The organism is Streptomyces sp. NPDC101178, assembly GCF_044767965.1.
Classification (GTDB): Bacteria; Actinomycetota; Actinomycetes; order Streptomycetales; family Streptomycetaceae; genus Streptomyces.
Genome location: NZ_JBIWOZ010000001.1, coordinates 863038 through 918941 on the forward strand (window position 1 = coordinate 863038; position 55904 = coordinate 918941).

53 protein-coding genes, 1 tRNA gene and 1 riboswitch (1 of these 55 running past the window's edge) are annotated in these 55904 nt (G+C 71.1%); of the genes, 17 read left to right on the forward strand and 37 right to left on the reverse strand.

Going from position 1 to position 55904, the window contains the following annotated elements; translation table 11 throughout:
• The first annotated feature begins 62 nt into the window (after window positions 1-62).
• Entirely contained in the window at window positions 63-1328 is a 1266-nt protein-coding gene (locus ACIRR8_RS03680; protein WP_404058491.1) for a PTS transporter subunit EIIC, read from the forward strand.
• Between the two features lie 88 nt (window positions 1329-1416).
• On the opposite strand, the gene ACIRR8_RS03685 is transcribed toward ACIRR8_RS03680, so the two are convergent.
• Window positions 1417-2169: an MBL fold metallo-hydrolase gene (locus ACIRR8_RS03685; RefSeq protein ID WP_404058492.1), complete on the reverse strand. Its 753-nt coding sequence runs from the start codon at window positions 2167-2169 to the stop codon at window positions 1417-1419.
• A 294-nt stretch (window positions 2170-2463) separates the two neighbouring features.
• On the opposite strand from ACIRR8_RS03685, the gene ACIRR8_RS03690 reads away from it, so the two are divergent.
• On the forward strand, window positions 2464-2979 hold the full coding sequence (locus tag ACIRR8_RS03690; protein ID WP_404058494.1) for a type II toxin-antitoxin system PemK/MazF family toxin: 516 nt from the start codon (window positions 2464-2466) through the stop codon (window positions 2977-2979).
• Window positions 2980-3049: 70 nt separating this feature from the next.
• Here ACIRR8_RS03690 and ACIRR8_RS03695 read toward each other — a convergent pair whose 3' ends face one another.
• The 10 genes from ACIRR8_RS03695 to clpS form a co-directional block, all read right to left on the reverse strand.
• Window positions 3050-4000, reverse strand: coding sequence for a PLP-dependent cysteine synthase family protein (locus ACIRR8_RS03695; RefSeq protein ID WP_084746599.1), 951 nt, complete (start codon window positions 3998-4000; stop codon window positions 3050-3052).
• Window positions 4000-4278 carry a MoaD/ThiS family protein gene (locus tag ACIRR8_RS03700; protein WP_006124874.1) on the reverse strand — a complete coding sequence of 93 codons (279 nt, stop codon included), beginning with the start codon at window positions 4276-4278 and terminating at the stop codon, window positions 4000-4002. The genes ACIRR8_RS03695 and ACIRR8_RS03700 overlap by 1 nt, the downstream gene beginning before the upstream one ends.
• 114 nt (window positions 4279-4392) lie before the next feature.
• Complete coding sequence (locus ACIRR8_RS03705; RefSeq protein ID WP_309544402.1) at window positions 4393-4509, reverse strand: putative leader peptide; 117 nt, start codon at window positions 4507-4509, stop codon at window positions 4393-4395.
• Between the two features lie 69 nt (window positions 4510-4578).
• Entirely contained in the window at window positions 4579-5376 is a 798-nt protein-coding gene (locus ACIRR8_RS03710; protein ID WP_404058496.1) for an ABC transporter ATP-binding protein, read from the reverse strand.
• Window positions 5377-5407: 31 nt separating this feature from the next.
• On the reverse strand, window positions 5408-6448 hold the full coding sequence (locus ACIRR8_RS03715; RefSeq protein ID WP_404058498.1) for a FecCD family ABC transporter permease: 1041 nt from the start codon (window positions 6446-6448) through the stop codon (window positions 5408-5410).
• A complete protein-coding gene (locus ACIRR8_RS03720) occupies window positions 6445-7440 on the reverse strand; it encodes an ABC transporter substrate-binding protein (RefSeq protein WP_404058500.1) in 996 nt (331 codons plus the stop codon). The genes ACIRR8_RS03715 and ACIRR8_RS03720 overlap by 4 nt, the downstream gene beginning before the upstream one ends.
• A 59-nt stretch (window positions 7441-7499) precedes the next feature.
• Window positions 7500-7599, reverse strand: a riboswitch (cobalamin riboswitch).
• 88 nt (window positions 7600-7687) lie between these two features.
• Complete coding sequence (locus ACIRR8_RS03725) at window positions 7688-8110, reverse strand: Mov34/MPN/PAD-1 family protein (RefSeq protein WP_404058502.1); 423 nt, start codon at window positions 8108-8110, stop codon at window positions 7688-7690.
• Window positions 8111-8270: 160 nt separating this feature from the next.
• Entirely contained in the window at window positions 8271-9716 is a 1446-nt protein-coding gene (locus tag ACIRR8_RS03730; protein WP_404058504.1) for an amino acid permease, read from the reverse strand.
• A 323-nt stretch (window positions 9717-10039) separates the two neighbouring features.
• On the reverse strand, window positions 10040-10651 hold the full coding sequence (locus tag ACIRR8_RS03735; RefSeq protein WP_404058506.1) for a DUF2017 domain-containing protein: 612 nt from the start codon (window positions 10649-10651) through the stop codon (window positions 10040-10042).
• A 68-nt stretch (window positions 10652-10719) separates the two neighbouring features.
• The gene (gene clpS, locus ACIRR8_RS03740; RefSeq protein ID WP_356754085.1) at window positions 10720-11037 is read right to left on the reverse strand and encodes an ATP-dependent Clp protease adapter ClpS; all 318 of its coding nucleotides are present in this window, start codon (window positions 11035-11037) and stop codon (window positions 10720-10722) included.
• A 79-nt stretch (window positions 11038-11116) separates the two neighbouring features.
• On the opposite strand from clpS, the gene ACIRR8_RS03745 reads away from it, so the two are divergent.
• Together ACIRR8_RS03745 and ACIRR8_RS03750 are read left to right on the forward strand one after the other, a co-directional pair.
• Complete coding sequence (locus ACIRR8_RS03745; protein WP_404058509.1) at window positions 11117-12460, forward strand: nicotinate phosphoribosyltransferase; 1344 nt, start codon at window positions 11117-11119, stop codon at window positions 12458-12460.
• A 217-nt stretch (window positions 12461-12677) separates the two neighbouring features.
• Window positions 12678-13274 (forward strand): isochorismatase family protein, encoded by a 597-nt coding sequence (locus tag ACIRR8_RS03750; RefSeq protein WP_404058511.1) that lies wholly within the window; start codon window positions 12678-12680, stop codon window positions 13272-13274.
• A 15-nt stretch (window positions 13275-13289) separates the two neighbouring features.
• On the opposite strand, the gene ACIRR8_RS03755 is transcribed toward ACIRR8_RS03750, so the two are convergent.
• Together ACIRR8_RS03755 and ACIRR8_RS03760 are read right to left on the reverse strand one after the other, a co-directional pair.
• Window positions 13290-13673 (reverse strand): hypothetical protein, encoded by a 384-nt coding sequence (locus ACIRR8_RS03755; protein ID WP_404058513.1) that lies wholly within the window; start codon window positions 13671-13673, stop codon window positions 13290-13292.
• A gap of 124 nt (window positions 13674-13797) precedes the next feature.
• On the reverse strand, window positions 13798-16209 hold the full coding sequence (locus ACIRR8_RS03760; protein ID WP_404058515.1) for an immune inhibitor A domain-containing protein: 2412 nt from the start codon (window positions 16207-16209) through the stop codon (window positions 13798-13800).
• A gap of 369 nt (window positions 16210-16578) precedes the next feature.
• On the opposite strand from ACIRR8_RS03760, the gene ACIRR8_RS03765 reads away from it, so the two are divergent.
• A complete protein-coding gene (locus tag ACIRR8_RS03765) occupies window positions 16579-16917 on the forward strand; it encodes a hypothetical protein (protein ID WP_404058517.1) in 339 nt (112 codons plus the stop codon).
• A gap of 63 nt (window positions 16918-16980) precedes the next feature.
• On the opposite strand, the gene ACIRR8_RS03770 is transcribed toward ACIRR8_RS03765, so the two are convergent.
• A complete protein-coding gene (locus tag ACIRR8_RS03770) occupies window positions 16981-17688 on the reverse strand; it encodes an RDD family protein (RefSeq protein ID WP_404058519.1) in 708 nt (235 codons plus the stop codon).
• A gap of 146 nt (window positions 17689-17834) precedes the next feature.
• Window positions 17835-19388 (reverse strand): RDD family protein, encoded by a 1554-nt coding sequence (locus tag ACIRR8_RS03775; protein ID WP_404058521.1) that lies wholly within the window; start codon window positions 19386-19388, stop codon window positions 17835-17837.
• Window positions 19389-19637: 249 nt separating this feature from the next.
• Here ACIRR8_RS03775 and ACIRR8_RS03780 point away from each other — a divergent pair, with 249 nt between their 5' ends.
• The gene (locus ACIRR8_RS03780) at window positions 19638-20120 is read left to right on the forward strand and encodes an SsgA family sporulation/cell division regulator (protein WP_404058523.1); all 483 of its coding nucleotides are present in this window, start codon (window positions 19638-19640) and stop codon (window positions 20118-20120) included.
• 46 nt (window positions 20121-20166) lie between these two features.
• Here ACIRR8_RS03780 and ACIRR8_RS03785 read toward each other — a convergent pair whose 3' ends face one another.
• Window positions 20167-21534 carry an FAD-binding oxidoreductase gene (locus ACIRR8_RS03785; RefSeq protein WP_404058525.1) on the reverse strand — a complete coding sequence of 456 codons (1368 nt, stop codon included), beginning with the start codon at window positions 21532-21534 and terminating at the stop codon, window positions 20167-20169.
• A 98-nt stretch (window positions 21535-21632) separates the two neighbouring features.
• On the opposite strand from ACIRR8_RS03785, the gene ACIRR8_RS03790 reads away from it, so the two are divergent.
• Entirely contained in the window at window positions 21633-23408 is a 1776-nt protein-coding gene (locus tag ACIRR8_RS03790) for a tetratricopeptide repeat protein (protein ID WP_404058527.1), read from the forward strand.
• A gap of 92 nt (window positions 23409-23500) precedes the next feature.
• Here ACIRR8_RS03790 and hppD read toward each other — a convergent pair whose 3' ends face one another.
• The gene (hppD, locus tag ACIRR8_RS03795; protein ID WP_404058529.1) at window positions 23501-24646 is read right to left on the reverse strand and encodes a 4-hydroxyphenylpyruvate dioxygenase; all 1146 of its coding nucleotides are present in this window, start codon (window positions 24644-24646) and stop codon (window positions 23501-23503) included.
• A gap of 122 nt (window positions 24647-24768) precedes the next feature.
• Here hppD and ACIRR8_RS03800 point away from each other — a divergent pair, with 122 nt between their 5' ends.
• From ACIRR8_RS03800 to ACIRR8_RS03835, 8 genes are all read left to right on the forward strand, one after another.
• On the forward strand, window positions 24769-25242 hold the full coding sequence (locus tag ACIRR8_RS03800; RefSeq protein ID WP_161030224.1) for an Lrp/AsnC family transcriptional regulator: 474 nt from the start codon (window positions 24769-24771) through the stop codon (window positions 25240-25242).
• 67 nt (window positions 25243-25309) lie between these two features.
• Window positions 25310-25957: an ABC transporter permease gene (locus tag ACIRR8_RS03805; RefSeq protein ID WP_109165439.1), complete on the forward strand. Its 648-nt coding sequence runs from the start codon at window positions 25310-25312 to the stop codon at window positions 25955-25957.
• Window positions 25950-27209, forward strand: coding sequence for a betaine/proline/choline family ABC transporter ATP-binding protein (locus ACIRR8_RS03810; protein ID WP_404058531.1), 1260 nt, complete (start codon window positions 25950-25952; stop codon window positions 27207-27209). Before ACIRR8_RS03805 ends, ACIRR8_RS03810 begins: the two co-directional genes overlap by 8 nt.
• Complete coding sequence (locus ACIRR8_RS03815; RefSeq protein ID WP_404058533.1) at window positions 27206-28075, forward strand: ABC transporter permease; 870 nt, start codon at window positions 27206-27208, stop codon at window positions 28073-28075. Before ACIRR8_RS03810 ends, ACIRR8_RS03815 begins: the two co-directional genes overlap by 4 nt.
• A gap of 2 nt (window positions 28076-28077) precedes the next feature.
• Complete coding sequence (locus ACIRR8_RS03820) at window positions 28078-29058, forward strand: glycine betaine ABC transporter substrate-binding protein (protein ID WP_404058535.1); 981 nt, start codon at window positions 28078-28080, stop codon at window positions 29056-29058.
• Between the two features lie 76 nt (window positions 29059-29134).
• The gene (locus ACIRR8_RS03825; protein WP_404058537.1) at window positions 29135-29767 is read left to right on the forward strand and encodes an ArsR/SmtB family transcription factor; all 633 of its coding nucleotides are present in this window, start codon (window positions 29135-29137) and stop codon (window positions 29765-29767) included.
• 49 nt (window positions 29768-29816) lie between these two features.
• Window positions 29817-30017: a hypothetical protein gene (locus ACIRR8_RS03830; RefSeq protein ID WP_404058539.1), complete on the forward strand. Its 201-nt coding sequence runs from the start codon at window positions 29817-29819 to the stop codon at window positions 30015-30017.
• A gap of 27 nt (window positions 30018-30044) precedes the next feature.
• Window positions 30045-31370: an MFS transporter gene (locus ACIRR8_RS03835; RefSeq protein WP_404058541.1), complete on the forward strand. Its 1326-nt coding sequence runs from the start codon at window positions 30045-30047 to the stop codon at window positions 31368-31370.
• On the opposite strand, the gene ACIRR8_RS03840 is transcribed toward ACIRR8_RS03835, so the two are convergent.
• The 6 genes from ACIRR8_RS03840 to ACIRR8_RS03865 all read right to left on the reverse strand — a co-directional run bounded on the left by ACIRR8_RS03840 (window position 31330) and on the right by ACIRR8_RS03865 (window position 37705).
• Window positions 31330-32118 carry a S16 family serine protease gene (locus ACIRR8_RS03840; RefSeq protein WP_404058543.1) on the reverse strand — a complete coding sequence of 263 codons (789 nt, stop codon included), beginning with the start codon at window positions 32116-32118 and terminating at the stop codon, window positions 31330-31332. The genes ACIRR8_RS03835 and ACIRR8_RS03840 overlap by 41 nt on opposite strands.
• Before the next feature lie 245 nt (window positions 32119-32363).
• A complete protein-coding gene (locus tag ACIRR8_RS03845) occupies window positions 32364-33008 on the reverse strand; it encodes a helix-turn-helix domain-containing protein (RefSeq protein ID WP_355865022.1) in 645 nt (214 codons plus the stop codon).
• A gap of 467 nt (window positions 33009-33475) precedes the next feature.
• Complete coding sequence (locus tag ACIRR8_RS03850; protein ID WP_404058545.1) at window positions 33476-35269, reverse strand: DEAD/DEAH box helicase; 1794 nt, start codon at window positions 35267-35269, stop codon at window positions 33476-33478.
• Window positions 35270-35425: 156 nt separating this feature from the next.
• Window positions 35426-35815: a type II toxin-antitoxin system death-on-curing family toxin gene (locus tag ACIRR8_RS03855; RefSeq protein ID WP_404058547.1), complete on the reverse strand. Its 390-nt coding sequence runs from the start codon at window positions 35813-35815 to the stop codon at window positions 35426-35428.
• Window positions 35812-36012 (reverse strand): ribbon-helix-helix protein, CopG family, encoded by a 201-nt coding sequence (locus ACIRR8_RS03860; protein ID WP_026290595.1) that lies wholly within the window; start codon window positions 36010-36012, stop codon window positions 35812-35814. Before ACIRR8_RS03860 ends, ACIRR8_RS03855 begins: the two co-directional genes overlap by 4 nt.
• Window positions 36013-36052: 40 nt before the next feature.
• Entirely contained in the window at window positions 36053-37705 is a 1653-nt protein-coding gene (locus ACIRR8_RS03865) for an MFS transporter (RefSeq protein WP_404058549.1), read from the reverse strand.
• A 185-nt stretch (window positions 37706-37890) separates the two neighbouring features.
• On the opposite strand from ACIRR8_RS03865, the gene ACIRR8_RS03870 reads away from it, so the two are divergent.
• Window positions 37891-37962 (forward strand) — tRNA-Cys (locus tag ACIRR8_RS03870).
• A 71-nt stretch (window positions 37963-38033) separates the two neighbouring features.
• Here the strand turns inward: ACIRR8_RS03870 and ACIRR8_RS03875 are convergent.
• From ACIRR8_RS03875 to ACIRR8_RS03935, 13 genes are all read right to left on the reverse strand, one after another.
• Window positions 38034-38558 carry a hypothetical protein gene (locus ACIRR8_RS03875; RefSeq protein WP_404058551.1) on the reverse strand — a complete coding sequence of 175 codons (525 nt, stop codon included), beginning with the start codon at window positions 38556-38558 and terminating at the stop codon, window positions 38034-38036.
• Window positions 38559-38746: 188 nt separating this feature from the next.
• On the reverse strand, window positions 38747-41107 hold the full coding sequence (locus ACIRR8_RS03880; RefSeq protein ID WP_404058553.1) for a hypothetical protein: 2361 nt from the start codon (window positions 41105-41107) through the stop codon (window positions 38747-38749).
• A gap of 21 nt (window positions 41108-41128) precedes the next feature.
• Window positions 41129-41557: a hypothetical protein gene (locus tag ACIRR8_RS03885; RefSeq protein WP_404058554.1), complete on the reverse strand. Its 429-nt coding sequence runs from the start codon at window positions 41555-41557 to the stop codon at window positions 41129-41131.
• Between the two features lie 16 nt (window positions 41558-41573).
• Window positions 41574-42341, reverse strand: a complete 768-nt coding sequence (locus ACIRR8_RS03890) for a hypothetical protein (protein ID WP_404058556.1) — start codon at window positions 42339-42341, stop codon at window positions 41574-41576.
• 49 nt (window positions 42342-42390) lie between these two features.
• Window positions 42391-44742 (reverse strand): xanthine dehydrogenase family protein molybdopterin-binding subunit, encoded by a 2352-nt coding sequence (locus ACIRR8_RS03895; protein ID WP_404058558.1) that lies wholly within the window; start codon window positions 44740-44742, stop codon window positions 42391-42393.
• A gap of 109 nt (window positions 44743-44851) precedes the next feature.
• The gene (locus ACIRR8_RS03900) at window positions 44852-46510 is read right to left on the reverse strand and encodes a 2Fe-2S iron-sulfur cluster-binding protein (RefSeq protein ID WP_404058560.1); all 1659 of its coding nucleotides are present in this window, start codon (window positions 46508-46510) and stop codon (window positions 44852-44854) included.
• Window positions 46507-47403, reverse strand: a complete 897-nt coding sequence (locus ACIRR8_RS03905; RefSeq protein ID WP_404058562.1) for an FAD binding domain-containing protein — start codon at window positions 47401-47403, stop codon at window positions 46507-46509. Before ACIRR8_RS03905 ends, ACIRR8_RS03900 begins: the two co-directional genes overlap by 4 nt.
• 298 nt (window positions 47404-47701) lie before the next feature.
• Window positions 47702-49351: a beta-N-acetylhexosaminidase gene (locus ACIRR8_RS03910; protein WP_404058564.1), complete on the reverse strand. Its 1650-nt coding sequence runs from the start codon at window positions 49349-49351 to the stop codon at window positions 47702-47704.
• 6 nt (window positions 49352-49357) lie between these two features.
• A complete protein-coding gene (locus ACIRR8_RS03915; protein WP_404058566.1) occupies window positions 49358-50245 on the reverse strand; it encodes a carbohydrate ABC transporter permease in 888 nt (295 codons plus the stop codon).
• Window positions 50242-51225, reverse strand: coding sequence for a carbohydrate ABC transporter permease (locus ACIRR8_RS03920; protein WP_404058568.1), 984 nt, complete (start codon window positions 51223-51225; stop codon window positions 50242-50244). Before ACIRR8_RS03920 ends, ACIRR8_RS03915 begins: the two co-directional genes overlap by 4 nt.
• 2 nt (window positions 51226-51227) lie before the next feature.
• Entirely contained in the window at window positions 51228-52532 is a 1305-nt protein-coding gene (locus ACIRR8_RS03925) for an extracellular solute-binding protein (protein ID WP_404058570.1), read from the reverse strand.
• Between the two features lie 270 nt (window positions 52533-52802).
• Window positions 52803-53102: a DUF3039 domain-containing protein gene (locus tag ACIRR8_RS03930; protein WP_029395429.1), complete on the reverse strand. Its 300-nt coding sequence runs from the start codon at window positions 53100-53102 to the stop codon at window positions 52803-52805.
• Between the two features lie 30 nt (window positions 53103-53132).
• Window positions 53133-53693 carry a YqgE/AlgH family protein gene (locus ACIRR8_RS03935; protein WP_404058572.1) on the reverse strand — a complete coding sequence of 187 codons (561 nt, stop codon included), beginning with the start codon at window positions 53691-53693 and terminating at the stop codon, window positions 53133-53135.
• A gap of 286 nt (window positions 53694-53979) precedes the next feature.
• On the opposite strand from ACIRR8_RS03935, the gene murA reads away from it, so the two are divergent.
• Window positions 53980-55320 carry a UDP-N-acetylglucosamine 1-carboxyvinyltransferase gene (gene murA / locus ACIRR8_RS03940; RefSeq protein ID WP_069742708.1) on the forward strand — a complete coding sequence of 447 codons (1341 nt, stop codon included), beginning with the start codon at window positions 53980-53982 and terminating at the stop codon, window positions 55318-55320.
• Between the two features lie 578 nt (window positions 55321-55898).
• Here the strand turns inward: murA and ACIRR8_RS03945 are convergent.
• Window positions 55899-55904, reverse strand: partial view of an HU family DNA-binding protein gene (locus tag ACIRR8_RS03945; protein ID WP_003968811.1) — the end only. The gene runs 276 nt beyond the window's last position; the window shows 6 of its 282 coding nt (coding positions 277-282); the start codon falls outside the window, past its right edge; it ends in the stop codon at window positions 55899-55901.

Genomic DNA, 55904 nt, shown 5'->3' on the forward strand with positions numbered 1-55904 from the left:
GTCGAGTCGCCGCCTCCCCGCATCAACGACCTGGGCGGCACCGTGTCCCATGGAGGAAGTTGATGACCACGGCTGAGACCGCACCCGCGGCCGAGAAGAAGAAGGGCGCCGGCGCGATGGCCGTCATGCAGCGCATCGGCCGCAGCCTCATGCTGCCGGTCGCCGTGCTGCCGGCCGCCGCGCTCCTGGTCCGCCTCGGCAACGGCGACATGCTGGGCCGCGACTCGTTCCCGACCTTCATCACGAAGCTCGCCGGCTACATGGCCGCGGGCGGCGGCGCGATCCTCGACAACATGCCGCTGCTCTTCGCCGTCGGCATCGCGATCGGCTTCGCGAAGAAGTCGGACGGCTCGACCGCGCTGGCCGCCGTCACCGGCTACCTCGTCTTCCAGAAGGTGCTCGCCACCTTCACAGACAGCAACCTGCCCCAGGTCGCGAGCGTCGCCGACGGCAAGATCGTGATGAGCGACGCCCCGGTCAACGCCGGTGTCCTCGGCGGTGTCGTGATGGGCATAGTCGTGGCCCTGCTGTACCAGAAGTTCTACCGGACGAAGCTGCCCGACTGGGCCGGCTTCTTCAGCGGCCGCCGCCTGGTCCCGATCCTCTCCGCCTTCGCGGGTCTGCTCATCGGTATCGTCTTCGGCCTGATCTGGCCGGTCCTCGGCGCCGGTCTGCACAACTTCGGTGAGTGGCTCGTCGGCTCCGGCGCGGTCGGCGCGGGCATCTTCGGTGTCGCCAACCGTGCGCTGATCCCGGTCGGCATGCACCACCTGCTGAACTCCTTCCCGTGGTTCCAGGCAGGCGAGTACAACGGCGCCCACGGCGACATCGCCCGCTTCCTCGCCGGTGACCCGAACGCCGGACAGTTCATGACCGGCTTCTTCCCGATCATGATGTTCGCCCTCCCGGCGGCCTGCCTCGCGATCGTCCACTGTGCCCGCCCGGAGCGCCGCAAGGTCGTCGGCGGCATGATGTTCTCGCTCGCGCTGACCTCGTTCGTCACCGGTGTGACCGAGCCGATCGAGTTCACGTTCATGTTCATCGCCCCGGTGCTGTACGCGATCCACGCGGTGCTCACCGGTGTGTCGATGGCCCTGACCTGGGCGCTCGGCATGAAGGACGGCTTCGGCTTCTCCGCCGGTCTGGTCGACTTCCTGCTGAACCTCGGCATCGCCACCAAGCCGTGGCTGCTGGTCCTCGTCGGCCTCTGCTTCGCGGTGGTCTACTACGTGATCTTCCGCTTCGCGATCACCAAGTTCAACCTCCCGACCCCGGGCCGGGAGTCGGACGAGGAGCTGGCCGAGCTGCAGAAGGCCGAGGCGAAGTAGCCCTCAGTCCCACCCCGTACGCCGTACCCCGTACACGACGAGACCCCCGCCTCCTTACCGGACGGCGGGGGTCTCGTCGTACGCGCCCTCAGAACTCGTACACCGCTCCCGGCGCCGCCAGTTCCACCGGGCCCGGGTAGACCGCCTGCGCGTCGGCGAGGTTGCGGTTCTCGTCCGTCCACGGCGGGATGTGGGTGAGGACGAGACGGCGTACGCCGGCGCGCGCGGCGGCTTCGCCGGCCTCCCGGCCGTTGAGGTGCAGGTCGGGGATGTCTTCCTTGCCGTCGACGAACGACGCCTCGCAGAGGAACAGGTCCGCGTCCCGGGCCAGCTCTTCCAGGGCGTCGCAGGTGCCGGTGTCGCCGGAGTAGGCGAGGGTGGAGCCGCCGTGCTCGATCCGGATGCCGAAGGTGTCGACCGGGTGGCGGAGCTTCTCCGTACGAACGGTGAAGGGGCCGATCTCGAAGGTGTCGGCCTTGAGCGTGTGGAAGTCGAAGACCTCGCTCATCGCCTGCTCGGACGGGGTGTCGGCGTGGGCGGCGGTCAGGCGCTGCTCGGTGCCCTCGGGTCCGTAGACCGGGAGAGGGACGGGGCGGGCGCCGTCGTGGCGGTAGTAGCGCACGACGAAGTACGCGCACATGTCGATGCAGTGATCGGCGTGCAGGTGGCTGAGGAAGATCGCGTCGAGGTCGTAGAGACCGACGTGGCGCTGCAGCTCGCCGAGGGCGCCGTTGCCCATGTCGAGGAGCAGCCGGAAGCCGTCGGCCTCTACGAGGTAGCTCGAGCATGCCGAACCCGGGGACGGGAACGAGCCGGAGCAGCCGACGACGGTGAGCTTCATGGAGCGTGAACCTCCGAGACGTGGGAACGGGGAGGGTTCGTGCGGGTGGGGTCGTGCGGGTGGGGTCGTGCGGATGAGGTGCCGTGCGGGTGGGGTCGTGCAATTCCTGCCGGAACGTTTTGCGGTTTGTCGAGCGTAAGGCGCAAAACTCCGCGTCGCTCCTCTGCCGCCTGCCGTTGTGGGGGAACTCACCTGCTCTGTCACCGGTTCGATGGAAGCGCGCCCACGGTGGGCCCGGGCGCGGCGTCCTGACGCGGGCGGGGTGGCTGTGGGCCCCACCGGTACGGTCGGGGGATGGACACGATCTGGTGGGTGGCGCTGGTCGCCGTGGTTCTGCTGGCTCTCGTCGCCGCGGTGGTGGACGGGCGCGGGCGCTCGGACCGGGGGCCGCGGTCGCGGCGGCCGGAGCGGACGAGCCGGCCTCCGTCGCGGCCCTCGCGGCCCTCGGGGAAGCCGTCGGGGCCGGCGGGACGCGGTGAGGGGCGTACGCCGCGGGCGGGCGAGGTGTGGTGGGCCGATGTGCCGTACGAGGACGGGCCCGGGTCCAAGGACCGGCCGTGCCTGGTGCTTTCGGTACGGGGCCGGGGGCGAGGGCGTACGGCGCTCGTCGCCAAGATCACCAGTAAGCATCACGAGGAGCGGCCCGGGGTGATCGCGCTGCCTGCGGGGGCGGTGGGGGATCAGCGCGGGCGGCAGAGCTTCCTGGAGACCGATGAGCTGCGGGAGGTGGCGCTCGGCGGGTTCCGGCGGCGGGTGGGGACCGTGGACGCGGAGGTGTGGGAGCGGGTGCGGGGGCTGGGGGCGGGGTGAGGGCGGGGCCCTTTTCGGGGCTCCGCCCCGGACCCCGCTCCTCGAACGCCGGAGGGGCTGAATCCAGGCCCTACGCCCAGAGCTGGCCCTGCAGCGTTTCGATCGCCGCCTCCGTCGTCTCCGCCGTGTACACACCCGTCGACAGGTACTTCCAGCCGCCGTCCGCGACCACGAAGACGATGTCCGCGCTCTCCCCCGCCTTGACCGCCTTCTTCCCCACGCCGATCGCCGCGTGGAGCGCGGCGCCCGTGGAGACGCCCGCGAAGATGCCCTCCTGCTGGAGGAGTTCGCGGGTGCGGGTGACCGCGTCGGCGGAGCCGACCGAGAAGCGGGTGGTGAGGACCGAGGCGTCGTAGAGCTCGGGGACGAAGCCCTCGTCGAGGTTGCGGAGGCCGTAGACCAGGTCGTCGTAGCGCGGTTCGGCGGCGACGATCTGGATGCCCTCGCGGTTCTCGCGGAGGTAGCGGCCGACGCCCATCAGGGTGCCGGTGGTACCGAGGCCCGCCACGAAGTGCGTGATGGACGGGAGGTCGGTGAGGATCTCCGGTCCGGTGGTGGCGTAGTGGGCGCCCGCGTTGTCCGGGTTGCCGTACTGGTAGAGCATCACCCAGTCCGGGTGCTCGGCGCTGAGCTCCTTCGCGACCCGTACGGCGGTGTTGGAGCCGCCGGCGGCCGGCGAGGAGATGATCTCGGCGCCCCACATGGCGAGCAGGTCGCGCCGCTCCTGCGAGGTGTTCTCCGGCATGACGCAGACGATGCGGTAGCCCTTGAGCTTGGCCGCCATGGCGAGCGAGATGCCGGTGTTGCCGCTGGTGGGCTCCAGGATCGTGCAGCCGGGGGTGAGCCGGCCGTCCTTCTCCGCCTGTTCGACCATGTGGAGCGCGGGGCGGTCCTTGATCGAGCCGGTGGGGTTGCGGTCCTCCAGCTTGGCCCAGATGCGGACGTCCTCGGACGGGGACAGCCGCGGGAGGCGGACGAGGGGGGTGTTCCCCACGGCCGCCAGCGGGGAGTCGTACCGCATCAGCGCATGCCGCCGGCGACGGCCGGGAGGATGGTGACGTTGTCGCCGTCGCTGAGCTTGGTGGAGATGCCGTCGAGGAAGCGGACGTCCTCGTCGTTGAGGTAGACGTTCACGAAGCGGCGGAGCTGTTCGCCGTCGACGATGCGCTCACGGATGCCGGTGTGGCGGCTCTCCAGGTCGGCGAAGAGGTCGGCGAGGGTGTCCCCGTTGCCTTCGACGGCCTTGGCGCCGTCGGTGTAGGTGCGGAGGATGGTCGGGATGCGGACCTCGATGGCCATGGCGTGGGCTCCTGTCGAAAGCGGGGAGGTGGTGGCGTGGGGCGCGCGTTTCTTCCCCCGCGCAGGGGGTGGGGCAGGTGGGTGGCGCGCGGGCCGTGACTCAGGCCGTGCGGCTCACGGGCAGGCTGCGGGCGGGGGACAGATCGCGCTCTTGAGCCTGCACAGGTCGACGTGCAGCCGCGCGACGAGCAGCGTGCCCGGCGTCCTGTTGCTCACGTCATGGGGAACCATGCGGGCATCGTATCGATTCCCGGTCCGGAAACCCGAGTGTGATCCCACATCGTGGATGGTGAGTGGCCGCTATGTGGACAGGGCGGGGCGGCCGGGGCTCTCCGGGAGGTAGACCACCGTGGGCGCGCCGGTCTTCGGGTGGGTGCTGACCTCGGCCGCGACACCGTAGACCTCGCCCAGCAGCTCGGCCGTGAGGACCTCCTCCGGGGTGCCGGAGGCGACGGTGCGGCCGTCCTTGAGGACGTACAGGCGGTCGCAGTGGTACGCGGCGAGGTTGAGGTCGTGCAGGGCCAGCAGGTTGGTGGTGCCCAGGTTCCGGACCAGGGAGAGGATCTCCAGCTGGTAGCGGATGTCCAGGTGGTTGGTCGGCTCGTCCAGGACGACCAGCGCGGGCTGCTGGACCAGGGCGCGGGCGACCAGGGCGCGTTGGCGTTCGCCGCCGGAGAGGGAGGCGAACGTACGGGGTTCGAGTGCGGCGATCCCGACCCGGTCGAGGGCCTCGGTGACCAGGGCGGTGTCGGCGGCGTTGTCGGCCTCCCAGAACCGCTTGTGCGGGGCGCGGCCCATCGCGACGACCTGGCCGACGGTGAGTTCGAAGCCCGCGTGGCTCTCCTGCGGGACGGTGGCGATGCGCTGGGCGCGGGCCTTCACCGGGAGGGTGGCGAGGTCGTCGCCGTCCAGGAGGACACGGCCGTGGGTGGGGCGCAGGGTGCCGTAGACGCAGCGCAGGAGCGTGGTCTTGCCGCTGCCGTTGGGGCCGACCAGGCCGACGGTCTCGCCGTCGGCGGCGATGAGGTCGACCGCGTCGACCAGATGGCGGCCTTCGCCGACGCCGTACGAGAGTGCCTCGGTGCGCAGGGTGGTCACGGGCGGGCTCCCTCGGGCGTACGTACGGAGGTCATGCCGGCGCTCCTTCCGGCCGGCGGCGCAGCATCCACAGGAAGAACGGGCCGCCGGTGAGGGCGGTGAGCACGCCTACCGGGATGTCCTGCGGGGCCGCGAGCGTGCGGGCGGCCAGGTCGGCGAGGACCAGGAACACCGCGCCGCCGAGCGCGACCACCGGCAGCAGCGCGCGGTGCGAGGCGCCGACCGCCATCCGGGCCATGTGCGGGACCATCAGGCCGACGAAGCCGATCGCACCGCTGTACGCGACGAGCGCGCCGGTCATCAGCGAGGCGAGGACGAAGACGGCGGCCCGGAAACGGGCGGTGTCCAGGCCGAGGACGGTCGCGCCCTCCTCCCCCACCAGGAGCAGGTCGAGCGGCCGGGCCAGGGTCAGGAGTACGGCCGTGCCGGCGATCAGCGTGACCGTCGGCAGCGCGAGCATGTCCCAGCGGGCGGCGCCGAGGCCGCCGAGCGTCCAGTAGAGGACTTCCTGGAGGTGGTCGGCGCGGGCGGAGGTGACCAGGATCAGGCTGGTGAGCGCGGAGAGGATGTAGGAGACGGCGACCCCGGCGAGGACGAGCCGGTTGGTGGTGAGGCCTCCCCCGCCGCGCGCCAGCGTGTAGACGAGGAGCAGCGAGAGCAGCGCCCCGGCGAAGGCGGCGGCCGGGATCGTGACGGTGGTGGCGAGGGTGGCGCCGATGCCGAGGACGATCACCAGGACCGCGCCGGTGGAGGCGCCGGAGGAGACCCCGAGGAGGAACGGGTCGGCGAGCTGGTTGCGTACGAGGGCCTGGAGGACGGTGCCGATGACGGCGAGTCCGGCGCCGACGACGATGCCGAGCAGGACCCGGGGCAGCCGGACGTCCAGGACGATCGTGCGGAACGGGCTCGCCTCCGCCCGGCCGGTCAGGATGTCGATGACCTGGCCGGGCGGGATGCGGACGGAGCCGAGGGCGAGGGCGGAGACCGCGGCGGCGGCGAGGAGGGCGGCGAGGACGCCGACGACCAGGGTGTAGCGGAGCAGCCGCCGCGGTGCGGGGGTGCGGCAGGTCACGAGGTGGTGGCCGCCGGGTGGAGCTGGGCCGCGAGCTTCTCGACGGCGGCGGGGACGCGGACGCCGAGGACCGCGTCGGAGAGCGGCATGACCGCGAAGCGCTTGTTCTTGATGGCCGGGATGTCGGCGAGGGCCGGGTCGTCGAGGAGGCGCTTCTTCTTCTGGGCGACGGTGGTGGAGCCGTAGTCGTAGATCACGATCGCCTCGGGCTTGCGGGCGACGACGTTCTCCCAGGAGGCGTCGCCGAAGGACTTGTCCAGGTCGGCGAAGATGTTGGTGCCGCCGGCGCGCTTGATCAGCTCGTTGCCGATGCCCTTGCCGCCCGCGGTGAACGCGGTCTTGTCGCCGCTGTCGTAGACGAAGACGGGGAGGGCCTTGAGGTCCTTGAGCTTCTTCGCCGTCGCCGCGTTGTCGGCCTCGGCCTGCTTGATCCAGGCCTCGGCGCGGTCGGTGACGCCGAAGGTGCGGCCGACCTCGCGGATCTCCTCGTAGAGGGTCTCCATCGGGGTGTCGGCCTTGGCGCAGCTCTCGGTGTTGAGCCGGGTCTCGATGCCGGACTTCTTGAACGCCTCGCGGCCACGCCCGTCGCCCGCCGTGAAGGCGCTGCTGTAGCCGCCGTAGACGAAGTCCGGGTTGCTGGCGAGGACCTGCTCGTAGGAGGGGTACTCCTTGGCGATGACCGGGACGGAGGCGTAGTCCTTCGCGTACTTCGGCAGGACCTTGTCGTCGAGGTAGGCGGTGCCGACGAGCGACTTGGTGAGGCCGAGCTCCAGCATGATCTCGGTGACGTGCTGGTTCATGGTGACCACGCGCTTCGGCGGGGCCTGGTACGTGGTGGTGACACCGCAGTTGGTGACGGTGTACGGGAAGCCGTCGCTCTTCGCCGCGGCCTTGTTCCCGGTGGGCTCGTCGCCCTCGGGGGTGGAGCAGGCGGTGAGGGCGAGCGGGAGCAGCACGGCGGCGGCTATGAGCGCGGGGGTGCGCCGGGACATGGCGGGGCCTCTCCGGGGGATTTCCGCGTCCCCTGGTCGGTGCGGAGAAGGCAGCGGGCCAGTTCCTGGCTTCCGGGCCGCCGTCCGGTACGTCGGTACGTACGGGAGGGCTGCCCGGTCACAGTGGCGGGACCGTACCGGATTCGCACCGGCTTCCTGGGTCCCGCTGCCTTGTGTTCGGGTCTGGGGTGCAGTGTGCCAGACCCGTCCGGCGGGTCGGCGGGGCCCCCGGAGGGCGCGCTACCGCTCAGTACGCCGCGACGACCTGCACGTCTTCCTCGGTGATCGCGCCGTCCACGATGCGGTACGAGCGGAACTGGAAGGGGCCGGAGCCGTCGGTGTCGGCGGTGGAGACCAGGACGTAGTGGGCGCCGGGCTCGTTGGCGTACGCGACGTCGGTGCGGGAGGGGTAGGCCTCGGTCGCGGTGTGCGAGTGGTAGATGATCACGGGCTCCTCGTCCCGGTCGTCCATCTCGCGGTAGAGCTTGAGGAGGTCGCCGGAGTCGAACTCGTAGAACGTGGGCGAGCGGGCGGCGTTGAGCATCGGGATGAAGCGCTCGGGGCGCCCGGTCCCGGCCGGTCCCGCCACCACGCCGCACGCCTCGTCGGGGTGGTCGGCGCGGGAGTGGGCGACGATCTGGTCGTGGAGCGCCTGGGTGATGGTCAGCATGGCGCCAGGATAGGCATGCGGGCCCTCGCGTACCGGTGGGTGGTACGGGAGGGCCCGCATGGTGGACGCCGGGGCCGTGGGGGGAGGGTGAGCGGCCGGGGCGTCCGGGAGGAGGGCAGGTCGTGGGTCCGGGTTCGCCGGGCCCGCCCTCGGGGTCGGGTCAGCGCTTGGCGAAGGCGGTGTTCTCCGGGTCGCGCGACTTGAGCACCAGGTAGGAGACGCCGAGGACGAGCGCCCAGAGCGGGGCGCAGTAGAGCGAGATCCTGGCCTCCGTGTCGACCGCCATCATCACGATGACCATGCCGATGAAGGCGAGCGCGAACCAGCTGGTGTACGGGGCTCCCGGCGCCTTGAACGAGGACTGCGGGAGCACGCCCCGGTCGGCGAGGCGGCGGTAGCGGATCTGGCTGATCAGGATCATGATCCAGGCCCACATGCCGGAGATGGTCGCGAAGGAGACGACGTAGTTGAACGCCTCGCCCGGCCACTGGTAGTTGATCCAGACGCCGACGAGCATCAGCGCGGCGGAGAAGGTGGTGCCGACGAGCGGCAGGCCGTTCTTCGTCAGCTTGGTGAAGGCGCGCGGGCCCTGTCCGTTCATGGCCAGGTCGCGGAGCATGCGGCCGGTGGAGTACATGCCGGAGTTGCAGGAGGAGAGCGCCGCGGTCAGGACGACGAAGTTGACGATGGCGGCGCCGATGCCGAGCCCCATCTCCTCGAAGGCCTTCACGAACGGCGAGACGCCCGGCTTGAAGGTGGACCACGGCACCACCGACAGGATCATGATCAGCGCGCCGACGTAGAAGACGGCGATGCGCCACGGCACGGTGTTGATGGCCTTGGGCAGCACGGTCTTCGGGTCCTTGGACTCCCCTGCCGTGACGCCGACGAGCTCGACCGCGAGGAAGGCGAACATGACGATCTGGAGCGTCATCAGCATGCCGCCGACGCCGTTCGGGAAGAACCCGCCGTCGTTCCAGAGGTTCGAGACGGTCGCGGTGTCACCCGCGTCGGAGAAGCCGACGGTCAGGACACCGGCGCAGATGAGGATCATGCCGACGATCGCGGTGACCTTGACCATGGAGAACCAGAACTCCAGCTCACCGAAGAGCTTCACGGAGATCAGGTTGGCGCTGTACAGAATGACGGTGAAGACGAGTGCGGACAGCCACTGCGGAATGTCCCACCAGTACGTCATATAGGTGGCGGCGGCGGTGACTTCGGTGATTCCGGTGACGACCCAGAACAGCCAGTACGTCCAGCCGGTGACGAATCCGAAGAAGGGCCCGATGAATTCGCGGGCGTACTCCGAGAAGGAGCCGGAGACCGGCCGGTACATGAGCAGTTCGCCCAGCGCCCGCATGATGAAGAAGATGACCAGGCCCGCGAGGACGTAGGCCAGGATGAGGCTGGGTCCGGCCCGGTCGATCGCCTTGCCCGCGCCGAGGAAGAGCCCGGTACCGATGGCTCCGCCGATGGCGATCATCTGGATCTGACGGGCGCCCAGACCTCGCTGGTACCCCTCGCCACCGGTCTCGGCCTCCCCGGATCGCGCTCCGGGCTTTCCGCTGTCGGCCTGTCCCTCGTCGACCTGTGCCGATGTCATGTGTGGTGCGCCTTTCTCCACGCCGATCCGCGCCGTCAAGGCTGCGGATCAGGTCCTGATCCCCCCGGATATGGATGGAGTGCCACCGGCGTTCGGCCGGCTTGTGGCGACCCCGGGAACAGGGGTGGCGTCCCCGGGCGATCGTGAAGATTTATCACGGCCGTCACAGGACACCATGGGACATTCTGTGGCGCACCCCACAGATAAAAGCGGACAAGAAACTCCATCCACCACGAATGGCGCTTATGTCTTGGCGGGATCATTACCCGGATCTGAGCGTCCGTTGAGCGAACACGGACGCCTCTCCGATCGGGTCCGGGGGATTACGGCATCAGTGTCTCGACGAGCGTTTCCTGGAGCGCGCCGAGCCAGAGGTAGGCCATCACCATCGGCTTGCGCGGGTCACTGTCCGGGAGCCGGTAGAGCGAACCGTCCTCGCCCTCGTCCTCGTCGGAGACCTCCAGCCGGGTGCCGATGGTGAGGCGCAGGTCGTTGAGCGAGCCGAGCCAGGAGCGGCACTCGACGGCGGTGAGGGTGAGGACGGCTCCGCCGTCGCCGACGGGCGTCAGGGCGTCGAGCGTCCGGACGACCGCGAGGGCGTCCTCGCGCTTGCGGGAGCGCAGGTCGTTCTCGGTGAACCGGCGGAACTCGGCGGACAGCTCCCGCAGCTCCTCCTCCGGCTTCTCCTCGGGGGCCGAGCCGTCCGGGCCGCCGTACGCGTCCGGGAAGAGCCGGGCCAGGGCCGGGTCGGACGGCGGCTTGCTGGGGCCCTCGGCGAAGAGCGCGGCGAGCGGGTCCTCGCCGTCGGCGGGTTCGTCGCCCGGGCCGATCAGTTCGAGCAGCTGCACGGCGAGGGAGCGCAGGATCGAGATCTCGACCTCGTCGAGCGCGACGGCCGCGCCGCCGCCGGGGGTGGCCTCGAAATGGCCGGCCATGGGTTCTCCGATGGTGGGTCGTACGGGGCGGGGTGGCAGGGACGCCGGAGGGGCTGGTCCGGGAGGGGCTAGTTGCGGTCCTGGGTGAGGGTGGCCCACAGTCCGTAGCCGTGCATGGCCTGGACGTCGCGCTCCATCTCCTCGCGGCTCCCGCTGGAGACGACGGCGCGGCCCTTCTGGTGCACGTCGAGCATGAGCTTGTGGGCCTTGTCCTTGGAGTAGCCGAAGTAGGCCTGGAAGACGTAGGTCACGTAGCTCATGAGGTTGACCGGGTCGTTGTGGACGAGCGTCACCCACGGGACGTCCGGCTCGGGGACCGCGAAGGTCTCCTCGGCGGATTCAGGACGTTCGATCTCTACGGGGGTAGCAACGCTCACCTGTCCCATGCTGCCACCCGGGCGGGTCCCGCGCACAAACGGACCCCACATCTCGTCACTTTGACGAATAGGGGGTAGCATCCCAGCCATGAACTCAGCGGACCTCGGGCGACGGGTCGGCGTTCCGTCGACCGCGCTCTTCACCGACCAGTACGAGCTGACCATGGTGCAGGCGGCCCTCAAGGCGGGCACCGCCGGCCGGCACTCCGTCTTCGAGGCGTTCACCCGCCGGCTGCCCGAGGGGCGGCGGTACGGAGTCGTCGCGGGCACCGGGCGGGTGCTGGACGCGGTGGAGAACTTCCACTTCGACGACGAGATGATCGGCTTCCTGCGCCAGCAGCGGATAGTGGACGAGCCGACGCTCGAATGGCTGGCGGGCTACCGCTTCAGCGGCGACATCTGGGGCTACCCGGAGGGCGAGGTGTACTTCCCGGGCTCGCCGATCCTGCGGGTGGAAGGCTCCTTCGCGGAGTGCGTGCTGCTGGAGACGGTGATCCTCTCGATCCTCAACCACGACTCCGCGATCGCGGCGGCCGCCTCGCGCATGTCGGCCGCGGCGGGCGGGCGGCGGCTGATCGAGATGGGCGCGCGGCGGACGCACGAGCTGTCGGCGGTGGCCTCGGCGCGTGCGGCGTACGTCGGCGGGTTCGACGCCACCTCGGACCTGGCGGCCGGGTTCCGGTACGGGATCCCGACGGTCGGTACGAGTGCGCACGCCTTCACGCTGCTGCACGACACCGAGCGGGACGCGTTCCGGGCGCAGGTGGACTCGCTGGGGCGCGGGACGACGCTGCTGGTGGACACGTACGACGTGACCGAGGCGGTGCGGGCGGCGGTGGAGATCGCTGGGCCGGAGCTGGGTGCCGTACGGATCGACTCCGGGGACCTGCTGCTGGTCGCGCACCGGGTGCGGCAGCAGCTGGACGAGCTGGGGGCGACGGGCACGAAGATCGTGGTGACGTCGGATCTGGACGAGTACGCGATCGCCTCGCTGGCGGCGGCGCCGGTGGACGCGTACGGGGTCGGGACGCAGCTGGTCACCGGGAGCGGGCACCCCACGTGCTCGATGGTCTACAAGCTGGTGGCGCGGGCCGGCGGGGCGGTGGGTGCGGAGGCGGAGGCGGATGCTCCGCTGGTGCCGGTCGCGAAGAAGTCGATGGGCGCGAAGTCGTCGGTCGGGGGTCGCAAGTGGGCGGCGCGGCGGGCGGACGCGGGCGGCGTGGCCGAGGCCGAGGTGATCGGGACCGGTGCGGTGCCGGAGGAGCTGGCGGGGCGGGAGCTGCTGGTGGAGCTGGTGCGGGGTGGAGTCGTGGTGGCCCGGGAGCCGTTGGAGGCGGCTCGGGAGCGGCATGTCTCCGCCCGGGCCGGGCTGCCCATGTCGGCGATGCAGTTGTCCCGGGGGGAGCCGGTGATCGGGACGGAGTACGTGTGAGGCCGGGGGCCTCGGACGGGTCCCGGGCCTCGGAAGGTGCGGGAGCCTCGCCGCGCCGGTTCCGTCCTCCAACGCCGGACGGGCTGGGACGGCGCCCGGACGGGCTGGATGGGCGCCAGCGGGTAGGGGTTGATTGTCAGGCCCTAGTCTCTACGCTCGTTGGCATCCCCGTGAACGTTGAACATCTCCGCTCTCTCCCCACCTAAGGACACCCGCCATGCACCGCGCATTGATCGTCGTGGACGTTCAGAACGACTTCTGCGAGGGCGGCAGCCTCGCGGTGGCGGGCGGTGCCGATGTCGCCGCCGCCATCACCGACCTCATCGGTGAGGCCCAGCCCGGCTACCAGCACGTCGTGGCCACCCGGGACTGCCATGTCGACCCCGGTGACCACTTCTCCGAGACCCCCGACTACGTGGACTCCTGGCCGGTGCACTGCGTCGCCGGAACGGAAGGCGTCGGGTTCCATCCGAACTTCGCGCCCGCCGTCGCCTCCGGGGCCATCGACACCGTCTTCGACAAGGGCGCGTACTCGGCCGCGTACAGCGGTTTCGAGGGCGCCGACGAGAACGGGATCGGCCTCGCCCAGTGGCTGCGCGACCGGTCCGTCACCGAGGTCGACGTGGTCGGGATCGCCACCGACCACTGCGTACGGGCCACCGCCCTGGACGCTGCCCGTGAGGGCTTCGTCACCCAGGTGCTGCTCGACCTGACCGCCGGGGTCGCGCCGGCGACCACCGAGAAGGCGCTGGACGAGCTGCGCACGGCGGGCGTGAAGCTCTCCGGGAAGCCCGTCGTGGCCGAGGCCCTGTAGGCCTCCGCAGAGCTCTTACGCCGCCGGACGGGCGGGTCCGGCGTGCCCGGCCGGGCCCAGCAGCGCCCGGATCGGGTGCCACAGCTCCTGGCAGGACTGGAGCGCGAGCGCCGGCTGCGCGGCCGGGCCCGCCTGCGGCGCCGCCCGCCAGAGCAGGCCGTCCGGGTGGTGCAGCACCGCCGTGACCTCGTCCGGCGTCGGCGGCCGGTCGTTGCCGCGCAGGTACACCGCCCGCAGCCCCAGGTTGCGCAGCCTGGTCAGGGCGCGCGCCCGGTTCGCGGCGTGGACCAGGACCCGTACCGGAACGCCCGGATCCGATCCCGTACCGCCCGGTCTGGTGAGGGTCAGGGCCACCACCACCGTGCCGTTCGGCAACCTGCAGAAACCTCCGCCTGCCATGCTCCGCACTCCCCCGTGAGACGTCGTGTCAATAAGGATGTGAACAAGACGCACCTAAACACGATCGGCCGCCGCCCGCTAGAGGGCGACGGCCGATCATGCCCTGACCTGGGGTTTTATGAAATTATCGACCCGAGGGGCTGACCAGCACGGTCATCGTGGAGCCGCTCAGCGGCTCGTGGACGATGGAGATGCGGGTGTTGGTGTCAGAAACCTTGACACTGCCCGTCGGGTTCTCCTTGTACCAGTAGGTGCCCTTGCGGTCGTCGAAGACCGGGTTGCCCAGCGAGGGCTGGATCTTCAGCGGCACGTCCTGGTTATGGAGCGTGAAGCCCTTGTTCGGGTACCAGCTGAACGGGGCGTCGAACGGCTGGATCTTGTTGCGCACGATCGAGCCGTCCTTCCACTTCAGCGGCTTCGCGTGCGCGTCGACCGGCAGGATCAGACCCTCGCCCGGGTGGACGGAGGTGTTGTTGTCCTTCTGGGAGGTGTCCCAGAGCCAGACGAGCAGACCCGTCTGGTACGCGTAGTGCTCGACCCAGTCGGGACGGGTGGTGGAGAAGCCGAAGTTGTACGGGCCGACCTTGAGGGTCTCGTCGTACGACACGTACTGGCGGTTCTCCGCGATGTAGTACTGCGGGTAGTCCTGCGTGAACGACTCGCCGATCCGCGAGAAGCCCTTCACCGTCCAGCCGTTGTCACCGTCCTCGGCGTTGTCCGAGAAGAGGGTGGCGCCGTCGGCGGTGATGGTGATCTCGTCGGCCGCGAAGCCCTTGCCGCCCGCGCCGCCGTCCGTCTGGTAGCGGAAGCGGAGGTCGACCTTCTTGCCCGCGTAGGCGTCCAGGGGGAAGGAGAGCTTCTGGTACGCGCCGGACACGTCGGTCAGGGCCGGCTTGTCGCTGGCGTCGCGCGGGATGGCCTTGCCGTCGGCGGTGCCGTCGAGCGCGGTCCAGCTCGTGCCGCCGTTGTCGGACACCTCGGTGTAGAGGTAGTCGTAGTCGGCCTCGATGTCGTACCAGCCCGAAAGGTCCAGCTTGGCCGAGGACTTGCCGGTCAGGTCGACCGAGCGGGTCAGGGTGTTCGACAGGTTGTCGCCCCGGTCGCTCCACCACTGCTTCGCACCCTGGGCGGGCTTGACGACGGTGGTGGTGACGGCCTTGGCCGGCAGCTCGACGACGAGCGCCTGCGGGTCCTTGGTGTTGTACTCCGAGACGCCCAGCTTGTGCAGCGAGGTCTTGCCCGCCTTGGCCGTGTCGTAGTCGAGCCAGCCCAGCTGGAGCTTGTCCCACGAGGTCATGTCGCCCGGCAGGTTGCCGATCTCGCCCTTGCCGGTGCCGAGCCAGGAGCCCGCCGACATCAGGGACCAGAAGCCGACCGAGTTCTCGCCGCCGCCGGAGGTGTCGTACAGGTCCGGGAGGCCGAGGTCGTGGGCGTACTCGTGGGCGAAGACGCCGAGGCCGCCGTTCTCGGGCTGGACGGTGTAGTCGCCGACCCAGATGCCGGTGTCACCGATCTGCGCGCCGCCGGCCTTGTTGTCGGCCGGGCCGGTCGCACCGGCGTTGGTGCCGTACGCGTACCAGCGGTGCGCCCAGATGGCGTTCTCGCCCTCGGCGCCGCCGCCGGCCGACTCGTCCTCGCCGGCGTGGACCAGCTGGAAGTGGTCGATGTAGCCGTCCGGCTCGTTGAAGTTGCCGTCGCCGTCGTAGTCGTAGCGGTCCCACTGGTCGTACTCAGCGAGGTTCGCCTTGATCTGCGCGTCGGTGCGGCCCTTGGCCTTCTGGTCGGCGACCCAGGCGTTGACGCCGTCGCGGACCGCGTCCCAGACGTTGGCGCAGTTGGACTGGCCGCAGTAGTTGGAGCCGTAACGGGCCTCGTTGTAGTCGACCTTCACCCAGTCGGAGACCTGGCCCTCGACCGAGTAGCGGCCCGAGGAGGTCTTCTCGTAGTAGGTCTTGAGCGAGTGGACGTTCTTGCCCTCGCCGAAGTACAGCTTCTCGAAGTGCGCCTGGTTGTAATCGGCCTTCCAGGCGGTGCTGTTGTCCTTCTTGGGGTCCGGCTTGGCGATCTCGTTGTGCGCCGGGCCGGGCGTGCCGCCGTACTTCTTGACCGGCGGCTTGGGGCCGTCGCCGTCCGGGTCGAACATGGTCGTGTCGTCGACCTTGTCGCCGAACTCCAGCAGGATGGTGAAGATCTTGTCGGTCTTCTCCCGGCCGAGCTCCACGTACTTCTTGTCGCCGAGCTTGACGACCTTGGAACCGGCCTTGGTCGTCACCTTCTTGTCCCCGGCGAGCACCTGCTCCAGCGCGGCCTCCCGCTGCGCTGCCTGCTGCTCGCTGAAGGGACCTTCGAGGTTGTGCTCCACGTGCCCCTTGCCGGGCGCCGGGTCATGGCGGTCGACGGTGGGAGCGGCGGAGGCGGTGGAACCTGACGTGGTGTCATGCGCCTGGGCGGTGGCGAAGGTCGAGGCCGTCGCCGCCGTCGCGGCCATGGCCACGACAACAGCAGCGGCGCGAAGCGCCCGTCTCTGATTGGTCACTTGATTGCAGTCCTCCCCGGGCGTCCGCGCAGCGGCCAGGGGGGTATGGAGAGGGCCGCGCGCGCAACGCGTCACAAGTGACGACATTCGATCGGAGTTGCGAGAGAAAAGACAGACCTTGACTTGAACAGGCCAAGTGCACTATGTAGAAGCGCTTTCCCGATATGCGGACAGGATCACCGCCAACGGGCGCGCCACGCCGTCCGGTTGGCGAGAGGCGTGACTCCGTGCGCCCCCTGTGCACCGGCACCGTGGGTTAGGTCACGCTTACTACGGGTCCCTGTCGGGCATCCACCGTCGTAGGGTCGGAAGGTACCTGTGCACGTACCTCCGCCCGCCCATCCGACGTCCCGAGGACGGAAGAACGCCATGCCGCGTCCGACTGCCGCACAGCTCGTCTACGGTTCGGCCACCGTCATCTGTACGACCCTCGCCCTGCTGCTGCTCTCCCGTACGGAATCGGGCATCGGTGTGGGCATCGCCGCCACCACCGGGCTCGCGCTCGGCCTGCTGGTCGCCCTGCGCCTGCCGCAGGCACAGCCCCGGGCGGCTACCGCCACGGGCCGGACGGCGCATCCGCACACCGCCCACGCCGCCGCCTCCACCGCCCGTGCGCACCACGCCCTGGAAGGCGTAGGAGCCCGGCAGCGGGTGCCGGCCGGCCGCTCGTCCCGGCAGGCGGACCGGCAGCACTCGCTGGGCCGCTGAGCGACCCGCGCCTTCGGCAGCCGGACGGGAGGACGACGCACCCGCCCGGCTGCTTCCGCGTGCCTACCTGGCCACGACCACCACGGTCTTGGCCGCCTTGTCCTGGAGCCCCTGCCGGTAGGGCTTGTCCGTGAACATCAGCACGATGTTGATCAGCCACCACAGGCACGGGCAGCACAGCAGCGCCGGAGCCCAAAGGACGACGGCCCGCATCAGCGCGGCGCCGGTGTCCGGCACCCGGCCGTCGTTCAGCATGGCCACGCGGAGCTTGAGCAGGCGCTTGCCGAGGGTCCGGCCGTCCTTGTGGGTGAAGTACGTGTCGTACGCGACGTAGACCACCAGGCCGATCAGCGACCACAGGAACTGGTGGCCGCTGTAGGCGGCGTCGAACCCGTCACCGTCGTTCCCGTCGACATCGATGGCCCCGCCCCACGGCAGCGAGATCAGGTACAGCGGGATCGAGATGATGAGGAAGTCGATCAGCCGCGCCAGGATCCGCTTGCCCGGCTCGGCCAGCGGCGGCATCCCGGCCAGCGGATCCGGCGCCCCGAAACCGCCGCCGCTTCCGTACGGGTCGTTCGGCGGAGGCGGCGGGGGCGGAGGAGGCGGCGCACTCCCGTACGGCGGCTGGCCGTAAGGCGGCTGACCTCCCGTCGGCTGTCCTCCCGTCGGCGGCTGACCGTCTGACGGCGGCGGAGGCTCCTGCGGCTTCTTGAGGAACGGATCGTCGTCCTCGGGCGGCTGGCCGGGCGTCGGCTGGTCGTTGCTCATGGGGGCAGTGCATCCCGTGCCACCGGGGCCCGCAACGGCTCAGGTGCGTTCGGGGGACGCGGGGCGGCAAACGAGTTTACGGCGGGGCCGCGGGCCCTGCCCGTCCAGCCGGGTCCGGTCCCCGTCCAGCCGGGTCCGGTCCCCGCTCAGCCCGCCACGAACGTGCGGGCCGCCTTGTCGTGCCAGCACTGGCGCCACGGGCGGTCGATCAGGCACCAGAGGACGTTGGCCACGCCGATGACCAGGAGCCCCAGCAGCCCGTAGACGAGCCAGCGGCGCAGGGCCGCCCCGAGGGTGGGCGCGTCGTGGGACTCGATGTCCCGGACGTCGAGCCCGAACAGCTTCTTGCCGAGCGTCCGGCCCCACTTGGCGGTGGGCAGCGCCTCCAGGAGGAAGCCTAGGAGGAGGAAGGCCGCGAACAACGCCCCCAGCAGCGTCCCGGTGGTGGAGTCCAGCAGCCAGACGGTGACGGTCTCGCCGGTCTGCTTCGCCGCCGTGATCTTCCGGTCGATGTGGTCCATGGCCTGGGTGCCGAGAGGGATGGCCACCGCGCCGACGACCATGCCGAGCACCAGGTTGTCGACCAGCCGCGCCGCGAACCGCTTGCCGAGCCCGGCGGGCCGGGCCGCCGCCTGCGAGCGGACGAGCTGCTGGAAGGGGTCATCGGCCACCGGCGGCTTCCAGGGCACGACGGGCTGGTCCGGCGCCGCGCCGGAACCGGACTGCGCGAACGAAGGCCGCTGTTGCTGGTGGGGCAGGGGGTGTTGGTGGGGGGCTTGTTGCTGGTGGTGTTGCGGGGACTGCGGGGCCTGCTGGTACTGCTGTGGCTGCTGTTGTTCCGGCTGAGCCAGTGGGTGGGCCTGCTGCGCCCACGACGCCGAACCGCCGCCGGGGCCCTGGGTGAGCGGCGTGTGCAGGGCCGCCGGAGGAGCGGGCGCCGGGGACGGCGTGGGTACGGAGGTGGCGGCGGGGGCCTGGACCGGTCCCTGCGGGGCCTCCTGCCGGGCGGCGGCCCGGGCCGGGAGGGGCTGGGCGGGAGGGGCCGGAGCGGGTGCCGGGGTCGGGAGCGCCCGGGGTCCGGGGGCCTGAGCGGGACTCAGGTTCTCCGCCGCGCTCACGTTCTGCGCCCCGCTCCGGCTCTGCGCGCCGGTCACCTTCTGCGGGCCCACCGCGCGGATCGTCACCGTGCCCTCGGCCGGCGGCCGCGCACCGGCCTCCTCCGCCGGCCGGCCGCCGCCTCCGCCGTCCCGCATCCCCGGCAGCGCGCCGCCGGTCGGGTCCTGCGCGCGAGGTGCCCCGGGGTCGGCGGCCGGTTCCGATGCCGGGTCGGGCCAGGAGACCCGGCGGTCCCGCTCGCCGCCGAAACCGGTCTGGCGCGCGGAGTCCGCCTGCCAGACGGACCCGGCGTCCGCCCCCGAAGACCCGCCCTGCCCACCCGACCCGTCCGAGCCTTCCGGAAGCCCGTCCTCCTCGTCGAAGAAGATCGGCCCGGTCTCCTCCACCGGCCCGGCCTGCGCACCCGCCTGCGGAGCGGCCGTGACAGGGGCGGCGGCCGGAGCCGCCTGCTGCGGCGCGGGGCGGCTCGTACCCGGCACCCAGGACGCGCCGTTCCAGTACCGGACGTAACCGGGGATGGAGGGGTCGGGGTAGTAGCCCTCACGGGGGCTGTCGTCACCGGGTGCCGGAGTTGGCGCGCTCATCAGCGGGTCCCGTATCTCTTCGAGGCCTCAGGCCGTTCGGCGCCGGGAGGGCGGACGGCCTCAATACAAGGGTCCACATCTACCAGACCGCCACGTATCCCCGGGCCGGTCCGCCTGTTTGGGACCACTTTCATGATGGATCGAAGTTTTTTTGAGAAGTCGCGTAATAGGTGGCGGGGAGGGCGCTCTCTCCTTGTGCGGGACGGTCAGCGGGACCGGCCCAGGAGCACCGGAAGGTCGTGCATTCTCGTGATGAACATCGTGGAACGTGAGCTGGAGCTGAAGCTCGTCCTCTCCCCCGAGCGGTCCATCCCGGTCCCCGCCCGGCTGACCTACCGCACGGACGACCCGTACGCCGTGCACATCGCCTTCCACATCTCCTCCGATTCGCCCGTGCACTGGACGTTCGCGCGGGAGCTGCTGGTGGAGGGCGTGTTCCGGCCGTGCGGGCACGGGGACGTACGGATCTGGCCGACGAAGATCCAGAACCGCAGCGTGATCTGCGTGGCCCTCACCTCCCCGGACGGCAACGCCCTCCTCGAAGTCCCCGCGGCCGCCGTGGCCGCCTGGGTCGAGCGCACTCTGCGCGTGGTGCCGCCGGGCACGGAGAGCGACCGGCTCGGGATCGACGAGGCGCTGGCCGAGCTGCTGGCCCCGCTGCCGGCGGACGACCTGTGGCTGAGCGACCCGTGGTCGGCGGACGAGTCGCCGTCCCAGGACGGTGAGGCGTGAGGGCCCCCGTGGCGAGCGGGCATGAGGGCCCCGTGAGCAGCGGGTGTCAGAAGAGCTTGCCGGGGTTGAGGAGGCCGAGCGGGTCGAAGGCGGCCTTGATACCGCGCTGCAACTCGATACCGGTCTCGCCCAGTTCGCGGGCGAGCCACTCCTTCTTGAGGACGCCGACGCCGTGTTCGCCGGTGATGGTCCCGCCCAGCTCCAGACCGAGCGCCATGATCGCGTCGAAGGACTCCCGGGCCCGGCGGGACTCGTCGGCGTCGGTGTGGTCGAAGCAGACGACGGGGTGGGTGTTGCCGTCGCCCGCGTGGGAGCAGACGCCGATGGTGAGGTCGTACCGCTCGGCGATGGCCGCCGTGCCCGCGAGCATCTCGCCGAGCCGGGAGCGCGGTACGCAGACGTCGTCGATCATCGTGGCGGACTTGACGGCCTCCAGCGCGGTGAGCGACATCCGGCGGGCCTGGAGGAGGAGTTCGGACTCGGCCGGGTTGTCGGCCGGGACCACTTCGGTGGCTCCGGCGGCCGTGCAGAGCGCTCCGACGGCGGCGAGGTCGGCGGCAGGGTCCGGTGTGTCGAAGGCGCAGAGGAGGAGCGCCTCGGTGGTCTCCGGCAGTCCCATGGAGGCCAGCTGGTTGACGGCACGCACGGTCGTCCGGTCCATCAGTTCGAGGAGTGACGGGGTGTGACCGCGCTCCATGATCCGGCACACAGCGTCACAGGCGGCGGCTGCCGACGGGAACTCGGCGGCCAGCACGAGCTGTTGCGGCGGCTGCGGTTTCAGCGCGAGGACGGCTTTGACGACGATCCCGAGGCTGCCTTCGGAGCCGACGAAGAGCCGGGTCAGGTCGTATCCGGCGACACCTTTCGCCGTCCGGCGGCCGGTGGTCAGGAGCCGCCCGTCGGCCAGGACGACGTCCAGACCGAGGACGTACTCGGCGGTGACCCCGTACTTCACGCAGCACAGTCCGCCGGAGGCCGTGCCGATGTTGCCGCCGATCGTGCACGTCTCCCAGCTGGAGGGGTCCGGCGGGTAGTAGAGGCCGTGTTCGTTGACCGCACGTGACAGCACCGCGTTGATGACGCCCGGCTCGACGACGGCGATCCGGTCGACCGGGCTGATCTCCAGGATCCGGTCCATCCGCACCAGCGAGAGCACGATGCAGCCGTCCGAGGCGTTGGCCGCGCCGGACAGGCCGGTCCGCGCGCCCTGCGGGACGACCGGGACGCGCAGCTCTGTGGCGGTGCGCATGACGTGCTGGACCTGCTCGACCGTGCGCGGGAGCACGACGACGGCCGGGGTGCCGGCCTCGCAGAAGCTCGCCATGTCGTGGGCGTAGGACGTGGTGACGTCCGGATCCGTGATCAGGGCCTCGGCCGGCAGCCCGGTGCGCAGGCGTTCGAGAAGATCGCTCATGGTTCCAGCGTGGCACTCGGGGGCCAATGGTGTGAACCCGTCGGCGGGAGCGATCCCAAGGTGCGGTGTGCTCGTATGACTGACGCACAGTGATGGCCATGGATGTCATGCCCCAGCAGGATCCCGAGTCCCGCCGGCCGCCCGAGCCGTCCCCGCAGGAACCGCAGGACCCGCAGGACCCGCAGGACCCGCGGGCGCCGCGCGACGCGACGCCCGGTGCGGACCCTTACGTGATGCCCGCCGAAGGCGCCACCGCCGTACCGCCTCCGCCGCCCACGCTGCGGACGACTCTGCGCCGGGCCGCGTTCGGGGCGCTGGCGGCGGGGGTGCTGCTGGCCGGGGCGCTGGTGGCCGTACCGGACGGGAAGGACGACCGGGCGAAGGAGCCGGGGCCGGTGGAGCGGGCAGAGGCGGCGGCGACCGCGGGCTCCCCCGCCTCCCTCTCCGACCTGACCGCGCTGATCGGGGACCGGCAGAAGTGGGTGGAGGCGCATCCCGGCGACGCGCCGTCGTGGGCGACGCTCGGTTCGGCGTACGTGGAGTGGGGGCGGCGCTCGGCGGACGCGGCGTACTTCGGGCGGGCGGAGGAGGCGCTGAAGCGGTCGCTGGCGGCGCGGCCGGGTGAGCGCGGGAACGGGGAGGCGTGGGTCGGGATGGCGGCGCTGGCCAACGCGCGCCACGACTTCCTGGCGGCGAAGCGGTGGGGCGAGACGGTGCGGAAGCAGGAGCCGAAGACCTGGCGCGTGTATCCGGTCCTCATCGACGCCTACACCGGTCTGGGGGACGTCAAGGCGGCGACCGCGGCGACGGAGAAGTTCGGCGAACTGCGCAAGGGCGTCCCGGCTCTGGCCCGCACCGCCGACCTCTACCGGGGCCAGGGCTGGCGCGAGGACGCGCTGGCCACCGCCCGCGAGGCCGCCGACCGCGCGACGACGCCCGCCGAGAAGGCCGAGGCGCTGCACCGGCTCGGCGAGCTGGCCTGGGAGCGGGGGGAGGCGGAGGAGGCGGTGGCGCAGTTCGACGCGGCGCTGCGCACGGACGCCGGCCACCACGCGTCCCTGGCGGGCAAGGCCCGGGCGCTGGTGGCGCTGGACCGGACGGACGAGGCGGTGGCCGCGTACCAGAGCGTCATCACCGAGCTTCCGCGCCCGGCGTACGCCCTCGAACTCGGCGAGCTGTACGCGTCCCTGGAGCTCGACGGCGACGCGAAGAGCCAGTACGAGGAGCTCGGCGAGCTGCTGGAGCAGGCGAAGGCGGCCGGGGTCGACGAGTCGTTGATCCGGGCCCGGTACGAGAGCGACCACGGGGACCCGGCGGTGGCGGTGGAGCTGTTGCGCGGCCAGTGGAGGAAGCAGCACCGCAGTGCGGCGGTGGCGGACGCGCTGGGCTGGGCGCTGCACCGGGCGGGCAAGTCGGAGGAGGGGGTGGAGTACGCGCGGCAGGCGGTGGAGACGGGCGTGCGGAACGCCTCGTACGCGTACCACCTGGGCGTGATCGAACGGGAGCTGGCGCGGTACGGCCCGGCCCGCCGCCATCTGGAGGAGGCGCTGCGCACCAACCCGGCCTTCTCACCGCTGGAGGCGCCGAAGGCCCGGGAGGCACTGGAGACGCTCGGCGAGCCGCCGCCGGGCGGGCCGGGGGACATGCAGCCGCCGCCTCCCCCGCCCCCGCCGGCGCCTGAGCCGAAGCGGGAGGCCGAGCCGAAGCCCGAACCCAAACGGGAGCCGAAGCAGGAACCGAAGCCCGAGCCGAAGCGGGAGTCCCCCGAGCCCGAGGCCCCCGCGCCCGCTCCTTCCCAGTCGGCCCCGGCCCCGTCGAAGGCGGCCCCGAGCAGCCCGGCCGCGGTGGCGGCCGACGCCTCGAAGTCTCCCTAGCACGGCCGTGGAGAACGGCATACGCCACCGCGGTCCAGGGTGCTGCCCCGGGCCGCGGTGGCGTATGTGGGAGGTTCAGGAGCCGGGGAGGCTCAGAGGTTGCCGCGCTTCTCCTGCTCGCGCTCGATCGCCTCGAAGAGGGCCTTGAAGTTGCCCTTGCCGAAGCCCATGGAGCCGTGGCGCTCGATCATCTCGAAGAAGACGGTCGGGCGGTCCTGGACCGGCTTGGTGAAGATCTGCAGCAGGTAGCCGTCCTCGTCGCGGTCGACCAGGATCTTCAGCTCGCGCAGCGTCTCGACCGGCACCCGGGTCTCGCCGGCCCACTCGCCGAGGGTGTCGTAGTACGAGTCGGGGGTGTCCAGGAACTGCACACCGGCCGCGCGCATCGACCGGACCGTGGAGACGATGTCGTTGGTGGCGAGCGCGATGTGCTGGACGCCGGCGCCGCCGTAGAACTCCAGGTACTCGTCGATCTGCGACTTCTTCTTCGCGATCGCCGGCTCGTTGATCGGGAACTTCACCTTCAGCGTGCCGTCGGCGACGACCTTCGACATCAGGGCGGAGTACTCGGTGGCGATGTCGTCGCCCACGAACTCCTTCATGTTGGTGAAGCCCATGACCTCGTTGTAGAAGCCGACCCACTCGTTCATCCGGCCGAGCTCCACGTTGCCGACGCAGTGGTCGATGGCCTGGAAGGTCCGCTTGGCCGGCGGCTCCACGATCGGGGAGGCGGCGGCGAAACCGGGGAGGTAGGGGCCGTCGTAGCCGGAGCGCTCCACCAGGGTGTGGCGGGTCTTGCCGTACGTGGCGATGGCGGCGAGGACGACGGTGCCGTGCTCGTCCTTGACCTCGTGCGGCTCGGTGAGACCGCGGGCGCCGTGTTCCACGGCGTACGCGTAGGCGGCGCGGGCGTCCGGGACCTCGATGGCGAGGTCGACGACCCCGTCACCGTGCTCGGCGACATGGTCGGCGAGGAAGGTGCCCCACTCGGAGGACGCCTTGATCACCGAGGTGAAGACGAAGCGGGCGGCGCCGCTGGTGAGGACGTAGCTCGCGGTCTCGCGGCTGCCGTTCTCCGGTCCGGAGTAGGCCACGAGCTTCATGCCGAAGGCGGTGGAGTAGTAGTGCGCGGCCTGCTTGGCGTTGCCCACGGCGAAGACGACCGCGTCCATTCCCTTGACCGGGAAGCGGTCGGCCTGCGCGGCGGTGTCAGGGCTGGTGTGCAGAGTCTCAGTCATATGTGAAGGCTCTCCCCGCGCCGCAAGGTGCGCAATAGTTTGCGTATTCACTGGTCAATATGTGCAGTCGCTAGCCATGATGGCCGGGCTATCTGTACAGGGTGACCACCGGAGGCGGGCTCATGGCGATCGATCATCTGGACGGCCGGCTCATCGTGCTGCTCGCGCGGGAGCCCCGCATCGGCGTCCTCGAAGCATCCCGGCGGCTCGGGGTGGCGCGCGGAACCGTGCAGGCGCGGCTGGACCGCCTTCAGTCGAATGGCGTCATCCGGGGGCTAGGCCCCGACGTGGACCCGGCCGCGCTCGGCTATCCGGTCACCGCGTTCGCAACGCTGGAGATCAAGCAGGGCCAAGGCGCCGACGTCCGGGCCCATTTGGACGGCGTACCGGAGGTGCTGGAGCTGCACACCACCACCGGCACCGGGGACATGCTGTGCCGGCTGGTGGCCCGCTCCAACGCCGATCTCCAGCGGGTGATCGACCGGGTTGTCGGATTTGATGGCATCGTCCGGGCCTCCACGGCGATCGTCATGGAGAACCCGGTTCCGCTGCGGATCATCCCGCTGGTGGAACAAGCGGCGAAGGACACCGTCTGAGCCGGGGAAATGCGGGCAGAGGAAGATCCCGGAAGCCCGACCGCCGACCGAACCGAAGGAGCGCCGTGTGAGCTTCTGGGAGTATCTGAACACCCGACACCAGCAGCTCCTCACGGACGCGTTCCAGCACGCCAGCGCCGTCTTCCAGTGCATGGTCATCGCGACCGTGCTGGGTGTGCTCATCGCCGTGGTGGCCTACCGCAGCGGCTGGGGCGGCTCGCTGGCCATCAGCTCCACGGCGACGATCCTCACCATCCCCTCGCTGGCCGCGATCGGTCTGCTGATCCCGCTGGTGGGGCTCGGGGTGGCGCCGACGGTGATCACCCTGACGCTGTACGGGCTGCTGCCCATCGTCCGCAACGCCATCGTGGGGCTGCGGGGGGTCGATCCCGCGCTGGTGGACGCGGCGACGGGCATCGGGATGTCCCGGACGGCGCGGCTCTGCCGGGTGGAGCTGCCGCTCGCCTGGCCGCCGATCCTGACCGGGATCCGGGTCTCCACCCAGATGCTGATGGGGATCGCCGCCATCGCCGCGTACGCCTCCGGGCCCGGTCTCGGCAACGAGATCTTCCGGGGCATCGCCTCGCTCGGCAGCGCCAACGCCATCAACCAGGTCCTGGCGGGCACGCTCGGCATCGTCGTCCTCGCCCTGCTCTTCGACGCCGCGTACGTCCTGCTGGGACGGCTGACCATCCCGAGGGGGATCCGTGCCTGAGACCGAGACCGTTCCGGCGAGAGAGAGCGCCACCGCCTCCGGGGCCACGATCCAGTTGGAGAACCTCACCAAGAAGTACCCGGGGAACCCGAACCCGGCCGTCGACAACGTCTCGATGGAGATCAAGGCCGGCGAGACCGTGATCTTCGTCGGCCCGTCCGGCTGCGGGAAGTCCACCACACTGAAGATGATCAACCGGCTGATCGAGCCCACCTCGGGCCGGATCAGGATCGACGACGAGGACGTCACCGACATCGACCCGGTGAAGCTGCGCCGGAAGATCGGGTACGCGATCCAGTCCTCCGGCCTCTTCCCGCACATGACGGTCGCCGACAACATCGCGCTGGTCCCGAAGATGGTCGGCTGGTCCAAGTCCCGGGTGAAGGACCGGGTGGAGGAGATGCTGGACCTGGTGGGGCTGGACCCGCGCGAGTTCCACGGCCGCTACCCGCGCCAGCTCTCGGGGGGCCAGCAGCAGCGGGTGGGCGTGGCGCGTGCGCTCGCCGCCGACCCGCCCGTCCTGCTGATGGACGAGCCGTTCGGGGCGGTCGACCCGATCACCCGCGACCACCTCCAGGACGAGCTGATCCGGCTCCAGCACGAGCTGCACAAGACGATCGTGTTCGTCACCCACGACTTCGACGAGGCGATCAAGCTCGGCGACCGGATCGCGGTGCTGCGGGAACGGTCGCACATCGCGCAGTTCGACACCCCCGAGGCGATCCTCACCAACCCGGCGGACGACTTCGTCTCCGGCTTCGTCGGGGCGGGCGCGGCCCTCAAGCGGCTCAACCTCACCCGGGTACGGGACGTGGGCATCGCGGAGTTCCCGACGGTGACGGTCGAGGACCCGCTCCAGACGATCTTCAACAAGCTGCGCAACGGCCCGCACAACGAACTGCTGATGCTGGACCGCCGCAACCGCCCGTACAAGTGGCTGCGGCGCGGCGACCTGATGCGGGCGCGCGGTTCGCTGGCGCGGGCCGGGCAGCTGGTGCACGACACGGTGACCCGGGACGCCACGCTGCACGACGCGCTGGAGGCGGTGCTGACCGACAGCGGCGGCCGGGTCGCGGTGACCGGGCGGCGCGGTGAGTTCATCGGGGTCGTCGACATGAAGACGCTGATGGACAACGTGCAGGAGCTGCTGGAGGCCGACCGGCTGACGGCGATGGAGCACCAGCACGACCTGGCGGAGCAGCGCGGCCACCAGACCGGGCAGGAGCTGGAGGGAGGTGGCGGCGGAGCATGAGCCCCAGCCACCAGTCCGGCTCCGGCAAGAGCCCGGCCACACCGACCCGGCCACCGGGCGAACACGACGTCAAGGGCCACGCCTTCCACGACGAGGAGAGCGACCCCTCTCCCGCCCCGGCTGCCCCGGCGCGCCGGATCACCTGGCGCAAGCTGGTGGTCCTCCCGGCGGTGCTTCTGGTCGTCCTGGGCATCACCTACGTGTGGATCACCAACATCCACCTGGACTCGATCGCGGAGAACTCGCTCTCCGGCGGCAACGTGCAGCTGCGCTGGTGGCAGCACGTGCGCCTGACGGCGATCTCCACCTTCTGGGTGCTGATCATCGCCATCCCGCTGGGCATCGCGCTGACCCGGCGGCGGCTGCGGAAGGCGGCCCCGGCGTTCACGGCACTGGCCAACATCGGGCAGGCCACCCCGGCGATCGGTCTGCTGGCGCTGCTGGTGATCTGGCTGGGCATCGGGCCCCGGACGGCGATCATCGGGATCGTGATCTACGCGGTGCTGCCGGTGCTCTCCAACACGGTGGCGGGCCTGCGGGCGATCGAGCCGAACATGATCGAGGCGGCGCGCGGGATGGGGATGTCCGGGCGGGGCGTCCTGCTGAGGGTGGAGCTGCCGCTGGCGGTGCCGCTGATCCTGGCGGGCGTCCGAACGGCGCTGGTCCTGAACGTCGGTACGGCGACGCTGGCCACGTTCGGCGGAGGCGGCGGGCTCGGCGACCTGATCACCTCGGGGATCCAGACGCAGCGGATGCCGGTGCTGATCATCGGGTCGGTGCTGACGGTGGTGCTGGCGCTGCTGGTGGACTGGCTGGCCTCGCTGGCCGAACTGGCGCTGACGCCCCGCGGGTTGGAGGAACAGTGAGGATGAGGAGTGCCTACGGTGTCCGGGGCCTGGCGGCCGCCGCGTCCTTGGTGCTGCTGGCGGGCGGCTGCGGGCTCAAGAGCGGTTCGCCGATGGTGGACGACGTGTCGCCGGGCTCGGTCGGGCAGGGCGAGCCGCTCAAGGGCGCCACGCTGACGGTGACCTCGAAGAACTTCAGCGAGAACATCATCCTCGGCCAGATGACCGGCCTGGTCTTCAAGGCGGCCGGGGCGGAGGTCCTGGACCGCACGAACCTGCCGGGGTCCATCAGCGCGCGCGAGGCCATCATCAACGGTGACGCCGACGCGCAGTGGGACTACACCGGCACCGGCTGGATCACGTTCCTGGGCCACGAGAACCCGATCGTGGACCCGAAGAAGCAGTACGAGGCGGTCCGGGACGAGGACAAGGGCAACGGGGTGGTCTGGCTGCCGCCGGCCCCCCTCGACAACACGTACGCCCTGGCCATCAGCAAGAAGAACAACGCCAGGTACCAGCTGAAGACCCTCTCGGACGTGGCCGCCCTGGCGAAGAAGGACCCGGGCGCGGTGACGATCTGTGTGGAGAACGAGTTCGCCTCCCGCGACGACGGACTGCCCGGGATGGAGAAGAAGTACGGGATGAAGATCCCGGCGGGCAACATCAAGAAGATGGACGCCGGGATCATCTACACCCAGGTCTCCGAGTCCAACTCCTGCCTGCTGGGCGAGGTGTTCACCACCGACGGCCGGATCAAGGCGATGGACCTGGACGTGCTGGAGGACGACAAGAACTTCTTCCCCAACTACAACGCGTCCCCGGTCGTCCACCTGGCCACCTTCGAGAAGTACCCGGTGATCGCGGAACTCCTGGACCCGCTCGCCAGGAAGCTGACCACCGAGGTGGCGCAGACGCTGAACGCGAAGGTGGACGTGGACGGGGAGGACCCGCACGAGGTGGCGAAGGAGTGGCTGGTGGCGGAGGGGTTCATCGAGGAGGGGTGAGAGGGCGGGGCGAGTTACAAAGAGCGCGTTGCAAAAACTCCTTGCAAAGATATCTTTGCAAGGCTACGGTCGAGGCATGACGGAGAACGAGACCGCGCGGCGCGCCCCTGCCCCTGCCCCTGCTGACGCCCCGGCCGGCGGGCGGAACATCCACAACATCAACGCCCGTACGTTGCGCACCCTCGCGCACCCGCTGCGGATCCGACTGCTCAACTCCCTGCGGGAGTTCGGCCCCGCCACCGCCTCCGGGCTCGGCGAGCGGCTGGGCGAGTCCAGCGGCGCGACCAGCTACCACCTGCGCCAACTGGCCGAATCCGGCCTGGTCGAGGACGCTCCGGAGCTGGGCAAGGGCCGGGAGCGGTGGTGGCGGTCGGTGCACGACGGAACGATGGTCGAGAGCGCCGACTTCCGGTCCCACGCCGACCCGGAGGTACGCGGGGCCATCGACGTCGTCCTGCACGAGACGGCCACGACCCACGCCCAGGAGCTGAACACCTGGCTCGGCACGATGGACGAGTGGCCGCAGGAGTGGCAGCGGGGCTGGGACATGAGCGACTTCAAGCTGCGCCTCACGCCCGAGCTGGCGCAGGAGCTGTACGAGAAGCTCCACGCCGTCGTGGAGAGCTACCGGGACCGCGTCCCGGAGGACACCGAGGGTTCGGCGGTCGTGCGGACCCATCTGCACACCTTCCCCCGCCCGTCCGAATGATCTCGATGAGCAGCGCACCCGACAGCCGACACCGAGAAGGGAATCACTCATGCACGCCGACACGCACGCGGACATCCACCTCACCCTGCACGCCGACCGGGCCGCCGAACTGCAGCACGAGGCAAGGGAGTTCCGCCTCCCCCGCGTCCGGCTGCGCACCCGCATCGGCTGGACGATGGTCGAGGTCGGCCTCCGGATGGCTCGCAGCGGCCCGCCGACGCCCCGCGCCCGCCCGTTCCGCACCGCTTAGCCGACCGCCTCCGGGGGAAGCACGGCCATGCACCGCCACCGCATACCGCTCGCCGCCGCCCTCGCGGCCAACTCCATCTCCACCGCCGGGACTTCACTCACCCTGATCGGGGTTCCCTGGTTCGTCCTGGAGACCACCGGCAGCGCGGGCCGGGCGGGCGTCGTCGCGTTCTGCGCCACCCTGCCGATCGTCCTCGCCGCGCTGATCGGCGGGCCGTTCATCGACCGGATCGGCCGCCGCCGGGTCGCCGTCGCCTCGGACACGGTGTGCGGCCTCGCCATCGCCGCGATCCCGGTGCTGCACCACGTGGGCGCGCTGGAGTTCTGGATGCTCTGCGCGCTGATGGCGCTGAACGGCTTCGCGCACACGCCGGGCAACACCGCCCGTTACGTGCTGATCCCGGACCTGGCGGAGCACGCCGGCACCACACTCCCCCGCGCCGCCAGCCTCTTCGACGCGGTCTCGCGCGGGGCCAGGATGGTCGGCGCGGCGCTGGCCGGCGTGCTCATCGCCTTCGCGGGCTCGGAGACCGTACTGCTCCTGGACGCCGCGACGTTCGGGCTGTCCGCGCTGCTGGTCGCCGTCGGCGTACGAGGGGTGGGCTCGGCCGAGCCGCGCAAGGGCGGGGCACCCGTCTCGATGCGTACGTACGGCACCGAACTCCGCGAAGGCTACGGCTACTTGCTGGGCAACCGGCTGCTGCTGGCGGTCGTGGTGATGGTGATGTTCATGAACGGCACCGACCAGGGCTGGAACGCGGTCCTGCTCCCGGTGCACGCCGAGGGCGAATTGGGCGGGGCCCGGGACATCGGGCTGCTCACCGCGCTGTTCGGGGCGGGCGGGCTGGCGGGGGCGCTGCTGTACGGGGCGGTGGGGCACCGGTTCTCGCGGCGGGCGGTGTTCACGGTGTGCGTGATCCTGTGCGGCGCGCCTCGGTTCCTGGTGGCGGCGGTGACCGGGACGGTGCTGCCGCTGGCCGTGACCATGCTGCTCGGCGGGATCGCGGGCGGGGTGCTGAACCCGATCCTGACGACGGTGATCTACGAGCGGGTCCCGGACCGGCTGCGGAGCCGGGTCTCGGGGGCGCTGACCGCCGGGTGCGAGTTCGCGATGCCGCTGGGCGGTCTCGCGGCCGGGTTGCTGGTGGAGGGGATGGGCCCGTCGGGGGCGCTGCTGGCGATGGGCGGGGTGTACTTCCTGGCGACGCTGAGCCCGCTGGTGTTCCCGTCGTGGCGAACGATGGAGGGACCGGCGGTGGACGGGGGGGCGGGTCAGGAGGTCTCCCTACCGCCACCGGATGACACGTCCGGGGTCAGCAGCTCGGCACCTTCCCGCCCTGCTCCAGCGCCTTGAGCGCGCCCACCGCGCCGCCGAGGGTGGTGACCGGGATCAGCCGCAGCCCGTCGGGCCGCTCGGCCTCCGCCTCGCGGCACTCGGCCTTCGGGACGAGGAAGACGGTGGCCCCGTCGCGGTGGGCGGCCTGGGTCTTCATGGAGACGCCGCCGACCGCGCCGACCTTGCCGTCCGCGCTGATCGTCCCCGTACCGGCGATGGTGCGGCCGCCGGTGAGGTCGCCGCCCCTGCCGTCACCGTCGAGCTTGTCGATGATGCCGAGCGAGAGGAAGAGGCCGGCGCTGGGCCCGCCGATGTCGCCGAGGTCCACGGTCACCCGCATCGAGCCGGGCTTGCGCTTCAGCTGGTTCAGGGCCGCGTCGACGGCGACGTTCTGGGACTGCTTCATGTCGTTCAGGTTGTGCTGCTCGATCTCCCGCTCGGAGCCGCCGGTCGGGTAGACGGAGTCGCGGGGCATGACCGCCCGGTCCGTACGGAACCAGCCGTCCACCACGTTGCCGATCCGGATGTCCGCCGTGGGCCCGGTGGCGACGATGGTGGTCATCCGCAGCTGCCCGTCGGTGGGCCGGGTCTCCGCGCCGGTGATGGTGATCACCGGCTTGCCCCGGTCCTCGCCGAGCACGTCGGCGGTCACCCCGGGCTGCGCCACGGTGAACGGGAGCGGCGCGAGAGCCGCCGTACCGAACAGGGCGAGGACGGGCAGCGCGCAGAGGGCGAGCGCGCGGGGGCGCGGGAGACGAGAGAGCACGCGTCCAATCTAACCGGCGCGCGGAAGCGGAAGCGCGCCAGGCGTACGCCCCCGGCTCTGACCGCCGCACGGAAACGGGAACGGGCCAGGCGCACGCCCCCGAGGTGCCACTGCCGCAGGGGCGCCGCCGGCGCGACGGCCGGACCCCGTACCTCCGGCCTGCCGACCCGCCGCGCCCCAGGTACGTAGCCGCGCCCCGGCCTCCCGACCCGCCGCGCCCCGCATGCGTACGGAACAGGCGCCGCCTACCGCAGTGCGTCCGCCACTTCGCGGGCGGCGTCGAGCACGCGCGGCCCGACCCGTTCCGGTACGGCGTCGGCGAGCATGACCACGCCGACGCTTCCCTCCACCCCCGACACCCCGACCAGCGGCGCGGCCGCCCCGCTGGCGCCGGCTTCGAGCTCGCCGTGGGTGAGGGTGTAGCCGGGATGTCCGGCCGCGTTGTGCTGGCGGGCGGAGAGGATGGCCCGCCCGGCGGCACCGCGGTCCAGCGGGTGCCGGAAACCCGCCCGGTAGGCCACGTGGTAGTCGGTCCAGGTCGGCTCGACGACGGCGACCGCGAGGGCGTCGCTGCCGTCGACGAGCGTGAGGTGGGCGGTGGCCCCTATGTCCTCTGCCAGCGAGCGCAGCGCGGGCAGCGCGGCCTCCCGGACGAGGGGGTGCACCTGACGGCCGAGGCGCAGCACACCGAGTCCGACCCGGGCGCGGCCGCCCAGATCACGGCGGACCAGGGCGTGCTGCTCCAGGGTGGCGAGCAGCCGGTAGACGACGGTCCGGTTGACGCCGAGTTTGTTGGACAACTCGGTGACGGTCAGACCGTGGTCGGTATCGGCGAGCAGTTTGAGGACCCGCAGTCCTCGGTCGAGCGTCTGGGAAGTCTCCGCTGTCACGACGCCCTCTCCTCTTCGGGTGAGCGACGGCGGCCCTGCTCCGGGGGTTGCGACACCGGTCCCAGCGGCGACGCACGGAGAGGCCGCCGGTCTGGCCATAGGCACCGGCTGCGCTCCGCGGCGGCTCTGCCACGGGGCGTTCATATGGCGGGGACAGTAGCGAGCCAGTCCGCTCAGCGGAAGCCCTCGTCCAGAATCCGGGCGCTCGTCCGGGCCGGGGCTCGACCGTACGGCATAACCGCCGGTCAGCGCGGTGGCGTCCGGAACGCGAACATCTACGCGCGTCCAGGTCGGCAGACGTGGTGGGTGACCCTTCGTGTACCTCATGTGAACTGTCGTTAACTCACGGTGAATTGAAGCCTGCGCAATTTTCCGGCCGGACGGTGGGGTGTGGCCGGAAACGGGCGTGCGGCCCGCCCCGGACGGACCGGAACGAGCCGCACGGAGCGCAGGGCGCGCCCCCGGTCTCACGTCATGCGGGTGGCCCACTCCTGGACCTTGGCGATCCGTGTCTGGATCTGGTGGGCGGTCGCCTCGGCGCTCGGCGGGCCGCCGCAGACGCGGCGCAGTTCGTTGTGGATGACGCCGTGGGGCTTGCCGCTCTGGTGGGTGTAGGCGGAGACCATCGTGTTGAGCTGCTTGCGCAGGCTGAGCAGCTGCTTGTGCGTGACGACGGGCCGCGCCTCGGCGGGCTTCTCCAGGAGGTCGGCCTCCTCGGCCGGCTTCTGGCGGCTGTGCGCGATCTGGCGGCTCTGCCGCTTCTGGAGGAGGAGCTGCACCTGGTCGGGTTCGAGGAGGCCGGGGATGCCGAGGTAGTCCTGCTCCTCCTCACTGCCCGGGTGGGCCTGCATGCCGAACTCGGCGCCGTCGTACAGCACCCGGTCGAAGACCGCGTCCGACTCCAGCGCCTCCCAGGGCAGTTGGTCCTCGGTCTCCTCGTCCTCCAGCCGCTCGGCGTCGGCGAGGAGCTGGTCCTCCTCCGCGAACGGGTTCTCCTCGTCGCTGCCCTTCTTCGGCTTGTCGAGGACGTGGTCGCGCTCGACCTCCATCTCGTTGGCGAAGTCGAGGAGCATCGGGATCGTCGGTACGAAGACGGAGGCCGTCTCACCGCGCCTGCGGGAGCGCACGAAGCGGCCGACGGCCTGGGCGAAGAAGAGGGGCGTCGAGATGGTGGTGGCGTACACGCCGACGGCGAGGCGCGGCACGTCGACGCCCTCCGACACCATGCGGACCGCGACCATCCAGCGCGACTCGTCCGCGCTGAACTTGTCGATCTTCTTCGAGGCCGCCTTCTCGTCGGAGAGGACCACGGTCGGGGTCTCGCCGGTGACCTTCTTCAGGATCTTGGCGTAGGCGCGGGCCGAGTCCTGGTCCGTCGCGATGACGAGCCCGCCCGCGTCGGGGATGCCCTTGCGGACCTCGGTGAGCCGCTTGTCGGCGGCGGCCAGCACGTTGGGGATCCACTCGCCGGTGGGGGCGAGCGCGGTGCGCCAGGCCTGGCCGATGGCGTCCTTGGTCATCGGCTCGCCGAGCCGGGCCGCGATCTCGTCGCCGGCCTTGGTGCGCCAGCGCATGTTGCCGCTGTAGCTGAGGAAGATGACCGGGCGGACGACGCCGTCGGCGAGCGCGTTGCCGTAGCCGTAGGTGTAGTCGGCGGAGGACCGGCGGATGCCGTCGTTGCCCTCCTCGTACTGCACGAAGGGAATCGGGTTGGTGTCCGACCGGAACGGCGTACCGGTCAGCGCGAGCCGCCGGGTCGCCGGGTCGAACGCCTCCTGGCAGGCCTCGCCCCACGACTTCGAGTCACCGGCGTGGTGGATCTCGTCGAGGATCACGAGGGTCTTGCGCTGCTCGCAGCGGTTGCGGTGCAGCATGGGCCGGACGCCGACACCGGCGTACGTCACGGCGACGCCGTGGTACTCCTTGCTCAGCGGACCGGCGCTGTACTCCGGGTCGAGCTTGATCCCTATCCGGGCGGCGGCCTCCGCCCACTGCTTCTTGAGGTGCTCGGTCGGGGCGACCACGGTGATCTGCTGGACGACGTGGTGGTGCAGCAGCCACGACGCGAGGGTCAGCGCGAAGGTGGTCTTGCCGGCGCCGGGCGTGGCGACGGCGAGGAAGTCGCGCGGCTGCTCCTGGATGTACCTCTCCATGGCCCCCTGCTGCCAGGCTCGCAGCTTGTTGGCGGTGCCCCAGGGGGCGCGGCCCGGGAAGGCGGGAGAGAGGTGGTGGGAGGAGGAGGCGGTGGTGGTGGTAGTCACGGTCTCCGGTTCGGGGCGCTCGGGTACGTGGGTCGCTGCCGCTGCCGGACCCGGCCCGAAGGACCCGGCCCGCGATACGACAACCGGGCCACCCTACCGGGGGCCCGGTTGAAACCCGGTACGAACAAGCCGCGCCGACGCCCGACGAGATCGTGCTCACATCGCGTCGACGACCAGGTCCCGTAGCCCCTGGGAGATCACCTTGATCTCGTCCCTCTCCCCCGTGGCCACGTCGATGACCAGCCGTTCCGCCGCGTCGATGTCCGGGCGCAGGTCGACGCCGTTCATGGCGAGGAAGGTGACGCAGGAGAGCCAGGCCGTTCTCTTGTTGCCGTCGAAGAAGGGACGGTTGACTGCCAGGGACTGGAGAAGCGCCGCAGCCTTGTCGAGGAGGTCGGGGTAGGCCTCCTCGCCGAACATGGCGGCCGAAGGGCGATGGACCGCCGACTCCAGGAGACCGGCGTCCCGGACGACGATCTGCATGTCGTCGCAGGCGTACCCGGCGATCACGAGCACGTCCTCGGAGCTCAGATAGACGCAGCTCACTTCAGCCGCTCCATGAGCTCGCTCCACTTGGCCGCCTGCTCCTTCGCGGTCTTGCGGACGATGGCCTGCTGTGCCGTCCTGGCGAGGTAGTCGTCCACGGCCTGGAGCAGTATCGCGTGCATGCTGGTGCCCTCCTGCTCGGCACGCTGCTTGAGGGCCTCGGTCTGGTCGTCGCGGAGACGCAGGTTCATAGCCATACCAGAACGGTACCACCGGGTGGGGCCAGAGTGGTACCGCTCACTTCTCCCGTACGACCACCCGCGTAGCCACCCACGCCCCCACCACCGCGACCACCGCCATCGGCAGGAACACCGCCGCGAAGGCCGCCGGGTGCGAGCCCGTGGCCGCCCCGGCCGCCGTGCCGTGGGCCGCCGCGCCCAGGGCCTCGCCGCCGAGCGCCGCGAAGGCGGCGCCGCCGAGGGCCAGGAGCAGGACGTTGGAGAGGCCGTCGGAGATCTGGAGGGCGGCGGAGTTGGAGCCCGCCTCCTCGGGGGCCGACAGCTTCAGCAGGAGCACGCTCGTGGAGGCGATCACCATGCCCATACCGAAGCAGCCGAACGCCCAGGCCACGGCGACGATCCAGACCGGAACGGCCGGGATCAGTACGGTCGGGGCGACGGCGATGGACGCGGCCACCAGCACCATCCCGCTCACCATCAGCCGCTCCCGGTACGGCTCCAGGCGGGGCCGGGACTGGACGTACGAGCCGAGCGCCCAGGTCGCGCCGCCCACCGCCAGGGAGAGGCCCGCCATGGTCGGGGTCAGGCCGCGCTGGGTGACCAGCATCAGCGGTACGAAGGATTCCGCGGCGATGAACGAGCCGGCCGCCACCCCGCGCAGCAGGATCACCGACGGCAGCCCGCGCGCCGCCCGTACGGTCCCGGTGGGCAGCAGGCCCCGTACGGCGGGCACCAGCAGCGCGACGCCGGCGGCGGCGGGGAGCACGGCGAGCCAGTTCAGCTCCTGGCCCGCGTACTGGAGCAGCCCGGCGCCCGCCGAGATCCCCAGCGCGAGGCGGATACGGCGGCGGTCGTACGGGGGCGCCGGCGCGTCCGGGTCCGCGGGCCCGGAGGCCATCCGGCGGATCTGCGGAAGGGCCAGGGCCAGCGGGATCACGATCAGGGCGGGGATGCCGACGAAGACCCAGCGCCAGCCGAGGTGCTCGGTCACCGTGCCGGCGGCCAGCGGCCCGACCACGGACGGGATCACCCAGCTCGCGGCGAAGGCGGCCATGATGGCGGGCCGGATGCGTTCGGGGTAGGCGCGCCCGATGACCACGTACAGGGCGACGATCACCAGCCCGCCGCCGAGCCCCTGGACCGCCCGGCCCGCGATGAAGACCCACATGGAGCCCGCCGCCCCGGAGAGCAGCAGCCCCGCACCGAACGCGGTGATCCCGGTGGCGAGCGGCTGGAGCGGTCCGCGCCGGTCGGCCCACTGGCCGGAGAGCACCATGGCGAAGAGGCTGGTGGTGAAGTACGCGGAGAAGGCGAACGCGTAGAGCGGGATGCCGTGCAGCTCCCGCGCGGCCACCGGCATCGCCGTACCGACCGCCGTCGCCTCGAACGCGATGAGGAACACCACGGAGACGATCCCGATGCTGAGCGCCCGGTAGGTCCGCCCGAGCACGCCCTCGGCCGCCGCCTCGGTGACCGCCCCGGCCAGGTCGTCGGGCAGTGCGTCCGGCATCCCCGGCCGAAGGTCCCCGGGTATGCCGGTCTTCAGGTCGGCGGGGAGATCCGCCGGCAGCCCGGTCGCCGGGTCGGTGGAACCGCCCGGCAGGTCGTGCGCCGGGCCGTGCGGCAGGTGGGCCCCGCGGTGGTCGTACGGCGGATCGGTCGGCGCGGGCCGCGCGGCGTCGGTGCCGTCGCGCTGTTCGGGGGCGGTCATGGCCCCAGGGTAAGGGGCGTGGAACGGTTTGAGCCCTGTCGTCGGGCCCGTCCATGATCGTCCCTTGGTCGTAGTCCGAAGGGCCGGGCGTGAACGGCGTATGGCAGTCGTGTTGCGTGCCGGCCGCCGCCCTTGTGACCGGTAGGCCGCGGCCCCTAACGTCGAGCACACGGAAACAAACGCACGGCCGTGTGCCCGAGAGGCTCAGGGGCTCGACTGCAACTCGAGTTACACCGGTTCGATTCCGGTCACGGCCTCACAGTGGAATCACGCTCACCGGAAGGGCCGCCCCCGCAAAACGGGGCGGCCCTTCCGCTTGCTTCCGGAATCACCGTGGCACCGGGTCCAGTGCCGGCCGGGGCTCCAGCCCTGCGTCGTCCTCACAGCCCAGCTCCCTCGCCATGGTCAGCGCGAAGGAATGGGCCACGGTCGCGTAGGCGTCCCTCAACTCATCGGGGTCGCCCTCCGGTGTCGTCGGCATGCCCCCACGCTCCACACCGATGTCGACGTGGGCCGGTCCGGCACCAGTCAGCTTCCCGCTCCGGCAGGCGAACCGGAGGGACGCACCGTCCGTGGCCGTCAGGGCCCGCTCCCCCATCGGGAGCACGGTGAACTTCGGGGCCGGGTCGCTCGGTGGCACGCTGCCGGACCGCCGCCAGGTGATCCTCAGCTCGGCTTCCGCCGTACCGGCAGGTGTGTAGACACGGCAGACGTCTCCGTCACCCGTGCCTGAGGCCCCGGCGCCCTCGCTCAGGTCCTGAGCAGCACGGGCGACGGTGGACTTCTCGCCCGATGCTTCGAACCGCGACGATCCCATGATCACCCGCAGCGCCTGTGCCGCACCCTCGGTCACGGCACCACCTCCGCACAGCCGCGTCCCCGCCACTGCCGTATCGCTCGGCTTTCCGGCCTCGTCACCCCCGCCTCCACAGCCGGTGGCTCCGAGAACGAGTGAGCCCGCCACAGCCGCAGCGAGGTATCCGACGCGTCCGATCCGCTGGCTGATCACCGTTTTCCTTCCTCCCCGGCCGCACACCGGCCTCAGCCGGTCTCCGGGTCGTTGCCCTGCTGATTCTCGCGATTGTTGCCAGTCGTGTAGCCGGTCCGCATGGATACCTTCAAGTCCTGGCCGAACGTGCTCTCGAAGTCCACACCTTGCTGTCGCATGAACTCCTTCATCGGCGCCTCCGCCATGCGCTCACCAGCGGAGTAGATCTTGGTCTTGTCCGTCCGGTTCAGATCATCCACTTTCTCCTTGTGCTCATCCACGGAGTTGTCGGAGATGTCACCGATCGTCTGACCGATGACCTGTTCCAGGGCGCCGCCGGCGGTGTCGGTCGCCAGAGGGATGAGGACGGCGGCCGTACCCACGGCCGCCGTGGCGGGCAGGAAGGCGACGCCCGCCGCCACGCCTGCGACCGCCCCGAATTCGACCCAGCCCGCCCGTGCGGCCACCGCCTTCTCGTATTCCTCGTGGGTCTTGAGGTTCGTCGCCTCCACCTGGTCGGCCCGGGATTGATCGAGCATGCCCTGCACCTCCGCCCCGACCTGTACGGCTGTCCGCGCTCCGCCCTGGTCGATCCTTCCGTCCGGTCCCACCTGGCCCTCCAACGCGCTGCGGGTGTGGACCGCCTCCGCGGCGGAAAGAGTCGCGTAGGCGTCCGGATGCTGGCCGAGAGTGCTGAGAAAGCCCCGGGCGATGCTGCGGCCGTCACCGCGCGGGGCGCCGGGCTCGATGCCGGAAAGGTCGATATGCCCTTCCGGGTTCCCACCGGGTGCGAAAAGACTGCCCGGCTCGTTCTCGACCAGAGCCCAGTTGATGTCGTCGATGTACCCGGCCCCCATGACCCCGAGGCTGTCCGCCATGCCCTCCTGCTGTTTGAGCAGGCCCGCGTCCTCTCCGTACTTCTCCATGACCTGCCGCATGACGTCCGCGTTGTCGGCGTCCCGCACCACAGCCGCGTCCGGATGGCCGGCCGGGTAGCCGAGCGTCGCCGCCTCCAGCGCATGACCCAGCGCGTCCGGCATGTGCTGGAGGGTGGCCTCCAGCTCGTCCGGGTCGGTGGAGTTCATGTCCGGGAACGACTCCCACTTCTCGTTGCCGAAGAAATCGAGGTAGTTGTCGACAGCCTCGCCGTCCTGCTTGCCGAGGTCGGCGGTGGCTCTCCTGTCGACCGTGCCGTCCTCGTTGTAGGCCGTCGGATCGTCGGTGAAAAAGTGCTTCGCGGCGTCCGGGCTGTTCCCCAGCGCCTCCAGCATCGCCGTGACCGGGTCGTAGCCGGAGCCGTTCGTGCCCGAGGGGTTGAACGGGTTCTCCAGGAAGCCGTTCACCTGCTTGTTGCCGGCGAACCGGAACGGATCCCTCTGGTGCAGTTGCGCGACGTGCTCAGCGATCGGGTTGAGGAACGAGGCGTCGTACTTCCCGTACCGCATGATGCCGCCGAGCAGTTGGTACCCGTACGGGTCGCCGGGGGCGGCGTACCTGGAGAGCGGGATCTGCTGCGTCCCGAGCTTGCGGAGCCCCGGCCCCCACTCCGCCGAGAACGCCTTGTCGTGCGATGCGGTGGCCAGGGTGAGCCCGAGGTTCTTCTGGAGCGCCTGGACGTCCTTGAGCCGCTCCTTGTCGGCCTTCAGCCCCCGGTGCGTGTCCGTCGCCAGTTGCCCGAAGAAGGACAGGGACCTCTCCGGGCCGAGCTTCTCGTAGAAGTTCTTCGAGAACTCCACCGACGTGCTGTTGTCCCTCAGCAGTTCGTTGAGCGACTGGAGTTCGGTGTGCGTGAGGTCGCGGCCCCTGGCGGCCAGTACGGCGGCCCTGGCGGCCTCCTCCTGGTCCAGCTTCGTGTACGTGGGGGCGCTGAAGTCCTTGCGGTCCGTGACGTTCGCTTCGAGGGCGTTCTTCAACGACACGTCGGCGTCGTTGCAGTTGTCCACGATCAGGTCGATCTTCTTCTGCCAGGCGGCGATGTTCTCCTTCTCCTGCCGTACCGCCTGGGGGTAGTCGGGGTCGTGGCGCTGTGCGGGAGGTGCGTCCGCGAGCGGTCGGCGCGCGGACACCTTGCCGTCCGCGTCGACCCGGATGCCGGCGGCCGGACCTTCGTGATCCCGGATGCCGGTCAGATCGTCCTTGGCCTTCTTGATGGCGGCGTGACCGTCCTCCAGGATCGCCTGCACGCCCTTGGCCTGGGCCGCCGCGTCCGTGAACTCTTTGGCCGTCTTGCCGATGAAGGCCTTGGTGACCCCGGCGTTGAGCCCCTCCCAGTCGGCCTTGTCCGCCTTCGTCCTCATCCCGTCGGCGGCCTGGGTGGCAAGTTTCTCCAGCTTCTGCGCCATCTCCGACCAGTCGTCGGCCGCGGCCTTCAGCTTTCCCACGGGGGCGTCGACGATGTCCCGGTAACTCAGCACGTGCGTGTTCTCCCCCGAGTCCTACTGCAGGTATTCCGTGAGCTTGGAGATCGGCGTCAGGTCACCCACGACCTTCACCTCGTCCTTCGCGTGCTGGGCCTTCGTGTAGTCCAGGTGGTTCGAGATGTGCGCGCAGGAGTCCAGCAACGTCCTCAGTTGGGCCTGCCAGCGGTCGTGCACCTTGAGCACCGCCGCGCCGCTCGCGAAGTTGCCGTTGGTCAGCGCGATCGCCGCGTCGAAGGTGGCGGGGCGGGCGTGGTCGCCCTCCTTCGACAGCCTGGTCCTCAGGCCGTAGGCGTCGTTCCCGATGGCGCCGAGGTCGTCCCGGTTCACCACCAGGTCGGCTGCGCCGCCACCCCCGCCGCCCTCGGCCGGTACGCCGTTGATCCGCATGGCGCCTCGTTCGGCCGCTGCCGTGCGCAGGTCGGCCCACTCCTCGTCGAACGTCATGAATGTCCCCCTTGGTCTACCGGGCGTCCGACGGTTCTCGGGCCGCCGTCTTCAGCCGCTCCATCACATCGCGCATGTCACTGATCATGTCGGCATGGAACGACTCAGGCGCGGGAGCTTCGGGCTCCTCGTCCCAGTTGTCGGGGCCCGAGTAGGTCATGGAGGCGGAGACGGTAAGCGTGAGGACGGCGGCGCCATCCAGTACGCTCAGCCGCGCCTGCTCTCCGAAGTCGGTCCGCAGGTAGGCCCGGTCGCCCAGGTTGGGCACCAGCTCGGCCCCCTTTTCGTCCTCTCCCTCCAGAGCCGACGGTCCCTCGCGGGCCTCGAACTCGGAACCAGGGGCGGTCTCCTTGTGCAGCTCGGCCCTCAGTCCGACGTGGACGTGGACGCTCCAGCCCTCGGCGTACGCGCCGGCGCCCTCAGGAGAGACGAGGGCGACGTTGCAGTAGACCTGGTCGAGGGCCGGGTGCTCGATTCGTCCCGGCACGAGCGTGGGCGCGTCCTCCCGCTTGCCGGCCGCCGCCGTCAGCGCCTTGAGCTGCATCACGGAGCACGAGCGTCCGCCCAACTGATAGCCGCGTGTGTCCGGTCTCTCGACGACGCCGTCCCCGTACGCGAAAACCGTCGTCGCCCATATCGCGGACGCGGTCAGCGCTCCCGCCAGGGCCCAGAGCAGGCCGTGACCGCGCCGGCGGCCGGGTGGCGGCCTGTGGCCGAAGCCACCCACCGCCTCCGGTCTGTGCTCCGGCCCGGACTCCCCCACCAACTCCGGCTCAGAAATCATGTCCGGTGCTCCCCCTGGTCAGGAAAACGACGCACGCGCGTGCGCCCTGTCAGCCTTTCGTGACCGCCACCGCCGCCTGGGGCCGTACCGGCAGGCGGTTCACCGGGCGGCCGGTGGCCGAGCGGATCGCCGAGGCCACCGCCGCCGGGGCCGTCACGACCGGGACGGCCGAGGCGGGCTTGGCGCCGAAGGGGGCCACCACGTCCCGTTCCTCGACCAGCTTGACGATACGGATGTCCGGCGCGTCCAGCGAGGTCGGCAGGGCGTATCCGGTCAGGTCGGGGTGGCGGACGATGCCCCGGGCGGTGCGGAGGTTCTCGGTGAGGGCCGCGCCGATGCCCTGGGTGATGCCTGCCTCGATACGGATCGCCAGCTGCTTCGGGTTCAGGACGCGGCCCACGTCCTGGGCCACCGCCATCTCGACCACGCGGATCGAGCCGAGCTCGATGTCGACGTCGACCACCGCCCGTACCGCGCAGAACGCCAGGCCCACGAACGCGTCGCCCTGGCCTGAGTCGTCCAGCGGCTCGGTGGGGTGGGGGCGGCACTGGGCGGTGGCCCAGAGTTCCTTGCCGTCCATCGCCTCCATGACGGTGGTGGAGAGGACACCGTCGTACGAGGTGATCTTGCCGTCGGCGATCTGGAGCAGCTCCGTGGACATGCCGAACTTGTGGGCCAGCGGCTGGAGGAGCTGGGTGCGGACCATCTTCGCCGCCCGCTCCACCGCCCCGCCGGAGACCCAGGTGTGGCGGCCGTGCGTCGCCGGGCCCGCGGGTGGCTGGTCGGTGTCGACCGCCGCCACGTGGACCTCGTCCACGCCCAGGACCTCCTGGACGATCTGGCGGGCGAGGGTGGTGAAGCCCTGGCCTGTTTCGACCGCCGCGCAGATCACCGTCGCGACGCCGTCGTGGACCCGGACCGTGGCCGTGGAGACCTCGTCCGCGCCCTCGGCGCCGAGCATGTGGACCATGCCGACCCCGTACCCCACGCCCCGGCGCACCGCACCGGGTTCGCCCGCTCCCTCGGGACCGCCGGGCAGCAGCCAGTCGTCCTCCGGGGTGTCCTTCGGAAGGGCGGGGAGGGGCGCGTCGCGGACCGCGCGGAGCAGTTCGGCCACCGGGGCCGGGCAGGTCACCGTCTGGCCGGTGGGCAGGATGTCGCCCGTGGACAAGGCGTTACGGAGGCGGAGTTCGGCCGGGTCGATGCCGAGCTTCGCGGCCAGCTTGTCCATCTGGCCCTCGTACGCCGCGCACACCTGCATCGCGCCCTCGCCGCGGACGTGGCCGGAGGGCGGGTTGTTCGTGCGGACCGCCCACCCCTCGATGAAGGCGTGCGGGACGACGTACGGGCCGCAGGCGAACGCCACGGCCGCCGCGAGTGATTCCGAGGAGGCGTCCGCGTACGCGCCCGCGTCCAGCAGGATCTGGGCCTCCACCTTGACCAGCCGGCCGTCCGCGTCCGCGTGGTGGCGGTAGCGGAGGAGGGTCGGGTGGCGGTGGGCGTGGCCGAGGAAGGACTCCTCGCGGGTGGCGGCCAGCTTCACCGGGCAGCCGGTGCGCAGGGCGAGCAGGCCCAGCGGGATCTGGAAGCCCGGGTCCTCGCGGTCGCCGGTCGCGCCGGGGACGCCGGTGACGACGACCTTGACCCGGTCCGGCTCCAGGCCGAAGCAGGCGGCGGCCAGGTCGCGGTCGGTGTGCGGGTCGGTGGAGGCGGTGTAGATCTCGACGCCGCCGTCGGGGCGGGGGACGGCGAGGCCGGCCTCCGCGCCGATCGGGGCCGGGTCCTGGCGGCCGATGCGGTAGAGGCCCTCGACGATGACCTCGCCGGTCGCCTCGGCATCGCCGTACCGGAGCGGGATGTGCCGGATCAGGTTGCCGTCGGGGTGCAGGGGCTCGGCCGCGAACGCCTTCTCCGGGTCCGTGACCGGCTCCAGCACCTCGTACTCGACCGCGATCGCGGCGGCCGCGAGGCGTGCGGTGTCCGGGTGGTCGGCGGCCACCGCGGCGATCGGTTCGCCGTGGTGGCGGACCAGCTCGGCGGCGAAGACCGGGCGGTCGACGACGCTGCGGCCGTAGTTGCTGTCCCCGGGCACGTCCTCGTGCGTGACGACCGCGCGGACCCCGGGCATCGCGGCGGCGGCCGAGGTGTCGACGGAGAGGATGCGGGCGTGCGGGTGCGGCGAGCGGAGCACGGAGGCCCAGAGCAGGCCTTCGGCCCAGAGGTCGGCGGCGTACGGGAAGGTGCCCTCGGTCTTCGCACGGGTGTCGGCGGGCGGCAGCGAGGCACCCAAACCCATCAGCGGTGGCTCCTGGCCGGGACCGTCGCCCGAGCCCGGCCCGCCCGAGGCCGCGTCGATCCTGGGCAGGCTGGTGCTGGTCGCGTTGGCCGCGTCGCCGCTCACGCCGCCTCCTTGTCGTTCGCCCCGCCGCTACGGGGGCGGGGGGTGACCTGTGGTGTCGCGTGGTGCTGGTCGGACCGGTTGCCGTGGGCGGTGGGTCTGCGCGCGTGGATCACTGCGCGCCTCCCTCGTGCGAGTGGTGCTGGTGTACGCCGCCGGCGCCGGGCTCGGCCTGGTGCGGGATGCGGGGCTCGTCCTGGGCGGCGGCCGCCGTCTCGGAACTCGCCTCGCGGGACGCCACGACGTCCGCGACCGCGTCGAGCACGCCCCGGTAGCCGGAGCAGCGGCAGAGGTTGCCGCAGAGGGCCCGGCGGGTCTCCAGCTCGCTCGGGGCGTGGTTGCCCTCCAGCAGGTCGTGGACGGTCATCGCCATGCCGGGGATGCAGAAGCCGCACTGGACGGCCCCGCAGGCGGAGAGCGCGCGCTGGACGTCGGAGGGTTCGCCGTCGACGGCCAGCCCCTCGACCGTACGGACCTCGCTGCCGGCCGCGGTGGCCGCCGGCACCAGGCAGGAGGCGACGAGGCGGCCGTCGACCTGGACGTTGCACGCCCCGCACTCGCCCTGCGAGCAGCCGTCCTTGGCTCCGGCGAGGCCGAGGCGCTCGCGGAGCACGTAGAGCAGGGACTCGCCGATCCAGGCCTCGGAGACCGGGCGGTCCACGCCGTTGACATGGAGGACGTAGGAGGCGGCGGGGTGCTCGCTCGGTACGTCGAGGGGGGCGGCGACCGGGTCGTGGGACGGGTCGGACACGGGGTCGTGCGCGGTGTCGTGGGACGGGTCCGGCTCGGGTTCCGCTTCGGTGGGCTGTTCCGCGTCCGCCCGGGGGGTGGTTGCCGCGTCGGGGTCGGTGGGTGGTTCCGGGGCGGGGTCGGCCAGGGGTTCCGGTTCCGGTGCCGTGTCCGGTGCCGTGTCTGCTCTGGCGTGGTCTGCTGTGGCGTGCGGTTCCGTCGGCGGCGCTTCCGCTTCCGGTTCGTTGCCGGGGAGCGGGTGGCCGTCGGCCGCGGGGTCGGCGGCCGGGGGCTCCTCGGGCTGCGGCTGCGTGGCCCACGGCGCGGGGGCGCCGCCGGGGAGCGTCGCGGGGCGCGTGTCGTCCGCGTACCACTGCTGCGAGGCCGCCGCCGAGGCCAGGAACTCGCCCGACTCGTCCGGAAGATCCCCGTCCGCGACCGGAATCGTCCACTGGCCGGTGTGGCCGGAGGGGGCGTTGTGGCCGGGGGTGGCGTTGTGATCGGTGTGCGCGGAGGTGTCGAAGTGTCCGGTGTGGTCCGAGTGACCCGCGTGGCCGCCCTGGCCCGAGTGATCCCCGTGGCCGTCGTGGCTCGCGTGGTCCGCGTGCTCCTCCGCACCCGCCCCGACACCGCCCGGCTGCCCCGCCTGCTCCCCGATCGCCTCCGTGAAGTTCCACTGCGCCGTGGAGTGCGACGTGTCCTGGTACGGCTGCTGCGCGTAGCCGCCGCCCTGGTCGTTCGGGTCCGGCCAGTGCACCGCGCCCGGGGGCTGCTCCTGGGCGCGCCGGTCGGCGTCGGCCTGCTGCTGGCTCTGCGTCCGCACGACCCAGCTGCCCGTCGCGGCCGGGTCCAGACCGGCGGCCGGGGTCAGCGGCACGATCATCGGCGGTACGTATCCGTGGCCGGGCGCGGCCAGCGGGATGGCCGCCAGGTCCTCCGGCGGCAGCTGGACGAAGGCGGTGGCGTCGGCGTCGTACTCACCGCTCTGCGGCGTCGGCTCCCAGCCCTCGTACCGGGGGTCGGGGTGTTCCTCATTGCTCACGACAGTGCCCTCCCCAGTGCGCGTCGGGCGAGCGCGGCGACGGTGCGCCGCAGGTGCAGGACGGCCGGGGACAGCGGCGGGGCCTGCGACCCGTCGGCCGGCGGTTCGTGGTCCGGGATGCAGGCGGCGGCGACGTACTCGCCGAAGGCGGCCAGCGCGTCGGGGGCCAGGCCGCGTTCGCCGTCCCAGTCGATCAGCGAGGCGATCCAGCGCTCCGCCTCCAGCGGCCGCAGCGGCATCGGGGCGATGGCGCCGACCGCGCAGCGCACGCCGCGCCGGGCCGGGTCGAGCACGATGGCGACCGAGGCGGTGGCGCGGCCGGGACCGGTGCGGCCGGTGGCCTTCAGGAACACCTGCGGGGCGTGCAGCAGCGGGACCCGGACGAAGCCGATCAGCTCGGCAGGGCCGAGCATCTCGCGGCCCGCCAGCAGGTGCGAGACGGGGATCTCGCGGCGCGTGCCGCCGGGTCCGGCGACGACCAGTTCGGCCTCCAGCGCGGCCAGCACCGGCAGCGCGTCGCCGGTCGGCGCGGAGGTGGCGATGTTGCCGCCGAGGGTTCCGGCGTTGCGGATCTGGGGCGGGCCGGCGGCGCGCGCGGAGGCGGCGAGGGCGGGGATCAGGGCGGCGAAGTCGGGCCGGCCCATCCGGGCGTGGGTGAGGCCGGAGCCGAGCAGGGCGTGGCCGTCCTGGTAGTGCCAGCCGCGCAGCTCGCTGATCCGGCCGAGGCCGACCAGTCCCGAGGGGCGCAGGAGCCCCTTGTTCACGGCCGCCATCAGGTCCGTCCCGCCCGCCACGGGGACGGCGGCGGGCATGGCTTCCAGCGCCGCCACGGCCTCGTCGAGCGAGGCCGGCAGCGTCACCGACTGCAGCGCCTGCGGTGCGTGCGTGGTCAACCCAGCTGCCCCTTCCCGGTCTCCCGGCTGGTCCGCCTGTTGCGCCGTACGGTACGTGTTCACAGGCCGGACGTGGCAACTCTGGCACATCTTCCGATGGGACCGGCGCGAGGGTCCGCGAAGGGTGGATCCGCCCCCGACCTGGGGGATGACCCTATTTCGCACCTCTTCGGAGCGGAGGGTGAATTGCCACTCTTCAGCGATGCTTGTACGACTTATTCCGTTCGTTCCACAGGCTGTTCGTCCGGAGGTTGTCCGGCCCGCGCCCGGGATGCTCCGGCGCGGGCCGAACACGTGCTCACACCACCGGCGGCGCTCCCTCGATCGGGCGACCGAGGATGCCGGGCCGGCGCTGCCACGGCAGCGGGCCGCCGGGCCGCCGGTAGTCGACGCCGAGGGCGTCGAGCCGGGCGTAGTGGTCGGCCATGCGCGCGTCGAATCCGGCGAAGTCCCGTTCGGCCGGGGCCGGCAGGGTGCTCCAGGCGACCTCGGCGAAGGCGGCGAGGCGCGGGAAGACCTGGTAGTCGACGCGTGACCTGTTCTGCATGACCTCGGTCCACACGTTGGCCTGCGTGCCCAGGATGTGACCGGCCGCCTCCTCGCTCAGCCCCGGCGGAACGGGTTCGAAGCGGTAGACGTCCTCCAGGGTGCGTACGTATCCGATGGGCATCGGCTCGTCGGGGCCGCCGTCCTGACGGTGGTCCAGATACACCTGCTGCTCCGGGCACATCACCACGTCGTGCCCGGCCTCGGCGGCCGCGATGCCTCCGGCGTAACCACGCCAGGAGGAGACCGCCGCGCCCTCGGCGAGGCCGCCTTCGAGGATCTCGTCCCAGCCGATGAGGCGGCGGCCGCGTGCGGTGAGCCAGGTGTCGAAGTGGCGGATGAACCAGGACTGGAGCTCGTCCTCGTCCTTCAGGCCGAGTTCGGCGATCCGGGCCTGGGCGAGCGGGGACTCCTTCCACTGGTCCTTGGGGCACTCGTCGCCGCCGATGTGGACGAACGGCGAGGTCTCGGCGGGGAAGAGCTCCAGGACCTCCTCCAGGACGCCCTCGTAGAAGCGGAGGGTGTCCTCGGTGGGGGCGAGGACGTTCGGGCTGACGCCCCAGGAGTCCCAGACGGTCAGGGCGGCGGTGTCGACGACATCGGTGTTGCCCAGCTCGGGGTAGGCGGCGATGGCGGCCTGCGCGTGGCCCGGGATGTCGATCTCGGGGACGACCCGGATGTGCCGCTCGGCGGCGTAGGCGACGATCTCGCGGATGTCGTCCTGGGTGTAGTAACCGCCGTGCGGGGTCTCGTCCCAGAGGTCGGACGCCCGGTGGCCGTACTTCGAGCGGGAGCGCCAGGCCCCGGTCTCGGTGAGGCGGGGGTGGCGCTTGATCTCGATGCGCCAGCCCTGGTCGTCGTTGAGGTGGAAGTGGAAGACGTTCAGCTTGTGGGCGGAGAGGAGGTCGAGGTAGCGCAGCACGTCGTCCTTGGGCAGGAAGTGCCGGCAGACGTCGAGCAGCATGCCGCGCCAGCCGAAGCGCGGCTCGTCCTCGACGGCCACCGCCGGCACCTCCCAGGTCCGCCCGGGGGTGACGGGCGCGCGCCGGAAGGCGTCCGGGCCAAGGAGCTGACGGAAGGTCTGCGCCCCGTGCAGGAGCCCGGCCGCACCGGAGCCGGTGATACGTACGGCGCCGCCGTCGACGACGAGTCCGTACGCCTCCGGGGCCAGGGCCTCGTCGAGCGCCAGCTCCACGCGGGGGCCGTCCGTGCCGTCGGCGAGCGGCAGTCCGGTGGCGGCGCCGACGGTGGCGCGCAGCCACCGGGCGGCGCCCTCGGTGCCCGGTGGGGCGGCGAGCACGGTCGCCGCGTCCAGCCGGAACGGCTCTGCTCCCGGCGCACCCCAGGTCACCTCGCGCGGCGCGGGGATCAGGCCGGGGGCCGTCATGTCGTCGGATGTCATGAGACGTCAGTCCTTAACCGCGCCGCCCAGTCCGGAGACCAGGCGCCGCTGTACGAGTACGAAGAAGACGAGGACGGGGATGGTCATCACGGTCGAGGCTGCCATGATCCCGCCCCAGTCGTTCTCGTCCGGTTTGAAGAAGACCAGCAGCGCCATCGGCAGCGTCGACTGCGAGGTGTCGCTGATGATGAAGGACTTCGCGAAGAGGAAGTCGTTCCAGGTGGTGATGAAGGAGAAGACGCTCGTCGCGACCAGGCCCGGGAAGACCAGTGGGAAGAGGATCTGCCAGAGGAAGCGGGTACGGCTGGCGCCGTCGATGTAGGCGGCCTCCTCCAGGGCTTCCGGAACGGCTCTGACGAAACCCCGCAGCATCCAGATGGCGAACGGCAGCGAGAAGGCCAAGTGCGGCAGGATCAGCGAGCCGAGCGTGTTGAGCTGGCCGAAGTCCCGCATCAGGAAGAAGAGCGGGATGGTCAGCGCCTCCACCGGCACCATCTGCGCCACCAGGAACATGATCAGCAGCGTGGTGCGGAACTTGAAGCGGAACCGGGTCACGGCGGTGGCGGCCAGGAAGGCGATCAGCGCCGAGAGGATGACCACCGTGCCCGCCACCAGCAGGCTGTTGAGGAAGTAGCGGCCGAAGTCCTGCTGTTCGAAGACCCGGCGGAACGAGTCGAGCGAGGGGGCGAGCGTCCAGGGGCGCGGCTCGGTCGACTGGATCTCCCCGGCCGGTTTGAAGGCGGAGAGCACCATCCAGTAGAGCGGGAAGGCGACCGCCACGGCGATCAGCAGGGCCGCGGCCTCGGCCGCCAGCCTGCCGGGCCGTTTGACGCGGAGCAGCGTACGTATGCCGCGCGTGCCCCCACGTGCGGCGCTGTCGGTCCTCGCGCTCACAGTTCCTCCCCCTGGCGCCGCACCAGGCGCAGATAGACCAGCGTGATCGCCAGCAGGATCACCAGCATCACGACGCCGATCGCCGAGCCGAGGCTGTACTGCGAGGACGCGAACGCCTTCTGGTACGCGTACACGTTGAGCACCAGGTTCTGGCCGGCGATGCCGCCGCCGTTGGTCATGACGTAGATCTGGGTGAAGACCTTGAAGTCCCAGATGATCGACTGGATGGTGACGACGATCAGGATCGGCTTGAGCATCGGCGCCATGATGGTCCGCCAGATCCGCCACTGGGACGCGCCGTCCAGCGAGGCGGCCTCCAGCACCTCGGTGGGGATGGCCCGGATGCCCGCGTACACGGTGACCATGACGAACGGGAACGAGCACCACAGGACTTCGAGGAGTACGAGCGCGAAGGCGCTGTAACGCCCGTACGTCCAGGAGAAGTCACCGAGGCCGAGCACCTTGTTCACGGGTCCGAAGTCGGGGTCGAAGAGGAAGACCCAGACCGTCGAGCCGGTGATCGCGGGGGTGGCCCAGGCGCCGAGCGCGGCCATCATCAGCACCAGGCGGGGCAGGGCGCGGATGCGGGTGAGCAGGACGGCCAGCGCGCAGCCGACGAAGAGCGTGGAGAGGACGCAGGCGGCGGCGAAGAGGACGGTGGCGAGGAGGACCTGCCAGAACTGGCCGTCGTTGAAGAGGGTCGCGTAGTTGTCGAAACCCTTGAAGGTGGTCGGTTCGCCGCCGCTGACCTGGGCCTGGGTGTACTCCAGGAACGAGATCAGGCCGAGCTGGTAGATCGGGTAGACCAGCAGCCCGGCGAGCAGGACGAGGGCGGGCAGGAGGTAGAGCCAGGGGGTCCAGCCGGAGTGGCCCTTGGGCGACACCGTGCGGCCGCGCCGGGGCGGGCGGCCGGCGGGAGTGCCGGTGCCCGCCCCGGCCGCGGGGGCCGGGGCCTTGAGAGCGGTGGTGGGCGTGGTCATGGTCAGCCCGCGTCGGTGAAGGCCGCGTCCATCTTCTTCGCCGCGTCGTCCGAGGCCTGTGCCACGTCCTTACGGCCTGAGACGATCTCCTGGAACATCGTCGGCAGGACCAGCGAGGCGTCGATCTGGCCCCAGGCGGGCGAGGCGGGGACGAACTTGGCTCCGGCGCCGAGGGTCTGGACGAACGGCGCGACGAAGGGCTGCTTCTTCGCGGCGTTGCCCAGGACGTCGGTGTAGGTCGGCAGGAAGCCCATCGCGTCGAACATCTCGGCCTGGGTCTTCTTGCCGGTGAGCGACTTCATCAGGTCGACGGCGAGCGTGCGGTGCGAACTGCTCTTCAGTACGCCGATGTTGTTGCCGCCCGCGAAGGCCGGGGCGATGGAGTTCGGCGCGATACCCGGCAGCGGGACGACCGCGTACTTGCCCTTGACCGAGCTCGCCTCGACCGCCGCGTGGCTGAAGTCGCCGCCGATCGCCATGGCGGCCTTGCCGGAGGCGAAGGCGGTCACGGTGGAGTTGCCGGTCATGGAGGCGCACTTGGCGGCCGGACAGTTGTCGTCGCCGAAGAGCGAGGTGTAGGCCTCGATGCCCTTGCGGGCCTTCTCGCTGTTGATGGCCGATGTGTACGTACCGCCGCTCTCGCCCGCGATCTCGCCGCCGTGGGACCAGATGAAGGGCATCGCGCCGTAGGTGTAGGCGCCGCCGACCGCGAGGCCGTAGAGGTCCGGCTTCGCCTTGCGGATCTTCTTGGCCGTCGAGATCAGCTCGGCCTGGGACTTGGGGGGCTCGATGCCGAGGTCCTTGAGGATGTCGGTGCGGTAGTAGAGGGCGCGGACGCCGACGAAGAACGGGGCGCCGTAGACCTTGCCGCCGACGGTGACGGACTGCTTGGCGATCGGGTCGGCGTCCTTGGCCTCCTCCCAGGCGCCGAACTCCTCTGTCACATCGGCGAGTCCGCCGTCCTTGACGTATCCGGCGGTGTCGCTGTTGCCGTACTCGATGAGGTCCGGGGCGCTCTTGGGGTCGTTGAAGGCGGCCTTGATGCGCTGGGCGCGGGTGTCGACGGGTATGTACTCGACCTCGACCTTCGCGCCCTCGTGGCTCTTCTCGAACGCGGCGACCGCGTCGTCGACGACCTTCTCCTTGGGCTTGTTGCCGACCTCCTGGAAGAGCCAGACACGGAGAGTCCCGCTCTTCTCGTCACCCTTCGCACTGGTGTCTGAGGTCTGCGGCGCACAGGCGGTGGCGGTGAGGCCCGCCAGCACAAGCGCCGCAACCGGGGCGGCAATTCGGGCAGAAAGCTTCATCCGGGAACCCCTACCGGTCCATCGTTGCATCATGTGCAACGTGCGTTTCGTTCTGCACAACTGGCAGGAGAGTAAGTCCGGTTCCGGCGCCCGACAAGTGGTCTCCACCACTCTGTGACCAGCCGACGCACCCCGCGCAACGCGAGCACGCGTGGTCACGATCCGTCACCGGTGACGCGGAGGCCGGCACCCGGACATGCCGAAGGCCCCCGGTACGCGCGGTCGATGCGCGTACCGGGGACCTTCGGAAGACGGAGTGGGACCCTGGCCCTACTTCTTGCCCTTGTCCTTGCCGCCCTTGCCCTTGTCCTTGTCGCCGCCGGCGCCCATGGACTCGTAGATCTCCTTGCACATGGGACAGACCGGGTACTTCTTGGGGTCACGCCCCGGCACCCAGACCTTGCCGCACAGCGCGACCACGGGAGTGCCCTCCAGGGCGCTCGCCATGATCTTGTCCTTCTGGACGTAATGGGCGTAGCGCTCGTGGTCGCCGTCGCCCCTCGACACCTGTGGCGTCGGCTCTACGAGGGTCCCCGTACCTGCCCCGCGATCGGGCTCAAGAGTGCTCATAACCGCCAAGGGTACTGAAGAGAACGGCCTTCAGTTGAGCGAAGCGTCGTCCGGATACGTGGCGATCATCGCCAGCTCGCTGCGCTGCCGCCGGAGCACCGCCCGCCACAGGTTCTCCGGGCGCGGGGAGGAGACGTCACCGGGCTCCGACTCGACCACGTACCAGGCGCCCTCGGTCAGCTCACCCTCCAGCTGACCGGGCCCCCACCCCGCGTACCCGGCGAAGATCCGCAGCGATCCGAGCGCCGGTCCGAGCAGCTCCGGCGGGGTCTCCAGATCGACCAGGCCGATCGCCCCGTGCACCCGGCGCCAGCCGAGCGGGCCCTCGTCGCCGGGGATCACCGCGACGCCGAGCGCGGAGTCCAGCGAGACCGGGCCGCCCTGGAAGACCACGTCCGGCTCACCGGTGAGCCCGGCCCAGGGGCCGAGGATGTCACCGACGCCGACCGGGGTCGGGCGGTTCAGGACCACGCCGAGGGAGCCCTCCTCGTCGTGGTCGATGAGGAGCACCACCGCGCGGTCGAAATTCGGGTCCGCGAGGGCGGGTGTGGCCACGAGCAGTCGCCCTGTGAGCGAGGACACCTCCGTCATGGCAGGAATGATCCCGCATCTTCGCCCTCCGCGGGGGTCCGGCGGCCGTGATGACCACCTCAGGAGAGCGAGCGCAGCTCAGGGCGCACGGAGGCACGGGGAGCGCACCGCGCGGGCGGGATCCGGCGGCCATCCGGACGGTGACCCTCCGCAAGATCGGGTGCGCGGAGGGTGTTGTGGCGGATTCATGACGTTCGTACACCCCCCTTCGCCTTACGGAACGGGGGTAGGAGGCCATTACCCTTTTCGTTGGCCCCCTGCCCGACCACTCCGGAACGCGAGATACATGACCGGCACAGACGATGTCCTGCTTGTCCACGGCGGCACCCCGCTGGAGGGCGAGATCCGCGTCCGAGGCGCCAAGAACCTGGTGCCGAAGGCCATGGTCGCCGCGCTGCTCGGCAGCGGGCCCAGCCGCCTCCGCAACGTTCCCGACATCCGTGACGTACGGGTGGTCCGCGGACTGCTCCAGTTGCACGGCGTCACCGTCCGCCCCGGCGACGAGCCGGGTGAACTGATCCTCGACCCCTCGCACGTCGAGTCGGCCAACGTCGCCGACATCGATGCCCACGCGGGTTCGTCGCGCATCCCGATCCTCTTCTGCGGCCCGCTGCTGCACCGCCTCGGCCACGCCTTCATCCCGGGGCTCGGCGGCTGCGACATCGGCGGCCGGCCGATCGACTTCCACTTCGAGGTGCTCCGCCAGTTCGGCGCGACCATCGAGAAGCGGGCGGACGGCCAGTACCTGGAGGCCCCGCAGCGGCTGCGCGGCACCAAGATCCGGCTGCCGTACCCCTCGGTGGGCTCCACCGAGCAGGTGCTGCTCACCGCCGTCCTCGCCGAGGGCGTCACCGAGCTGTCCAACGCGGCCGTCGAGCCGGAGATCGAGGACCTCATCTGCGTACTGCAGAAGATGGGCGCGATCATCTCCATGGACACCGACCGGACCATCCGGATCACCGGTGTCGACAAGCTCGACGGTTACACCCACCGGGCGATCCCGGACCGCCTGGAGGCGGCCTCCTGGGCGTCGGCGGCGCTGGCGACCGAGGGCAACATCTACGTACGCGGCGCCCAGCAGCGCTCGATGATGACCTTCCTCAACACCTACCGCCGGGTCGGCGGCGCCTTCGAGATCGACGACGAGGGCATCCGCTTCTGGCACCCGGGCGGCGCGCTCAACGCCATCGCGCTGGAGACCGACGTCCACCCCGGCTTCCAGACCGACTGGCAGCAGCCCCTGGTGGTGGCGCTGACGCAGGCCGCGGGCCTCTCCATCGTCCACGAGACGGTGTACGAGTCGCGGCTCGGCTTCACCTCCGCGCTCAACCAGATGGGTGCGCACATCCAGCTGTACCGCGAGTGCCTGGGCGGCTCGGACTGCCGCTTCGGCCAGCGCAACTTCCTGCACTCGGCGGTCGTCTCCGGACCGACGAAGCTCCAGGGCGCCGATCTGGTCATCCCCGACCTGCGCGGCGGCTTCTCGTACCTGATCGCGGCGCTGGCCGCCCAGGGCACCTCCCGGGTGCACGGGATCGACCTGATCAACCGCGGTTACGAGAACTTCATGGAGAAGCTGGAGAAGCTCGGCGCCAAGGTGGAGCTGCCGGGCGGCTCCCTGGTCTGACCCCGCACAGCGCTGCCGCACACAGCACTGCGCGAACCGGTGCCCCGGACCCTGTGAGGGTCCGGGGCACCGGGCTTTCCCGGGGCGCGCGTACCGGCCCGGCGGGGTGCCCGCGATCCGCTTGACGGGCGGGGTGCGCGTGCGGCAGCCGGCCGGCCTCGGCCGGGGTGCGCCCCGTGCCCAGCCGCTCGTCCCGGAACTCGCGCAGGTCCCGCGCGAGCCAGGACCCGCCGACGGGCCCGCCGGCGCCTCCACAGGCCCCAGGTGGCCCCTCAGCCGCTCACCGGCGAACGCCAGGCGGCCCTCCGCCTCGAAGAGCCCCCGTCCGGGTCCGCCAGGGCCGTGTGGAGCCGGCTGACACGCCACGGGGCTGTACGGCCCCGCAACGCCGTGGACACGGCCCTGAAGGGCGCGCGGACGCATCCCTGAGGGCGCTGCGCCGAACGGGCGCGGTGCGGGCGCACGGGCGGCGTACGGGCGCGGAGGTGCGGGCGCATGTGCGGCGCGCATGTGCCCCTGGCATGCGCGAGGGCGGCCACCCCTGGTCGGGGATGGCCGCCCTCCTTGCGCCTGGCGGGTTACTT

Coding starts and splice junctions, on each gene's coding strand:
- ACIRR8_RS03720 (WP_404058500.1), bottom strand. CDS start 7,440: ATGTCCCGGCGCACCCCCGCGCTCATAGCCGCCGCCGTGCTGCTCCCG.
- ACIRR8_RS03750 (WP_404058511.1), top strand. CDS start 12,678: ATGCACCGCGCATTGATCGTCGTGGACGTTCAGAACGACTTCTGCGAG.
- ACIRR8_RS03725 (WP_404058502.1), bottom strand. CDS start 8,110: ATGCTGACCATCACCCAGGCGCTCCACGACCAGATCGTCGCCCACTCC.
- ACIRR8_RS03830 (WP_404058539.1), top strand. CDS start 29,817: ATGCACGCCGACACGCACGCGGACATCCACCTCACCCTGCACGCCGAC.
- ACIRR8_RS03920 (WP_404058568.1), bottom strand. CDS start 51,225: ATGACCACGCCCACCACCGCTCTCAAGGCCCCGGCCCCCGCGGCCGGG.
- ACIRR8_RS03790 (WP_404058527.1), top strand. CDS start 21,633: ATGGATGTCATGCCCCAGCAGGATCCCGAGTCCCGCCGGCCGCCCGAG.
- ACIRR8_RS03775 (WP_404058521.1), bottom strand. CDS start 19,388: ATGAGCGCGCCAACTCCGGCACCCGGTGACGACAGCCCCCGTGAGGGC.
- ACIRR8_RS03690 (WP_404058494.1), top strand. CDS start 2,464: ATGGACACGATCTGGTGGGTGGCGCTGGTCGCCGTGGTTCTGCTGGCT.
- ACIRR8_RS03935 (WP_404058572.1), bottom strand. CDS start 53,693: ATGACGGAGGTGTCCTCGCTCACAGGGCGACTGCTCGTGGCCACACCC.
- ACIRR8_RS03925 (WP_404058570.1), bottom strand. CDS start 52,532: ATGAAGCTTTCTGCCCGAATTGCCGCCCCGGTTGCGGCGCTTGTGCTG.
- ACIRR8_RS03765 (WP_404058517.1), top strand. CDS start 16,579: ATGCCGCGTCCGACTGCCGCACAGCTCGTCTACGGTTCGGCCACCGTC.
- ACIRR8_RS03785 (WP_404058525.1), bottom strand. CDS start 21,534: ATGAGCGATCTTCTCGAACGCCTGCGCACCGGGCTGCCGGCCGAGGCC.
- ACIRR8_RS03815 (WP_404058533.1), top strand. CDS start 27,206: ATGAGCCCCAGCCACCAGTCCGGCTCCGGCAAGAGCCCGGCCACACCG.
- ACIRR8_RS03705 (WP_309544402.1), bottom strand. CDS start 4,509: ATGGTTCCCCATGACGTGAGCAACAGGACGCCGGGCACGCTGCTCGTC.
- ACIRR8_RS03820 (WP_404058535.1), top strand. CDS start 28,078: ATGAGGAGTGCCTACGGTGTCCGGGGCCTGGCGGCCGCCGCGTCCTTG.
- ACIRR8_RS03865 (WP_404058549.1), bottom strand. CDS start 37,705: ATGACCGCCCCCGAACAGCGCGACGGCACCGACGCCGCGCGGCCCGCG.
- ACIRR8_RS03685 (WP_404058492.1), bottom strand. CDS start 2,169: ATGAAGCTCACCGTCGTCGGCTGCTCCGGCTCGTTCCCGTCCCCGGGT.
- ACIRR8_RS03910 (WP_404058564.1), bottom strand. CDS start 49,351: ATGACATCCGACGACATGACGGCCCCCGGCCTGATCCCCGCGCCGCGC.
- ACIRR8_RS03730 (WP_404058504.1), bottom strand. CDS start 9,716: ATGACATCGGCACAGGTCGACGAGGGACAGGCCGACAGCGGAAAGCCC.
- ACIRR8_RS03680 (WP_404058491.1), top strand. CDS start 63: ATGACCACGGCTGAGACCGCACCCGCGGCCGAGAAGAAGAAGGGCGCC.
- ACIRR8_RS03835 (WP_404058541.1), top strand. CDS start 30,045: ATGCACCGCCACCGCATACCGCTCGCCGCCGCCCTCGCGGCCAACTCC.
- ACIRR8_RS03755 (WP_404058513.1), bottom strand. CDS start 13,673: ATGGCAGGCGGAGGTTTCTGCAGGTTGCCGAACGGCACGGTGGTGGTG.
- ACIRR8_RS03745 (WP_404058509.1), top strand. CDS start 11,117: ATGAACTCAGCGGACCTCGGGCGACGGGTCGGCGTTCCGTCGACCGCG.
- ACIRR8_RS03770 (WP_404058519.1), bottom strand. CDS start 17,688: ATGAGCAACGACCAGCCGACGCCCGGCCAGCCGCCCGAGGACGACGAT.
- ACIRR8_RS03890 (WP_404058556.1), bottom strand. CDS start 42,341: ATGATTTCTGAGCCGGAGTTGGTGGGGGAGTCCGGGCCGGAGCACAGA.
- ACIRR8_RS03825 (WP_404058537.1), top strand. CDS start 29,135: ATGACGGAGAACGAGACCGCGCGGCGCGCCCCTGCCCCTGCCCCTGCT.
- ACIRR8_RS03695 (WP_084746599.1), bottom strand. CDS start 4,000: ATGCGGTACGACTCCCCGCTGGCGGCCGTGGGGAACACCCCCCTCGTC.
- clpS (WP_356754085.1), bottom strand. CDS start 11,037: ATGGGACAGGTGAGCGTTGCTACCCCCGTAGAGATCGAACGTCCTGAA.
- murA (WP_069742708.1), top strand. CDS start 53,980: ATGACCGGCACAGACGATGTCCTGCTTGTCCACGGCGGCACCCCGCTG.
- ACIRR8_RS03930 (WP_029395429.1), bottom strand. CDS start 53,102: ATGAGCACTCTTGAGCCCGATCGCGGGGCAGGTACGGGGACCCTCGTA.
- ACIRR8_RS03885 (WP_404058554.1), bottom strand. CDS start 41,557: ATGACGTTCGACGAGGAGTGGGCCGACCTGCGCACGGCAGCGGCCGAA.
- ACIRR8_RS03800 (WP_161030224.1), top strand. CDS start 24,769: ATGGCGATCGATCATCTGGACGGCCGGCTCATCGTGCTGCTCGCGCGG.
- ACIRR8_RS03860 (WP_026290595.1), bottom strand. CDS start 36,012: ATGGCTATGAACCTGCGTCTCCGCGACGACCAGACCGAGGCCCTCAAG.
- ACIRR8_RS03735 (WP_404058506.1), bottom strand. CDS start 10,651: ATGGCCGGCCATTTCGAGGCCACCCCCGGCGGCGGCGCGGCCGTCGCG.
- ACIRR8_RS03700 (WP_006124874.1), bottom strand. CDS start 4,278: ATGGCCATCGAGGTCCGCATCCCGACCATCCTCCGCACCTACACCGAC.
- hppD (WP_404058529.1), bottom strand. CDS start 24,646: ATGACTGAGACTCTGCACACCAGCCCTGACACCGCCGCGCAGGCCGAC.